This is a genomic window from Citrobacter telavivensis (assembly GCF_041807075.1).
Classification (GTDB): Bacteria; Pseudomonadota; Gammaproteobacteria; order Enterobacterales; family Enterobacteriaceae; genus Citrobacter_A; species Citrobacter_A telavivensis.
Genome location: NZ_JBGUBF010000001.1, coordinates 1,147,336 through 1,203,798, shown reverse-complemented (window position 1 = coordinate 1,203,798; position 56,463 = coordinate 1,147,336). Strand labels below are relative to the sequence as shown.

Here is a 56,463-nt window from a genome sequence, read left to right as displayed (position 1 = left end):
GTACCGCCTATACCCCAAAGCTTTCGCCACAGCCGCATTCGTTCTGGGCCTTCGGGTTATGAAATTTGAATAACTGGTTTAATCCTTCGCGGACGTAATCCACTTCCGTGCCGTCGATGAATGGCATCGCCTGCAGCGGGACGTAGAGCTTCGCGCCCTCAACCTCGAACAGCAGATCGTCTTTCTCCGGCTCGCTGACGGTATCCAGCACATAGCCAAAACCGGCGCATCCCGTCTGCTTAACGCCCAGGCGCACGCCCAGCATGCCAGGCTGCTTTGCGACCAGTTCGCGAATATGCGCTGCTGCCGCAGGGGTGAGCGTCAATCCGCGCCAGGCGAAATCGTCCGGATTAAATGTTCCTGAATGCAATTCCATAGGGTTACCTCGCATAATGAGCCATCAGGCTATAACACCATGTTAGTGATAACGATTCTCACTTCAACCCCTCAACAGCAGGGGCATTCTGGCGTTTCACCCTTTTTGACCACTTTTATTAAGCATAGACCCTGCCGCGCGGGTTAAGAGGAATGGATGAATTTGTTCAATGCATTGATTGATAATGACTTTAACGTTCATCATCGACCTGGCAGGTCAAAACAGTAAAGATGTATAGAAAATGACTATTTCAGGGATAGGAATAACATGAGGAGGGTGAAAGCACAGAAAAACAAAACCCTTAAGGTTGTCAGTAACAGCCTTAAGGGTTCCGGCCCCATCCGGCGCTTATCTCCGGCACTCACGATGGCTTAGCTCTTGAAGGGGCGATAAGAATAGTCTCATATTGCCGAAGGTCATTTTTAACACAAATTGCTATCCCGCACTTTTTTGTGGCGGATCAATTCCATGCGTTACGACATCGTTGCCTGGATTGCCTCCAGAAACAGCCGAAGCCCAACGGGCTGATGCTCACGGGAAAGATACAGACCGTACACGGCAAGGCGTCGGGGTTGCAGCATCGGCAGCAGGCGTACCAGTTGCCCCTGCGCGAGTCCTTCACGCGCTTCCTTTTCCGGCACCAGCGCGATCCCCATGCCTGCCAGCGCAGATTCGCACAGCAGAGACGAGATCCCGGCGCTCAGATTTCCCTTTATCGCCACCGAGGCCGCCTCGCCCCGTTCGTCGAGAAAATGCCACGATTTCCCAGCAAACCCACTGTAATACAGGCAGTTATGCTGAGCGAGATCCTCCAGCGTCTGCGGGATGCCGTGCTGGCGCAAATACGCCTCTGACGCACACAGAACCGATTCGCAGTCGCCGAGTCGGCGGGCAATCGTACCTGGCTCGGGGTTATCGGTAATACGAATCGCGACATCAATGCGTTCACCGACCAGACTGACCGGCTGATTGTTTATCTCAACTTCAATGCGCAATTCTGGATACCGTGCTAAAAAACCTGGTAGCACCGGCGCGAGAATGTGCATTGCCGTAAAGTGCGCACACGCGACGCGCAGCGTTCCGGAGGGAATCTCTGTCGCCGACGCCGCACCAATCGCCTGCGACAGCTGCGCCAGCGTTCTCGTCTTCACCAGCGCCTCTTCTCCGGCTGGCGTAATCGTCAGCCTGCGCGATGAACGATGAATCAACCGCGCGCCTGCCCATTTCTCCATCTCATCAAGATAACGGCTCACCATCGGTCGGGAGAGTCCCAGTGCCCGCGCCGCCGCACTCAGGCTGCCTAAATCGCAGATATGATTGAATACCGTCGCCGCCATGACTCTGTCCATTGCTACCCCATCCGATCGTTTTATGAAACTCAGCATGTTCTGATACAGGAATTCTAACAGATCCAAATTTCCTTAAAATACAGGCCACACCCAGAACAATTTCATCTGCATAAGGTTATCCCTCATGAAAAGTAAACTGCTGACCCTGTTGTTGCCTGCTGTCGCCTCTCCACTGTTTGCCGCACCGCTGCAACTTGACGTCTATAACCCACAGGAAAACGCCATCTTCCCTGTTTCTTCAACGCTGGTATCCGGCCCGACGGAAGCCATATTGTTTGATGCGCAGTTCAGCACTAAAGACGGGGCAAAACTGGTGGAGATGATTAAATCCCGTGGCAAAACGCTGAAAGCCATCGTGATTACCTCCGGCGATCCAGATTTCTATTTTGGCCTGGAGCCGATTGTGAAAGCTTTTCCTGACGCGAAGGTACTGGCGACACCATCGGTCGTTGAGCATATTCGTGCCACCAAAGAGGCTAAGCTGCAGTACTGGGGACCACAGATGAAGGATGGCGCGCCAACGGCGCCGATCGTTCCGCAGACCACCGCTGAAACGCGTTTTAGCGTAGATGGTGAAACGCTGGAATTGCGTCATCCTAATGATTACGCGGCGTATGTCTGGGTACCGGCTAACCGGGCGATCCTCGGCGGCACGGGCGTGGCGGCAGGCATTCATGTCTGGACGGCTGACACCCAGACGCCGGAGCAACGCGCATCATGGCGTAATATCCTGACTGAAATGCACAGCCTACAACCAAAGCAGGTCATTCCCGGTCATTACCTTGGTGAGCGCCCTGCTGGCGATGGCGCTATCCGCTTCACGCAGGATTACCTGCAATCGTTTGAACAGGCGCTGGCGTCGAAACAAGGTTCGGCCTGGGTCATTAAGACGATGAACGCCGCGTGGCCGGGACTGGCAGATGAAAGCTCGCTGGAATTGAGCGCGAAAGTGAATTCGGGCGAGATGACGTGGTAGCACCGCTGCGTAAGGACCAAAAAAAAACCCGACTCAGGTGTCGGGTTCTCTTTACGCTGACAATCACAGAATCAATGAACGCCAAGGCGCCAGGCAAAATAGATCTCTTCTTTTAACTCGGTGGAAGAGAGCGTCAGTAAATCGGTAAATTCGAGCTCAAGTTGTTTTAGTTTTTTAAGGTATTGGGCTGGAGAGAGCTCTGTTTTATCACGACGTAAAAACTCAATTGCCAGTTGGGCCGGGTCTAGTTGGCTAGTCATATCATCCTCGCTTATGGTCAAAACCTGCACAGTATATCACCTTTTGCTGCGCAGATTATGACCAAAAGCAATAGTGATCACACTTTTTCCGGTGACAACGTCACACAACGGCCGTTGTCAACCGCGAGGTACAGCACAGTCGCTGCTGCTCATCGTAGATGTCAATCTGCCAGACCTGATGTCGGGAGCCGGTATGAATTGCCTTACAGACTCCCTTTACGCGCCCTTCCCGCGCGGAGCGAACGTGATTAGCATTGACCTCCAGCCCCACCACTTTTTGCTCGCCCTGAGTACACAGGTAACCCGCAACCGAACCGATGCTTTCAGCGAGCACAACAGAGGCTCCGCCGTGTAGCAGGCCAAACGGCTGCTTCGTGCGCCCGTCAACGGGCATTGACGCTTCAAGCGTATCGTCGCCGATATGCTCAAAGCGAATATCCAGCAGGCCAACCATATTGCCTTCGCCCATCGCATTGAGGGCGTCGAGGGTCACTTCACGTTTCCAGATCATCCAATAATCTCCAGTAATGCCTGCACAGGATGGCGCACGTCAGTGCCTTCGACGCGTTTCACCTGGCTGCGGCAGGAATATCCCGTCGCGAGGCAACGACTACGCGGCAGTCGCTCCATCGCCTGGTGCCACGACAACTCGTAGATACCCAGCGAACTCGCATGGTTCTTCGCCTCATGACCGTAAGTACCGGCCATACCGCAACACCCCACGCTGACATTTTCCAGCTTCGCGCCAAAGCGGGCAAAAATTGACGCCCATTGCGCCGGCGCGCCGGGCAGCGCGGTCACTTCGGTACAGTGGCCGAAGAAATACCAGGATTCACCGCTAACGTCGCGCGGTTCGTGCGAGGCCAGCGCCGTTGCCAGCCACTCATTAGCGAGTTGGACATGGAAATCGCCGCGCTGTTCGCCTAGCGCCAACTTGTACTCATCGCGATAACAGAGCACCAGCGCCGGATCGACGCCGACCATCGGCATGCCCAGTGTTGCCACGCGGTTCAAAAAATCAGAGGTCTTTTTGGCGGTCTTCGCAAAACGCGTCAGGAATCCTTTGATGTGCTGTGCTTTACCGTTTGGCGAGAACGGCAGAAGAACCGGCTGCATCCCCAGTTTTTCGACCAGACGGACGAAATCCGCCACGACCTGCGCGTCGTAATAGCTGGTAAACGGATCCTGCACCACCAGCACCGTATTGGCTTTCTGCGCATCCGTGAGCGCTTCAAGCTGTTCCAGCGTCATGTTCGCCGAGCGATGACCAACCATCTGCTGTTGCAGTGACGGCGTCGACAGCAGCGGCAGATCGACCATGCCAATATGTTTTGCCGACAGCTTGCGCACCAGCGGCTGATTAATAAAGAAGTTGAAGGTCTTCGGCGCCCGCGCCATCAGCGGCGCATAGGTTTCGACCGTCGCCACCAGATGGTCACGCAGCGGGCGCAGGTAGCGGGTATGGTAAAGCTGCAGGAAGCGCGAGCGGAATTCCGGGACGTCGATTTTGATCGGACACTGCGTCGAACAGGCCTTACAGGCCAGACAGCCGGACATCGCCTCCTTCACTTCATGCGAGAAGTCATACTCGCCCTTGCTGGCATGCCAGGTGTTACGGGTGCGCGAAATCAGAGACCGCAGGCTGGGCCGTTTGCTCGCCAGCGCGTTTTCCAGTCGTACCGGATCAACACCGCGATCTGCCAGCAGACGCAGCCATTCACGCACCAGCGTCGCGCGCCCTTTTGGCGAATGGATGCGATTGAGGCTGATTTTCATCGACGGGCACATCGGGCTCTTCGCATCAAAGTTAAAGCACAGACCGTTACCGTTACATTCCAGCGCGCCTCGCCAGGTCTGGCGCACGGCCAGCGGGATTTGTCGGTCCCAGGTGCCGCGTTTGACCGCATCGACTTTCATCATCGGCGCGTCGATACCTTCCGGCGGACAAATTTTCCCCGGATTCAGCCGGTTTTGCGGATCGAATGCCGCTTTGACCTTCCGCAGTTCCGCGAAGAGTTCATCGCCGAAAAACGCCGGGCTGTATTCGGCGCGAAAACCTTTGCCGTGTTCACCCCACAGCAGACCGCCATATTTCGCCGTCAGTGCCACCACCTCATCGGAGATTTGCTTCATCAGCACTTCCTGCTGCGGGTCGCACATATCCAGCGCCGGCCGCACATGCAGCACCCCGGCGTCGACGTGGCCGAACATGCCGTAGCTCAGGCCGTGGCCATCAAGCAGTGCGCGAAATTCAGCGATGTAGTCGGCAAGATGTTCCGGCGGTACGCAGGTGTCCTCGGCAAACGGGATTGGTTTTGCCGCGCCTTTCGCATTTCCCAGCAACCCCACCGCTTTTTTACGCATTGCGTAGATACGCTCAACGCCCGCCAGTTCAGTACATAACTGCCAGCCAATCACCCCCGCCTCTTCACGCGCAATCAGCTCATCCAGGCGCTCGCACAGGGACGCAACCTGTCCGTCGATAACGGCTTCATCATCACCGGCAAATTCGACGATGTTCAGGCCGAGCATCTCTTTGTCCGGGACGTCGGTAATCAGTTCGCTCACCGAATGCCAGACGATGTCTTCACGCGCCAGATTCAACACTTTTGAGTCAACCGTCTCCACCGACAGCGCGCGCGCGTCCACCATGAACGGCGCATTCCGCAGTGCGGAGTCAAAAGAGTCGTATTTCACGTTCACCAGTCGGCGCACTTTCGGCAGTGGCGTAATGTCCAGCCGCGCTTCCGTAATGAACGCCAGCGTCCCTTCCGAACCGGTGAGGATCCGGGTTAGATCGAATTCACTCATGTCATCGTTAAAGACATGGCGCAAGTCGTAACCCGTCAGGAAGCGGTTCAGTTTGGGGAATTTATCAATGATCAACTGACGCTTTTCGCGGCAGCGCTCAAACACGGTGCGATAAATACGGCCAATGGCGGTGTTGCTCTGACCGAGCGTCTGTGCCAGTTCAACCGGCAGCGGCTGCGTATCGAGAATATCGCCACCCAGCAGTACTGCCCTCACGCCCAGCACGTGATCGGACGTCTTCCCGTAGACCAGCGACCCCTGCCCGGAGGCGTCGGTATTAATCATCCCCCCCAGTGTCGCCCGGTTACTGGTGGACAGTTCCGGGGCAAAAAAATAGCCATACGGTTTGAGATACTGATTCAGTTGATCCTTGATCACCCCGGCTTCCACCCGCACCCAGCCCTCTTCCGGGTTGATCTCAATGATGCGGCTCATATAGCGGGACATATCGACGATGATGCCCTGGTTCAGCGCCTGTCCGTTAGTCCCCGTACCGCCGCCGCGCGGGGTAAAAATCAGCGAGGTAAAGCGTGGTTGCGCCGCCAGACGGGCAATCAGCGCCACATCGGCCGTTGAACGGGGGAAAACCACGGCATCGGGGAGAAGTTGATAGATACTGTTATCTGTCGACATCGTCAGACGATCGGCATAACTGGTTGCCGTATCGCCGGTAAATCCTTGTTGCTCCAGCTCTTGCAAAAAATTAAGCACCAACTGAACGACGCCGGGTGCCTGAGAAATTTGTGGAATCATTATCGTGACCCTTTCCTGCGGTCTGTGTGTTGTGGGAGTTAATCGTTTGCTTATTGTTGTATCACATTTTTTTCTAATACACCCAACAGAAATACTGGCAGAATCCGCCTGTCAAAAACCGCTGAAATTGCTCATCATTATGAGACGTGTTTCACACGGTCGTGTCGCGTCAACGATCTGACGCACTACATAGGTGAAAGAGTTTATGGTCAATATTCGTCAGCCCAGGGATATCGCACAAGTGCTGCTGTCGGTGCTGTTTTTAGCCATCATGATTGTGGCGTGTCTCTGGATTGTTCAACCTTTTATTCTGGGCTTTGCCTGGGCCGGGACTATCGTCATTGCGACCTGGCCGGTTTTACTGCGCCTGCAAAAATTACTCTGGGGGCGGCGTTCGCTGGCGGTTCTGGTGATGACGCTCTTATTAGTGCTGTTGTTTGTGATCCCGATTGCGCTGCTGGTCAACAGTCTCGTTGATGGCAGCGGCCCTCTGATTCACGCCATCACGAGCGGTGATATGACGCTACCGGATCTGGCCTGGCTGAACAGCATTCCGCTGGTCGGCGCGAAACTGTATGCCGGCTGGCATAACCTGCTGGATATGGGGGGGACGGCGATCATGGCGAAGGTCCGTCCGTACATTGGCACCACGACCACCTGGTTTGTCGGTCAGGCCGCTCACATCGGTCGCTTTATGATGCACTGTGGCCTGATGCTCTTATTCAGCGCCCTGCTGTACTGGCGCGGTGAGACGGTGGCGATGGGTATTCGTCATTTTGCCTACCGTCTGGCCGCAAAACGTGGCGACGCGGCGATGCTGCTGGCCGCACAGGCAATCCGCGCGGTGGCGCTGGGGGTGGTCGTCACAGCGCTGGTGCAGGCGGTGCTGGGCGGCATCGGTCTGGCCGTTTCCGGCGTGCCTTACGCCACACTGCTCTCCGTGGTGATGATCCTCTCCTGCCTGGTACAACTGGGGCCGTTACCGGTTCTGATTCCAGCCATTATCTGGCTTTACTGGACTGGCGATACCACCTGGGGAAGCGTGCTGCTGGCGTGGAGTTGCGTGGTCGGGACACTGGATAACGTGATTCGCCCGATGCTTATCCGTATGGGTGCAGATTTGCCGCTGATCCTGATCCTCTCCGGCGTTATTGGCGGCCTGATTGCGTTTGGCATGATTGGTCTGTTTATCGGTCCGGTGCTGCTGGCCGTTTCCTGGCGACTGTTCTCGGCCTGGGTCAACGAAGCGCCTGTGCCGGGCAGCAAACCAGAGGAACTTCTCGAGGAACTGAGCGAAATCGAAGGCCTTAAAAAATAACACGATAGCAGGCGACTCCGGTCGCCTGATTGTTTAATCTCGCTAATCAATCACGTACTTCTGCTTATCTGTAGCGCCTGTTACCGCTTCGTCATCCCTGATTTGTGTCGCAAATTCTTTACAGTTTTTAAACTATTGAGACGAATCTGATCGACGCTAAAACGCCCGATACCCTACTATTAGGTCACGGTTATAGATCAAGACATTGATTTATAAGTATGGAAATCCCCTGAGTGAAACAACGAATTGCTGTGTGTAGTCTTTGCCCATCTCCCACGATGGGCTTTTTTTTATCCTGAAATCGCCTCCGTCACTTGCCTGCAAGTAATATTCACAGACCGATAACAAAGAATATTGCACAAGATATTGTGACTCTCTTCATGCCGAAATCTGTTTAATAGTGTTATTTATGCCTTATTGTTTTTTAATATGGGGTCATTCAATGATGAACGCTTATGAACTACAGGCATTACGTCAAGTTTTTGCAATGACCATTGAAGAGTGCGTGTCATGGATTGCGCCAGATTATAATGTCACCAACTGGCAGCAGTGGGAAAATGGCGAATGTGAACTGCCTCCCGCGATTGTTGCAACACTACTGGAAATGCGCAGAAAAAGAAAACTACGTATTAATGCCATTATAGAGAAGATAAACAATCGCATTGGCAATAATACCATGCGTTTCTTTTCTGATTTAACCGATTTCCAGTCAGTCTACCGTGATGGTACTTTTCTTGACTGGAAAATTTATCAATCCGTTGCTGCCGAACTCTATGCCCACGACCTGGAACGATTGTGTTAGACCACATATTTCCTGCCACCGGCGATTCATACTAAGAAACGTTAAATAAACAGATCGATTGTACTTTTAAGGCACGGGTATTTAACCCGTACCAGGGAAAATCATTAGCAATTTCGCTGAGCAGGCATCATGAAAAATCACTATTTCCCCACCGCGATGGGGCTGTATCTCAATTACCTGGTGCATGGCATGGGAGTCATCCTGATGAGTCTCAACATGGCATCGCTCGAACAACAGTGGCAGACAAATGCCGCAGGTGTGTCTGTCGTTATCTCCTCATTAGGTATCGGGCGCTTAAGCGTCCTGTTTTGCGCCGGATTGCTATCCGACCGGTTTGGTCGCAGACCCTTTATTATTCTGGGGATGCTCTGCTATGTGACGTTCTTTTTCGGTATTCTGACGACCCATAACATCATCATCGCTTATGCGTTCGGGGTCCTCGCCGGCATGGCGAACAGTTTTCTGGACGCGGGCACCTATCCCAGTCTGATGGAGGCCTTCCCTTCTTCGCCGAGCACCGCCAACATCCTGATTAAGGCCTTTGTCTCCGGTGGGCAGTTTTTACTCCCCATCATCATCAGTCTGCTGGTCTGGGCGGAACTGTGGTTTGGCTGGTCATTTATCGTTGCCGCCGCGATCATGTTGATTAACGGCCTGTTTTTACTTCGCTGCGCTTTTCCCCCGCATCCTGGGCGCCGCGCCGCGCCGGTCGCACCGGTACACGAACAGCGCCCGGCAGAAAAACATCGTTGCGCATTTATCGATCTGGCCAGCTATACCCTGTATGGCTATATCTCGATGGCCACGTTTTATCTCATCAGCCAGTGGCTGGCGCAATACGGTCAGTTTGTCGCCGGAATGTCGTATACGCTGTCGATAAAATTGCTGAGCATTTATACCTGCGGTTCGCTGCTCTGCGTATTGATTACCGCCCCGCTGGTACGCAAAACGGTACGTTCAACCACCTTACTGATGCTGTACACCTTCGTCTCATTTATCGCCCTGTTGACGGTGTGCCTGCATCCCACGGTGTATGTTGTGATTGTCTTTGCTTTTGTGATCGGCTTTTCGTCAGCCGGAGGGGTGGTACAGATAGGCCTGACCCTGATGGCAGCCCGCTTCCCGCATGCCAAAGGGAAAGCCACCGGCATTTATTACAGTGCTGGCAGCATTGCGACTTTCACGATCCCGCTGGTGACGGCCCATCTTTCACAAAGAAGCATCGCCGATATTATGTGGTTTGATACCGGCATTGCCGCCATGGGTTTCCTGTTGGCGCTGTTTATCGGCTACCGCAGTCGTCTCGAAACAAAACGCCAGTTGATGATATCGCCTTTAGCGGAATAAGGCTGAATCCGTCGTAAGCAATATTGTTATCGCTGACTGCAATATAATTTGTATAACGTCAATAACATCAGCAAAACGTCGCAGGAGAAGTGGGCTTTCACACTTTCATCTGCAATATACCTGGTAATGAAAACGTCATGTTATGTAGTTCATGCCGTTGCACAGCCGTATATTAATAAAAAATCGCCGGATATAAAAATGCCGACGAAAACAGAATTAAATTAACCGGCAAGGAGCATTGAAAAAATGTCACAGAATAAGGCCTTCAGTACGCCATTTTTCCTGGCGGTCATCTGTATTTATCTCAGCTATTTTCTCCACGGCATTAGCGTCATTACGCTGGCGCAAAATATGACTTCCCTCGCCGCTAAGTTTTCTACCGACAGTGCGGGGATCGCCTATTTAATTTCCGGTATCGGGCTGGGGCGTCTGGTCAGTATTCTGTTTTTTGGCGTCCTGTCGGATAAATTTGGTCGTCGGGCAATCATTCTGCTGGGCGCCGCGCTCTATATTCTCTTTTTCTTCGGTATTCCTGCCAGTCCCAACCTGATGGTGGCCTTTGTGCTCGCCGTATGCGTTGGCGTCGCTAACTCTGCACTGGACACCGGAGGCTATCCGGCGCTGATGGAGTGTTTCCCGAAAGCGTCAGGTTCGGCGGTGATCCTGGTCAAGGCAATGGTCTCCTTCGGGCAGATGCTCTATCCGATGCTGGTCGGCTATATGCTGCTCAACAACATCTGGTACGGCTATGGCGTGATCATTCCTGGCGTTCTGTTTGTGCTGATTACCCTGATGCTGCTGCGCAGTAAATTTCCTGGCCAACTGGTGGATGCCAGCGTCGCCAAAGAGTTGCCGCAGATGAACAGCAAACCGCTGGTCTGGCTGGAAGGCGTGGCTTCTGTCATGTTTGGCGTAGCGGCGTTTTCCACCTTCTATGTCATCGTGGTCTGGATGCCGAAATACGCTATGGCCTTCGCCGGAATGGAAGAAGCGGATGCGCTGAAAACCATCACCTGGTATAGCCTGGGCTCGCTGGTTTGCGTCTTTATCTTTGCCGCGCTGCTGAAAAAAATGGTTCGCCCCATCTGGGCTAACGTCTTTAACGCTGGTCTGGCGACCGTGACCGCCGCTGTCATTTATCTCTGGCCGTCTCCGCTGGTGTGTAACGTGGGCGCGTTTGCGATTGGTTTCTCCGCAGCGGGGGGGATTTTACAACTGGGCGTGTCGGTAATGTCGGAATTCTTTCCGAAAAGCAAAGCCAAAGTCACCAGCGTTTATATGATGATGGGCGGCCTCGCGAATTTTGTTATTCCGTTGATTACTGGCTACCTCTCCACCATCGGCCTGCAATACATCATTTTACTGGACTTCGTTTTTGCTCTGCTGGCCTTCATCACCGGCATTATCGTATTTATTCGCTATTACCGGGTCTTCAATATTCCGCAGAACGATATCCGTCTGGGCGAACGTTATTTTTCGACAAAAAGTTAAGCGACAATTTAAGGAGTCATGTTATGGATGTAACCGCGAAATATGAACTGATCGGCTTGATGGCTTACCCTATCAGACACAGTCTGTCACCTGAAATGCAAAATAAGGCGCTGGAGAAAGCCGGATTGCCGTTTACCTATATGGCCTTTGAAGTCGACAACAGCACCTTCGCAGGCGCCATCGAAGGGCTGAAAGCGTTAAAAATGCGCGGTACTGGCGTATCGATGCCCAATAAGCAGTTGGCCTGTGAGTTCGTTGATGAACTGACTCCGGCGGCGAAACTGGTGGGCGCCATTAATACCATCGTCAATGATGACGGTTATCTGCGCGGTTACAACACCGATGGCACGGGCCACATTCGCGCGATTAAAGAGAGCGGTTTCGATATCAGGGGTAAAACCATGGTATTACTGGGTGCCGGTGGTGCATCCACTGCCATCGGCGCGCAGGCGGCCATTGAGGGGATCAAAGAGATTAAACTCTTTAACCGTAATGATGAGTTCTTCCAGAAAGCGCTGGATTTCGCCAAACGAGTGAATGAAAACACGGACTGCGTGGTGACAGTGACAGATCTTGCCGACCAGCAGGCCTTCGCAGACGCGCTGGCGACGGCGGATATCCTGACCAACGGCACCAAAGTCGGCATGAAGCCACTGGAGAATGAATCTATCGTCAGCGACGTGAGCCTGTTACGTTCGGAACTGCTGGTCACGGAATGCGTCTACAACCCGCATATGACGAAGTTACTGCAGCAGGCGCAACAAGCCGGTTGCAAAACAATCGATGGTTACGGCATGTTGTTGTGGCAAGGTGCTGAACAGTTCAAACTGTGGACCGGCAAAGATTTCCCGCTGGAATATGTAAAACAGGTAATGGGGTTTGCGGCCTGACGGCCAGGAACTAAGACTGATAAAAGGTATTAAATGAAAACCGTAACCGTAAATAACCTCGTGGTTGGCGAAGGGGCTCCAAAAATAATCGTCTCGCTGATGGGTAAAGATCTCGCCAGCGTCCGCTCAGAAGCGCAGGCCTATCGCGACGCGGATTTCGACATTCTGGAATGGCGCGTTGACCATTTTGCCGATGTCGCCTCTGCCGATGCCGTGCTGGAGGCTATCCGCGCGATCCGTGCCGAGATGCCTAAAACTCCCCTGCTGTTTACCTTCCGCAGCGCGAATGAAGGGGGTGAGCAGGCTATTTCGACTGACGCCTATCTCGCGCTGAATCGCGCGGCTGTCGACAGCGGTCTGGTCGATATTATCGATCTCGAACTGTTTACCGGTGATGAACAGGTCAAGGCGACGGTTGACTATGCGCACAGCAAAAACGTCAAGGTCATCATGTCCAACCATGATTTCCACAAGACCCCAGCAGAAGAAGAGATCGTGGCGCGACTGCGCAAAATGCAGGAACTCGGTGCCGATATTCCGAAGATAGCCCTGATGCCACAGAGCCATAGCGATGTTCTGACGCTGCTTTCCGCCACGCTGAAAATGCAGGAGCAGTACGCCGACCGTCCGGTTATCACCATGTCGATGTCAAAAACCGGTGTGATTTCGCGCCTGGCGGGTGAAGTCTTCGGGTCAGCGGCAACCTTTGGTGCGGTTAAAAAAGCCTCCGCGCCCGGACAAATATCCGTTAGCGACCTGCGTACGGTATTAACGATTTTACATCAGGCTTAATGCACTAAATAAAGGCGGGAAAAATATCCTCCCGCCATAAAATATAAATTTCACCCCACAGTGAATATTTCACATAAATATTCAGCGGATGCCTACGCCTGAACACCAGCGGTGTACGGTTTCTGCCGGGTACCCAGGAGTTAATATGAAACCTGAAAGACCACCCCGCGTAAATGGTCGCGTGCCTGTGCTCTCGGCCCAGGACGCGGTTAATTATATTAAAGATGAAGATGTGCTGTGTATATTAGGTGCGGGTGGCGGTATTCTGGAAGCCACCACCTTAATTACCGCATTAGCCGATAAATATAAACAGACGCAAACGCCGCGTAATTTATCAATTATCAGTCCGACCGGTCTGGGCGATCGCGCCGATCGCGGAATCAGCCCGCTGGCCCAGGAAGGGCTGGTGAAATGGGCCCTGTGCGGACACTGGGGGCAGTCGCCGCGTATTTCGGACTTAGCGGAACAGAACAAAATTGCCGCCTATAACTATCCGCAGGGCGTACTGACCCAGGCGCTGCGCGCTTCTGCCGCTCATCAGCCTGGGATCCTCAGCGATATTGGGATCGGTACTTTTGTTGACCCACGCCAACAGGGTGGCAAGCTCAATGAGGTCACCAAAGAGGACCTCATCAAACTGGTGGAGATTGATAACAAAGAATATCTCTACTACAAAGCGATTGCGCCCACCGTGGCGTTTATCCGCGCCACAACCTGCGACAGCGAAGGCTACGCCTCGTTTGAAGATGAGGTGATGTACCTCGACGCGCTGGTGCTGGCTCAGGCGGTACATAACCACGGCGGCATTGTGATGATGCAGGTGCAGAAGATGGTCAAAAAAGCCACACTGCATCCCAAATCCGTGCGTATCCCCGGCTATCTGGTGGATATCGTGGTCGTTGACCCGGATCAGACGCAACTGTACGGCGGCGCGCCGGTGAACCGTTTTATCTCGGGCGATTTCACCCTCGACGACAGCACTCAACTCACCCTGCCCCTCAACCAGCGCAAACTGGTCGCTCGCCGCGCGCTGTATGAGATGCGTAAAGGCGCGGTGGGTAACGTCGGCGTCGGCATCGCGGATGGCATTGGGCTGGTGGCCCGGGAAGAAGGCTGTGCGGATGACTTTGTGCTGACCGTCGAAACCGGCCCCGTTGGCGGCATCACCTCACAGGGCGTCGCCTTCGGTGCGAACGTCAACACGCGCGCCATTCTTGATATGACCTCGCAGTTTGACTTCTACCACGGCGGAGGACTGGACGTTTGCTATCTGAGCTTTGCGGAAGTCGACCGTCACGGCAACGTCGGGGTACATAAATTCAACGGCAAAATCATGGGCACCGGCGGCTTTATCGATATTAGCGCCACCTCGAAGAAAATTGTTTTCTGCGGCACGTTAACCGCCGGCAGTCTGAAAACAGAGGTTGCCGACGGTAAATTAACCATCGTCCAGGAAGGCCGGGTGAATAAATTCATCAGCGAACTACCGGAAATTACCTTCAGCGGAAAAATCGCGCTCGAGCGCGGACTGGACGTGCGCTATATCACCGAGCGCGCGGTATTTACGCTGAAAGAGGACGGTCTGCATCTTATTGAGATTGCCCCTGGGGTGGATCTGGAACGCGATATTCTGGCCAAAATGGATTTCGCACCGGTTATTTCGCCGAACCTGAAACTGATGGATGAAAGATTATTTATCGACGCCACCATGGGTTTTGAACTGCCGGAAGCGGCTAATTAAAAGGAGTACGATGATGGACTTTTCTTTAACCGAAGAGCAAGAGCTGCTGCTTGCCAGTATTCGAGAACTGATCACCAGCAATTTTCCGGAAGAGTATTTCCGTACCTGCGATCAGACGGCGACCTACCCCAGAGAGTTTATGCGCGCGCTGGCCGACAACGGTATTTCTATGCTGGGCGTACCGGAAGAGTTCGGCGGCATTCCGGCAGACTACGTGACGCAAATGCTGGCCCTGATGGAAGTGTCAAAATGTGGCGCCCCGGCCTTTTTGATCACCAACGGCCAGTGTATTCACAGCATGCGCCGCTTTGGTTCGCCAGAGCAACTGCGCAAAACAGCGGAAAGCACACTGGAAACCGGCGATCCGGCCTATGCGCTGGCGTTAACCGAGCCGGGTGCGGGTTCTGATAACAACAGCGCCACGACCAGCTACACGCGCAAAGACGGCAAGGTTTACCTGAACGGTCAGAAGACGTTTATTACGGGCGCAAAAGAGTACCCGTATATGCTGGTGCTGGCGCGCGACCCGGAGCCGAAAGATCCGAAGAAAGCCTTTACCCTTTGGTGGGTGGAGTCCAACAAGCCGGGGATCAAAATCAACCCGCTGCACAAAATCGGCTGGCATATGCTCAGCACGTGTGAAGTCTATCTCGACAACGTTGAGGTGGATGAAAGCGACATGGTGGGCGAAGAAGGCATGGGCTTTCTCAATGTGATGTACAACTTTGAGATGGAACGACTGATCAACGCTGCGCGCAGTACCGGTTTTGCCGAATGCGCCTTTGAGGATGCAGCGCGTTATGCCAACCAGCGCATTGCGTTTGGTAAACCGATTGGACACAACCAGATGATCCAGGAAAAACTGGCGCTGATGGCTATCAAAATCGACAATATGCGCAATATGGTGCTGAAGGTGGCATGGCAGGCCGACCAAGAGCAGTCGCTGCGTACCAGCGCCGCCCTGGCGAAACTGTACTGCGCCCGGACGGCAATGGAAGTGATTGACGATGCAATCCAGATTATGGGCGGGCTGGGTTATACCGACGAAGCGCGCGTCTCCCGATTCTGGCGCGATGTACGTTGTGAGCGTATTGGCGGCGGGACGGATGAGATCATGATTTATGTAGCAGGTCGGCAGATCCTGAAGGATTATCAGAACAAGTAAACGCCAGGCCGGATACGGTGCTTGCACCGCTATCCGGCGGTTCGTTCGCTAACCGATATTTGCTAACCGATAATGGAATAAAAACTCAGACGTCAGACAACAGGCAGGCCTGCTCTGCCAGATTGTTTTTAAACTGTTTACGGTAATCGCCTGGCGAACAGCCAACGTGGCGCAGAAACAGCTTCGCGAAGTGGTCGACATTCTCGTACCCAACGCGCCAGGAAATTTCGGCCTGTGAATAATCGGTATTGGTTAGCGCAAATTTCGCTTCGGTCATCCGCCGCTGAATCACATAATTGATCGGCGAAATATGGTACTCGCGGGTAAATTCGTGGCAAATATAGCTGACGCTGGCACGAAATTTTTTTGATAACTGCTCAAGCGTAATTTTCTCCCGATAATTATTATTGAGGTAGACCAGAATATCTTTAATCAGAACATCTTTTTTAATATGGCCTTGTTCCGAACGATAAGCATTTTTAAAGTTTTCGTAAAAGAGAACCGTCAACGCATAGGCAAATGCATCGCACACAGACGACGTCAGCCCATTTTTACTTTGCGGCAGCATCACGCTGAGTTCATTAAAAATACTTTTGATCACCTCTTTACCCTGGCCGACGGCAACCACCGGACAGGAATGCGATTGCAGCAGTTGGTTCTCTTCCCAGCCCTGAAAGCAAAAGCCGTACAGCGCGCAGGTGTAGGTAGTGGCAGGCGCGTTCACATCCGACGTCACGGCATGCAGTCGCCCCCGCTCCACGACGACGATATCATCCTCGTGAGCCACATAAAGTGAAGAGTCGATAATTAATCTGACAATGCCTTTTTTAACGTAAATCAGCTCCGTCTCATTATCATGGACATGATGACCAGACTCCCATCGGGGATCATCACTAATGACAAATCGGGAAAATCGCGGGGTCTTACCCTGGTCAAAAAGGCTTTCCATTGCATTATCAAAGCAGCGTTGATACATGACAACCTCCACAAGCAGATAGTAATCCTGAACAATATAATAGGGATAAAATAAAGCGAGTACGGCGGTTATACAACTGCATTTAGTGAGGGCAAAACAAGATTATTTCTCTCACCTGCAAGATAATACGTTTAATTCTCGCAAATTATTTTCTGCTCAATTCTTTTGCATGAGCGATCGCACTTTTTTTGCAAGATACCTGGTAACGAAAACAGATTGCTCCGTCGATAAAAAGCCACCGTCTGTCGCACACTAATTCCAGCCAATTTTCACTTTCCGCCGGGGTGGCCTGACCGTCACTGTCGGTATGCGACTCACAGGAGATGCCATGAAAATAATAACCTGCTTTAAGCTGGTGCCTGAAGAACAGGACATTGTTGTTACACCCGAGCAAGCGCTCAGCTTTGACAATGCGGACACCAAAATCAGCCAGTTCGACCTCAACGCTATCGAGGCCGCAACGCAGCTGGCCACAGAAGCGGAAGATGAGATCGCTGCGCTGACGGTGGGCGGTTCATTATTGCAGAACTCGAAAGTGCGTAAGGATGTGCTCTCCCGCGGGCCACACGCACTGTACCTGATGCAGGATGCACAGCTGGAACACGCGCTGCCAAAAGATACTGCGCAGGCCATCGCCGCCACGGTGGAAAAAATCGGTTTCGATCTGATCCTGTTCGGCGAAGGCTCTGGCGACCTTTACGCACAACAGGTTGGCCTGCTGGTCGGTGAGATCCTGCAACTCCCGACCATTAACGCCGTCAGCCGCCTCCAGCGTCAGGGCAATAAGCTGGTTGTTGAACGCACGCTCGAAGAGGACGTTGAAGTGATCGAGCTGTCGCTTCCTGCGGTTCTCTGCGTCACATCGGATATTAACGCCCCACGCATCCCCTCCATGAAGGCCATTCTTGGCGCCGGGAAAAAGCCGGTGCACACGTGGCAGGCCAGCGATATCGGCTGGAGCCAGGGCGCACCACGGGCAGAGCTGGTCGCCATTACCGTGCCGCCGCAAACGGCACGTAAGCACATCATTCTGGATAACGATTCGCCGGAAGCCATCGCCGAACTGGCTGAACACCTGAAAAAAGCCCTGAACTGAGCCCAACGGAGAACACAATCATGAGTCAATTAACCCACGTCTGGGTATTTAGCGATAACGTTGAACGCTATGCGGAACTGATGGCCGGCGCGCGTCAGTGGGGTCAGCAGGTTTACGCCATTGTTCAGGGTTCCGAACAGGCGGCACGCGTTAAGCCGCTCGGCGCTGACGGTATCATCGTGCTGGAGAAGACGTCTGAACTGCAGCGAATTGAAAACTACGCCGAAACGCTGGCCGCGCCGATCCGGGAAAAAGGCAACGGGCTGCTGCTGATGGCGGCAACTAAACGCTGCAAAGCGCTGGGCGCGCGTCTGAGTATTCAACTCGATGCGGCGTTGGTGAACGATGCGACGGCGGTGAGCGTCGACGAAAACGCGCTATTTGCCGAGCATCGTATGTATGGCGGACTGGCGTTTGGCAAAGAAAAACTGAACAGCCCGCTGGCCATTATCACCCTCGCGCCAGGCATACTGGAGCCGGTCGCGGCGAATCCCGCGCATGACTGCCCGGTAGTCACCGCCGAATGGGTTGCCCCGCAACAGGAGATCCTGTGTCAGGAACGACGCGCCAAATCACTCAGCAGCGTTGATCTGAGCAAAGCAAAACGTGTGGTGGGCGTGGGTCGCGGTCTGGCGGCGCAGGACGACCTCAGCATGGTGCGCGAACTGGCCGCAGTGCTGGGCGCAGAAGTGGGCTGTTCACGTCCGATCGCCGAAGGGGAAAACTGGATGGAGCGCGAGCGTTATATCGGCGTTTCCGGCGTGCTGCTGAAGTCTGAACTGTATCTGACGCTGGGCATCTCCGGGCAGATCCAGCATATGGTTGGCGGCAATGGCGCCAAAGTGATTGTCGCCGTGAATAAAGATAAGAACGCGCCAATCTTCAACTATGCCGATTACGGACTGGTGGGCGATATCTACAAAGTGGTCCCTGCCCTGATCGCGCAGCTGCGCTAACTCTCACCTTTACCCACATCTCCCGCTGTGCAAACGGCGGGAAGGGAGCTTTAAGCATGTCGGATGAAAAATTTGATGCCATCGTCGTCGGTGCTGGCGTAGCGGGAACGGTGGCGGCGTACATCATGGCGAAAGCCGGACTCGATGTTCTGGTCATCGAGCGCGGCAACAGCGCGGGCAGTAAAAATATGACCGGGGGTCGCCTCTACGCCCACGTGATCGAGCGCATTATGCCCGGTTTTGCCCAACAGGCCCCCGTTGAACGTAACGTCACCCGCGAGAAAATCTCGTTTATGACGCAGGAAAGCGCGACCACGCTGGACTACCATCGCGAACAGGCGGATGTCCCTGGTCAGGCGTCATACACCGTGTTGCGCAACCGCCTCGATCCGTGGCTGATGGAGCAAGCTGAAGCGGCTGGCGCGCAGTTTATTCCCGGTGTGCGCGTGGACGCGCTGATTCGTGAAGGCAACCAGGTGACGGGCGTACAGGCCGGCGATGACATTCTCGAAGCCAACGTGGTGATCCTCGCCGATGGCGTCAATTCGATGCTGGGCCGTTCGCTGGGTATGGTCCCTGCTTCCTCGGCACATCATTACGCCGTCGGCGTGAAAGAGCTGATTGGTCTCTCCCCGGAGCAAATCAATGACCGCTTTAACCTGTCCGGAAATGAAGGTGCGGCCTGGCTGTTCGCCGGTTCCCCGTCAAACGGCCTGATGGGCGGAGGATTCCTCTATACCAATCGCGACTCCGTTTCCCTCGGCCTGGTATGCGGACTGGGCGACATGGCCCATGCACAGAAAAGCGTGCCGCAGATGCTGGAAGATTTTAAACAGCATCCCACCGTTCGTCCGTTAATTCAGGGCGGCAAGCTGCTGGAATACTCGGCGCACATGGTACCGGAAGGCGGACTGGCGATGGTGCCGGAACTGGTGGGTGACGGCGTGATGATTGTCGGCGATGCCGCAGGCTTTTGTCTGAACCTCGGTTTCACGGTGCGCGGAATGGATTTAGCCATCGCCTCTGCCGAAGCGGCGGCGCACGCAGCGATTGTGGCAAAAGCGCGCCAGGACTTCTCTGCCCGCACGCTGGCGGAATACAAAAGCGAACTGGAGAAAGGGTGTGTCATGCGTGATATGCAGCATTTTCGCAAGATGCCGGCGCTGATGGAGAATCCCCGCCTGTTCACCCAGTATCCGCGCATGGTGGCAGACATCATGAGCGACATGTTCACTATCGATGGCCGCCCGAATCAGCCGATGCGCAAAATGATCCTGTCGCATGCAAAACAGGTCGGTCTGATGAATCTGCTGAAGGATGGCATTAAGGGAGTCACGGCACTATGAGTCAGGACAATCGCGTTAACGTCGACGTCAAGCTTGGCGTCAATAAATTCCATGTTGATGAAGGACACCCGCACATCATTCTGGCGGCTAACCCGGACAGTAAAGAGTTTCAAAAATTGCTGAACGCCTGCCCCGCCGGACTCTATAAACAGGATGAGGCGGGTACGATTCACTTTGATTCTGCGGGCTGTCTGGAGTGCGGAACCTGCCGGGTGCTGTGCGGTGAGACGATCCTCGAAAAATGGGAGTACCCCGCTGGTACCTTTGGCGTCGATTTCCGCTACGGCTGATGGGTACAACTGCCGGATAGTGACGCCTGGCGTCTTATCCGGCCTGCGAACACCTCACTACCCACTTGATTTACCGGGAACCTCCGATGAGTGTCACATTAACGTTTGACGCCGGGCGGCGGGACGCATACCGCAAGCTTGGCTTTTGGGGCGATGCCTCGCTGGGAGACTACTGGCAGCAAACCGCGCGCAGCGTGCCGGAAAAAATTGCCGTCGTGGATAACCACGGTACCGCATTCACCTATACCGCCCTCGACCATGCGGCAAGCTGTCTGGCAAGCTGGATGCTGGCGAACGGCATTCAATCCGGCGACCGCGTCGCCTTTCAGCTTCCCGGCTGGTGCGAATTTACCGTTATCTATCTCGCCTGCCTGAAAATCGGCGCAGTATCCGTTCCCCTTCTGCCCGCCTGGCGCGAAGCCGAACTGGTATGGGTGCTGAACAAGTGTCAGGCGAAACTGTTTTTCGCCCCGACCGTGTTTAAACAAACGCGCCCGGTCGATTTAATCTTGCCTCTGCAAAATCAGTTGCCGCATCTGCAACACGTTATCGGCGTCGATAAACTGGCACCGGCCACCACCTCACTCGCCCTCAGCCAGATAGTAGCGGACAACGCGCCGCTTGCCCGTCACATTCCGGTTCACGGTGACGAACTGGCCGCCGTGTTGTTTACCTCTGGCACCGAGGGAGTACCGAAAGGGGTCATGCTCAGCCACAACAATATTCTCGCCAGCGAGCGGGCCTACTGCGCCCGTCTGAATCTGACCTGGCTGGACGTCTTTCTGATGCCAGCACCGCTGGGACACGCCACCGGTTTTTTACACGGCGTGACGGCACCGTTTCTGATCGGCGCGCGCAGCGTGCTGCTGGATATTTTTACCCCAACGGCCTGTCTTGATCTGCTGGAACAGCAGCGCTGCACCTGCGTGTTAGGGGCTACACCGTTTGTTTACGATCTGTTGTGCACCGTTGAGCAGCAGCCCGCCGACCTCTCTTCGCTGCGTTTCTTTTTGTGCGGCGGCACCACCATTCCCAGGCGCATTGCCCGCGACTGCCAGCAGCGCGGCATTAAGCTACTCAGCGTCTACGGCTCGACGGAAAGCTCGCCGCATGCGGTAGTGAACCTTGACGATCCGCCCTCCCGCATGATGAATACCGACGGCTATGCGGCGGCGGGGGTGGAGATCAAGATTGTTGATGAAGCGCGTAACCCGGTTCCGCCCGGCGTTGAAGGTGAAGAGGCGTCACGCGGGCCGAACGTGTTTATGGGCTATCTCGATGAGCCAGAGCTAACCGCCCGGGCGCTGGATAGCGAAGGCTGGTACTACAGCGGCGATCTCTGTCGGATGGACGAGGCGGGCTATATCAAGGTCACCGGGCGCAAGAAAGATATCATTGTTCGGGGCGGCGAAAACATCAGCAGTCGCGAGGTGGAAGACATTCTGTTACAGCATCCCCGTATTCACGATGCCTGCGTGGTTGCCATGCCGGATGAGCGTTTAGGTGAGCGTTCCTGTGCCTATATCGTACTGAAAGCGCCGCATCATTCTCTGTCGCTGGAAGAGGTTGTTGCCTTCTTTAGCCGTAAGCGTGTGGCGAAGTATAAGTATCCGGAGCACATCGTGGTGGTTGAAAAGTTGCCCAGAACGGCATCCGGGAAGATCCAGAAGTTCCTGTTACGCCAGGATATTATTCAGCGGTTAGCGTCGGAATGACGTGAGGTACAAATTGCCGGATGACGGCGTACCGCCTTATCCGGCCTACAGGGGCATTGTGGGTGTATGTATTGCCGGATGACGGCGTACCGCCTTATCCGGCCTACAGGGGCATTGCGGGTGTATGTATTACCGGATGACGGCGTATCGCCATCCGGCCTACAGGGGCATTGCGGGTGTATGTATTACCGGATGACGGCGTATCGCTTTATCAGGCCTACAGGGGCATCGCCGTAGGCCTGATAAGCGTAGCGCCATCAGGCATTACCTTACTTCTTCAGTTCAGCCAGGCTCAGCCAGGTCTGGACAACGGTATCCGGGTTCAGCGACAGGCTGTCGATTCCCTCTTCCATCAGCCAGGCGGCAAAGTCTTCGTGGTCAGACGGACCCTGACCGCAAATCCCGACGTATTTACCCTGTTTCTTCGCTGCGCGAATCGCCATCGACAGCAGTGCTTTTACCGCGTCGTTACGCTCATCAAACAATTCGGATACCACGCCGGAGTCACGATCCAGACCCAGCGCCAGCTGCGTCATGTCGTTAGAACCGATCGAGAAGCCGTCGAAGTATTGCAGGAACTGTTCGGCCAGCAGGGCGTTGGACGGGATCTCACACATCATGATGATCTTCAGCCCATTCTCACCGCGTTTCAGCCCCTGGCGCGCCAGCTCTTCCACAACCGCTTTTGCCTGCTCAACGGTACGCACGAATGGGATCATGATTTCGACGTTAGTCAGCCCCATGTCATTACGCACGCGCTTCACCGCGTCGCATTCCAGCGCGAAGCAATCACGGAAGCTGTCCGACACGTAGCGGCCCGCACCACGGAAGCCCAGCATTGGGTTCTCTTCATGCGGCTCATAGCGCTCACCGCCGACCAGGTTCGCGTATTCGTTAGACTTAAAGTCAGACAGACGCACGATCACCCGTTTCGGCCAGAATGCCGCACCGAGAGTGGCGATCCCTTCCGTCAGGCGACCGACATAGAATTCACGCGGAGAGTCAAAGCCTTTCATCATCTCGCGGATGTCGTTCTGCAGTTTGGCATCCTGGGAGTCAAACTCCAGCAGTGCACGCGGGTGCACGCCAATCATACGGTTGATGATAAATTCCAGACGCGCCAGACCAACGCCTTCGTTAGGCAGACAGGCGAAGTCAAATGCCCTGTCCGGGTTACCGACGTTCATCATCACCTTCAGCGGCAGATCCGGCATGGTATCGACGCTGGAGCTCTTAACGCTGAAGTCGAGCAGGTCGGCGTACACGTAGCCCGTGTCACCTTCTGCACACGAAACGGTGACCTTCTCGTCATCCTTCATGCGTTCAGTGGCATCGCCACAGCCGACCACCGCCGGAATACCCAGTTCACGCGCGATAATCGCGGCGTGACAGGTACGACCACCGCGGTTTGTGACAATCGCCGCCGCTTTTTTCATGATCGGTTCCCAGTCCGGGTCGGTCATGTCGGTAACCAGCACGTCGCCAGGCTCAATGCGGTTCATCTCGCTGATGTCCTGAATGACCTTCACCGGACCCGCGCCGATGCGGTGGCCGATGGCGCGCCCTTCCGCAATGATTTTGCCCTGCGCATGCAGCGTGTAACGCTCCATCACCTGACCGCGAGAACGCACGGTTTCCGGACGCGCCTGTACGATGAACAGCTTGCCGGTGTGACCGTCTTTCGCCCACTCGATGTCCATCGGACGACCGTAGTGTTTCTCTATCTGCACCGCCTGCTTCGCCAGTTCCTGCACTTCGTCGTTGGTCAGAGAGAAAATGTCGCGGCTTTCCTGCGGCACATCTTCAATGGTGACCTGTTTGCCGTGCTCCTGAGTCGGTGCGTAGACCATGCGGATTTTTTTCGAGCCCATCGTGCGACGCACAATAGACGGACGATTGGCCGCCAGGGTCGGTTTGTGGACGTAGAACTCATCCGGGTTCACCGCGCCCTGTACCACCATCTCACCCAGACCCCATGCCGAGGTGATGAACACCACCTGGTCAAAGCCGGATTCGGTATCGATGGAGAACATCACACCGGATGAAGCCAGATCGGAACGCACCATCCGCTGAACGCCCGCAGAGAGCGCCACGCCGCGGTGGTCATAGCCCTGGTGAACACGATAGGAGATCGCGCGGTCGTTAAACAGCGACGCGAACACGTGCTTCACGGCGACCAGTACGGCGTCAAAGCCCTGGACGTTGAGGAAGGTTTCCTGCTGACCGGCAAAAGAGGCGTCCGGCATATCTTCCGCCGTTGCAGAAGAACGCACGGCGAAAGACGCATGCTGATCGTCCGCAGAGAGTTGCGCGTAGGCATCGCGGATGGCATTTTCCAGCTCAGGCTGGAAAGGAGTGTCGATAATCCACTGGCGGATCTGTGCGCCTGCCTTCGCTAATGCGGTGACATCATCAATATCCGTCTGATCCAGCAGTTCATAGATGCGCTGGTTTACGCCGCTTTGGTCCAGAAACTGGTTGAACGCATCGGCGGTTGTGGCAAAACCATTCGGTACCGATACACCCATACCGGAAAGGTTAGTAATCATTTCACCCAGGGAGGCATTTTTGCCCCCAACTCTGTCTACATCATTCATGCCGAGTTGGTTATACCAAAGCACCAGCGGTGACGAGCCATTGTTGGACATCGAACAATCCTTTTGTGATAAATGAACGAGTTTAGGAAAAGCTTAATTACGTATTTATCTTTGCATATTTAACCCGCTTAAAAAAACGGTGAATCGTTCAAGCAAATATATTTTTTATTTTTTCGGACAGTTTACCCATTTGCGCAAACCCACGAGTGGCGGGCGATCCCCACAAAATGTGTCGGTATAAACATCTGTTCCAGAAAATGAAATGTACTTTTCATAAAATATAAAAATACCATTTCATTTTTAAAATGAGCGTTATTTTCTACGCTTCAGAGTAATTTTAATTTATGCTTTCAGAGAATTATGACTGACTTCCAGGGTGTGAAAATGGATAATGCTGTAGATCGTCACGTATTTTATATTTCCGATGGTACGGCAATTACCGCTGAAGTATTGGGCCATGCGGTGATGTCGCAGTTCCCCGTCACTATCAGCAGTATCACGCTACCGTTTGTCGAAAATGAGAACCGTGCCCGTGCCGTTAAGGACCAGATCGACGCCATTTTTCAACAAACCGGCGTGCGTCCACTGGTGTTCTATTCGATTGTATTGCCGGAAATCCGCTCCATCATCCTGCAAAGCGAAGGCTTCTGTCAGGATATCGTGCAGGCGCTGATCACTCCGCTGCAACACGAAATGAAACTCTACCCCACACCGATTGCCCACCGGACTCACGGGCTGAATCCGGGTAACCTGATCAAGTATGATGCGCGGATCGCCGCCATCGATTACACCCTGGCCCACGATGATGGCATTTCGTTGCGCAACCTCGACCAGGCGCAGGTGATTTTGTTGGGCGTCTCGCGCTGCGGCAAAACGCCCACCAGTCTCTACCTGGCGATGCAGTTTGGCATCCGCGCGGCGAACTATCCCTTTATTGCCGACGACATGGACAATCTGGTTCTGCCCGCGTCGTTAAAACCCCTACAACATAAACTGTTTGGTCTGACGATTGACCCTGAACGTCTGGCGGCCATTCGCGAAGAACGCCGGGAAAACAGCCGCTACGCATCCCTGCGCCAGTGCCGTATGGAAGTGGCTGAAGTCGAGGCGCTCTATCGTAAAAACCAGATCCCATGGTTGAACAGTACTAACTATTCGGTTGAGGAGATTGCCACTAAAATCCTCGACATCATGGGACTAAGTCGACGCATGTACTAACAAACTAGTTCATGAGTTCTGTTTTTTTGTTATCATACCGTTCTGTCGCGAGGTGTGATCCACCTCGCACTTGAAATCAGCAGGGATTGGTTTAAGGTTGTGCCCATCACTTCCCGGTACCTCTGCCGTAGAAGCCACAAATTTCTGAGAATTGTCATGAACAGAACCGATGAACTGCGTACCGCGCGTATAGACAGTCTGGTTACGCCCGCTGAACTTGCGCAACGGCATCCTGTGTCGTCCGCCGTCGCCAGCCACGTCACCGACTCCCGACGCCGGATAGAAAGAATACTGAATGGCGAAGACCGCCGTTTGCTGGTCATTGTGGGACCGTGCTCCATTCACGATCTCGACGCCGCTCTGGAGTACGCCACGCGTTTACAGGCGCTGCGTACTCAGCACCAGGCGCGCCTGGAAATCGTCATGCGCACCTATTTTGAAAAGCCACGCACTGTCGTCGGCTGGAAAGGTCTCATTTCCGATCCGGACCTCAATGGCAGCTATCGCGTGAACCACGGTATTGAACTGGCGCGCAAACTGCTGTTGCAGGTCAATGAACTGGGCATCCCGACCGCCACGGAATTTCTCGATATGGTGACCGGGCAATTTATTGCCGATCTGATCAGCTGGGGTGCCATTGGCGCGCGAACCACCGAAAGCCAGATCCACCGCGAAATGGCCTCGGCACTCTCCTGCCCGGTCGGCTTTAAAAACGGCACCGACGGAAATACCCGTATCGCCGTTGACGCGATCCGCGCCTCCCGCGCCAGTCATATGTTCCTCTCGCCTGATAAAACCGGTCAGATGACCATTTATCAGACCAGCGGTAACCCCTATGGCCATATCATTATGCGTGGCGGCAAAAAGCCAAACTACCATGCTGAAGATATTGTGGCGGCCTGCAGTACGCTGCATGAATTTGATCTGCCTGAACATCTGGTCGTTGATTTCAGCCACGGCAACTGCCAGAAACAGCATCGTCGTCAGTTGGATGTCTGTGATGATATTTGCCAGCAGATCCGTAACGGATCGACGGCCATCGCCGGTATTATGGCGGAAAGTTTTCTGCGTGAAGGTACGCAGAAAATCGTCAGCGGACAGCCGCTGGTCTACGGTCAGTCGGTAACCGATCCTTGCCTTAACTGGGAAGACACTGAACTGCTGCTGAGCAAGCTGGCCTGCGCGGTTGACAGTCGTTTCTGACCGCTCGCCCATCCTTTCGGGGGTGGGCAATTCTTCTCCCCTTTTTGCAAACTACCACATTTAATACTTGTTGTTGTCGCGCACATTATTGATAATAAAAATCATTGTGACATTAATTATTATTAATCAGCCGTGATACCCGTATGGATAACATTGAAGCACCCCGTCTTAAGGAACAAGAAAACGCGGTTCCCCCGCCTGCGCCCATCCGCAAGATCAGCAGTCAGAAACTGTTAGGTGATGACGGTAAGGTAATTATCGATCACGACGGTCAGGAGTACCTGCTGCGTCGAACGCAGGCAGGTAAACTCTTGCTGACCAAGTAGAACATCAGCTTGAACAGCTGACTTCCAGACGCTTTCCCCAGTCCGGCGGACGATGACTGTAATCATCATCGCGCTCGCGGAAGGGCTCCCGCAGTACGGCGTGCAAGCGATGCAGTTCGCTCATATCGCCTTTTTCCGCCGTCTCAATAGCCCGTTGCGCCAGCCAGTTACGTAGCACCACGGACGGATTGGCGCTTTGCATCAGCGACTGGCGCGTCGCATCGGCGACTTCATCGCGCTGTAAACGCGTTCTGTAGCGCGAGAACCAGTCGTCAAATGCGGCACGGTCGATAAATTCATCGCGCAAGGGCGATGCGCTGCTCTGCTGTTCGGTGACGCTCAGCATGCGGAAGGTGCGGGTGTAGTCACTGCGCTCGCGGGCCATCAGGCTGAACAATTCGTTCAGCAGTTCGTTGTCATCCTTTTGTTCGGTCATGAAGCCCAGTTTCTGCCGCATCCGCTGACCGTAGCGCGTCAATAGCGCCGCCTGGTAGCCGTCGAGGGCATCATTCAGCGCCTCAACCGGGATAAAGGGCGACAGGCTTTGCGCGAGTCGCTGTAGATTCCACAAACCCACCGCAGGTTGATTATCGAAACTGTAGCGCCCCTGATGGTCTGAATGGTTACAAATGAACCCCGGCTCATAATCATCCAGAAAACCAAACGGACCGTAGTCCATCGTCAGTCCAAGAATCGACATGTTATCGGTGTTCATCACCCCGTGCGCAAAACCGACGGTTTGCCAGTCGGCTATCAGTGACGCAGTCCGCGCGACCACGTCGCGAAACCAGAGAATGTACTTGTCGGCTTCCTGCTGGAGGTGCAGCCAGTAATGGCGAATCGCGAAATCCGCCAGTTGCTGAACGTTTTCCGGTTCGCGGCGATAATAGAAATGCTCAAAATGGCCGAAGCGCATGTGGCTTTGCGCCAGTCGCATCAGCATCGCCCCCGCCTCCACCGTTTCACGGTAAACCGGCGTTTCGCTGGTGACAATCGCCAGCGCCCGGGTTGTCGGTATCCCCAGATAGTGCATCGCTTCACTGGCGAGGCTTTCACGAAGAGTGGAGCGCAATACCGCACGACCATCCCCCATGCGCGAATACGGCGTCAAACCCGCGCCTTTCAGATGCCAGTCCATCGTGCTGCCATCGGCAAGCAGTTGCTCACCCAGCAAGATGCCACGCCCGTCGCCCAACTGGCCCGCCCAGACGCCAAACTGATGGCCGCTATAGACCTGCGCCAGCGGAGACATTCCCGCTAGCAGTGTCTCACCGCCCCAGACCCCCGCCGGGCCGTCAGGATGAAAAAGCGAGTCGGGGATACCCAGTTGTTCGGCAAGCGCATCATTGTGCCAAATCAGCCGTGACTTATTCAGCGGCGTTGGCGACAGTGCGGTAAATGTTGCTGGCAGTTCATCGCGCCAGCGGGCTGTAAAAGACAGGGTCATAGGGCCTCCTGCCTGTAGTGTAGACGGTTAATACCGGCATAAACACCAGCAAACAGAAAGGTTATCCGTGGAGTAACTGGGTTACCTGATCCGCGGTGACGGCAGGCCACAGACCGCCCTGCATGGCACCAAAACCGAATGGCATCACGCGGGTCAACATCGCTTCGTTGTCGATACCGGCGATCATCAGCGATTCACAATAAGGGGAAACTTGCGTGAGAATGGCGCGCATGAACGGTTCGAAGGAGAGCTGCGTAGCCCGGCGATGAACAAAATTCCGGTCCAGTATTATGCGTTTAAATAACCCATCGAATATGGCTTTGTTGGCACTTTCTCCTGCACCGAAATTGGCCAGTACCAGAGGAAAACGTTCGACAAGCGCGGTCAGCGTTTTATTCTCTTTTCCGTCAGACAGTTCGGGAAAATTCTCATTAATCATCAATTCCAGAAATGAAAATCGTTTAACGGCAGAAACGCGCTCACTATCCATTAATAATAACGGTACAACTGCCGGGGTTATATAAATCCAGGCGACAAGTTTATGTTGAATAAAAAAGTGTTGGCACGTTTCGAGCAGGGCCAGTTTTTCGACAAAGAGTTGGCACTGCTCTTCGGGAGAAAGTCGCGGAAGCACCAGATCCGTAGGGATGCGAACCTTGTCGTCATCACTGACAAAGTTTGCGATGATACTTAAACCGATAAGTTTCCGTTGTACATTCCGGGCGGGCTGAAAATAGAGTTCAGAATGGTACACATTATCCAGTGAAATATTCATCACGGCAGCCCCACACACTGGGAGTGATTCGGCAACCTATTACACAGGATGTCGTCATCCATCTTTTTTAATGACAGAGGGGAAATGTTCATGTTGTCCTTTTCACCCGGAGTCCCGGTTCCTTTGTTTTCAGCTTATCCTGATTATAAACACTTAGCCAGCATTGTTCTTTTCCCGACAATAAAAGCGAGGCGCGCACTCAATCAGAAATAACACTTTGCAACTAAATCCGTCTCGCCTGCCAAAAGTTTTTCCGCCAGTAAACATTATCCAGCGACGAGCGCATCACGCCACGACTGGTTGACGCATGAATAAATTGACCGTTGGTATCATAAATACCCACATGTAAACCGCTCTCTCCCGATCCGGTTTTGAAAAACACCAGATCGCCAGGCAGTAATTCGTCTTTATCGATTTCCGTCCCCAGTTTTGCCTGTTGACGGGTTTCACGCGGCAGTTGCAAAGCGAACTGGTCGCGCATGGTCATCAGCACAAAGCCGGAACAATCCACGCCACCGCGGCTCATGCCGCCGTAACGATACGGTGTACCGCGCCAGGTCTGGAGTTGATCATTTAATCCGGCAATAACGGTGATGGAATCAGAGAGCCGGGCATTGGGCGGCGGCGCTCGGTGGCTACTACATCCTGCCAACAACAGTGCTGTGCAAAAAAGAAACCAGAAACGCATTCAGGCGAATCCTCTGTTTTTCTATTCTTCACCCCATATAGCGGGTATTTACGCGGGTTTTCAAGAAACCATTTCGTTTAAGTGGTTGATATAACCATTCTGTGACCTTCGATGTCAAGACGCCGGAAGTGCAGCCCATAGGCTCGTGTTAAATGCGCCGGTGTCAGCACCTCATCACGCGGACCGCTGGCAAGCAGTTTCCCCTGTTTGAGCAACCATGCCCGATGCGCGTGACGCAAGGTATGATTCAGATCGTGACTACTCATCACGATGGCAATCCCCTGCTCACACAGGCGATTCAGAATGCGATCCAGCGCATTCTGTTGTGCAATATCGAGACTGTTCATGGGTTCATCGAGTAGCAGCAACTGCCCCTGCGGATTGGTCTCTGGCGCGATTTGCAGGATCACGGCGGCAAGGCGTACTCGCTGCCATTCACCGCCCGAGAGTTCCTTCGCATTGCGCCCGAGCTTGTCTGCCAGCCCCAGCGACTCGGCCACCGCAGTAAGCTGGTCAGTCCGCGTTTTGTCCGCCTGATGCAGCGTCAGAAAGTGCCATACCGGCATCGCAAAGGGCGGATTCTGCTGCTGCGCGAGATAAGCGCGATGCCGGGCAAGTTTGGCTGCGGGCCACGACGCCAGTTCAGTACCGGCCAGGGTGATGGTTCCCGCGCCACTGGTTAGGCCAGCCATTCGCGCCAGCAGCGTGCTTTTCCCGGCACCGTTCGGCCCGACCAGATGCAGGATTTCCCCCGCGCGGATCTCCCCACACAAAGGCCCCAACCGGGGGATATCGGCAACATCCTGTAACTGCATCAGTGAAGACATTATTTAGCCAACGCGAGTTTGATACTTTCCATGACGATAGGATCTTCCGGCGTCATATCAGGTGAAAAACGCTGTACTATCTTGCCATCCCGGCCCACGAGGAACTTCTCGAAGTTCCACAGGATATCGCCCGGATTAAGCGGCGCGCGCCCTTTGCTAACCATTCGCTCATAAAAACCGCTTCCTTCAGGGGCCACCGCCGTCGGCGCAGCGGCAATCAGCTTCTGGTACAGCGGATGGCGCCCGTCCCCGTTCACCTCAATCTTGCTGAACATCGGGAAGGTCACGCCCCAGGTCGTCGCACAGTAAGTTTTAATCTCATCTTCGCTGCCAGGTTCCTGTCCGAGGAACTGATTGCAGGGAAAGCCCAGCACGGTAAAGCCCCGATCGGCCCACGCTTTCTGAATATTTTCCAGTTGCTCATACTGCGGGGTCAGACCGCATTTTGACGCCACGTTCACCACCAGCAGCACATTGCCCGCATACTTTTCGAGGGTCGTGACCTCGCCATCAATCGTCGTCACTTCAGTGTTCAGAATCGAGTCTTGCATAGCCTCTCCAGGATCGTGAGTGATTCAAATACCAGCATCTAATCATAGACCGTCTTGTCATACCTAACGTCCGGCTTTGAGTAACAGCCAGATAAAGACCGGTGCCCCGAGCGTCGCGGTGACCACGCCAATCGGTAACTCAGCAGAAGCAAGCGCCAGCCGAGCCACTACATCCGCCAGCAGCAGCGCAATGGCGCCCGCCAGCGCGCAGGCAGGCAGCAGGACGCGATGGTCCGTTAAGCCGCGCAGGCGTAGAATATGGGGGATCACCAGGCCAATAAAACCAATGGCTCCCGCCAGCGCCACGCTCACCCCGACCATCCACCCGGTAGCGACCACCAACAAATTACGCCAGAACCACAGGGGAAGTCCCAGCTGTCGGGCAGACGTTTCTCCCAACGCCAGCATGTTCATTGCCTGTGACTGACAGCAGATCCACATCAGTACCGGGATCAGGGCCAGCATCAGCCAGGCCTGCTCCCAGTTGACGCCGCCAAACCCACCCATCATCCAGTACATTAACTGACGCAGATCGAATGAGGTTGAAAAATAGATGGCCCAGGTCATCAGGGCACTACAGATAATCCCCAGCGCCACCCCGGCAAGCAGCAGGCGACTGGTCGAAAGATGACGGCGGGCAAAACGCAAGAGGATCAGGGTAATGACCAGCGCGCCGACAATGGCACACAGTCCGAGCACCCAGTGTGGAAGCACGCCCTTCCCCAGCAGCACTGCGGCGATCAGTCCCACGCCTGCACCGTTGGAGACGCCGAGCAGCCCCGGTTCTGCAAGCGGGTTTTCAAACAGTGCCTGCATCACTGCGCCGGACAAGGCCAGCGCCGCCCCTACCAGCAGCACGGCCAGCGCGCGCGGAAGGCGAATTTGCCAGACAAAGAGTTCACCGCGCGGCGTCAGCCAGTCAGCAGGCGATATCCACTGCTCTCCGGCGCACAGACTTAACAGCAGTGTCAGTAGCATCAGTACCGACAGGCTCAGGATCCAGCGCACATGTTGTCGCTGTTGTTGACGGGCAAAAGTCAGCATGATTTCCGTTCAACTGAAAAAGATGTCATTGATTCTACGGTGCGACATCTTCGCAGAAAAGAAAAAAGGCCGCAAAAGCGGCCTTTTTGGTTAGATCTGATTACTCATCTTTGGGCGAAGCGTTTTCGACTCGGCTCTTTAACTTCTGTCCGGGTCTGAAGGTCACTACGCGCCGTGCTGTAATGGGAATATCTTCGCCCGTTTTCGGGTTACGTCCCGGACGTTGATTCTTATCACGCAGATCGAAGTTACCAAAACCAGAGAGTTTTACCTGCTCACCGTTTTCCAGAGCACGACGGATCTCTTCGAAAAACAGTTCGACCAGTTCTTTGGCATCCCGCTTGCTAAGCCCAAGCTTATCAAACAGATATTCTGACATTTCAGCTTTTGTAAGCGCCATAGGTTCAATCCCTCAATGATGCCTGGAATCGCTCTTTTAATGCCTCTACACATTTGGCGACGGTAGCGGCAATCTCCTCTTCTTCGAGTGTACGGCTGGTATCCTGAAGGATCAGGCTAATGGCGAGGCTCTTATACCCCTCCGCAACACCCTTACCACGGTACACGTCAAATAAGTTTACGCCAACTACCTGATTTACGCCAACTTTCTTACACTCGGATAAAATATCAGCAGCGGGAACGTTTTCTGCGACGACGACAGCGATGTCGCGACGGTTCGCTGGGAAGCGTGAAATCTCGCGCGCCTGAGGCACCACGCGGTCTGCGAGCTTGTTCCACTCCAGTTCGAACACCAGAGTACGGCCATTGAGATCCAGCTTACGTTCCAGCTCAGGATGAACAACACCAATGAAACCAATGCGTTCACCTTTCAGATAAATCGCTGCAGACTGTCCTGGATGCAGTGCAGGATTGGCCTCTGCTCTGAACTGAATGTCGCCGAGTTTACCGGTCAGATCCAACACCGCTTCCAGATCGCCCTTCAAATCATAGAAATCAACGGTCTCTTTTGCCAGGTCCCAGTGCTCATCGTAGCGGTTACCGCAGATAACGCCAGCCAGCATCAGATCCTGACGAATGCCCAGGTTGGCCTGGGTATCCGGCACAAAGCGCAGCCCGCTTTCAAAAATACGTACGCGGTTCTGCTGACGGTTCTGGTTATATACCACCGTTGCCAGTAACCCTGTCCACAGCGACAGGCGCATTGCCGACATTTCGATGGAGATTGGGCTTGGCAGCAGCAGCGCCTCTTCACCTGGGTGGAGCAACTGCTGTACTTTCGGATCGACGAAGCTATAGGTAATGACTTCCTGGTAGCCTTTGTCGTTCAGCAAGGTTTTCACACGTTTCAGCGACAGATCCGCTTCACGATGCGTCCCCATGATAAGACCGGCCTGGATGGGTTCGTCAGGGATGTTGTCGTAGCCATACACGCGGGCGACTTCTTCAACCAGGTCTTCTTCAATTTCCATGTCAAAACGCCAGCTCGGCGCAACGGCCTGCCACTCGCCTTCGCCTTCTGTCACATCACAGCCCAGACGACGCAGAATGTCGCTCACCAGCGCATCGGCAATGTGATGACCAATCAGGCGATCCAGTTTGCTACGGCGCAACGTAATGGTGGCACGCTTCGGCAGCGTCGCTTCATCCGTCACATCAATGACCGGACCGGCTTCGCCGCCGCAGATGTCCATCAGCAGACGGGTGGCACGTTCCATCGCTTTGTACTGCAGCGCAGGATCGACACCGCGCTCATAGCGGTGAGAAGCATCGGTATGCAGGCCATGACGGCGCGCACGACCGGTAATCGACAGCGGGCTGAAGAATGCACATTCCAGCAGCACGTTTTGTGTTTCATCGTTCACGCCTGAATGTTCGCCACCAAAGATGCCGCCCATCGCCAGCGCTTTCTGATGATCGGCAATCACCAGCGTATCTGCGTTCAGCTTCGCTTCACTGCCATCGAGCAGCACCAGCGTTTCGCCCTCTTTCGCCATGCGAACGACAATCCCGCCTTCAATGCGGTCTTTATCAAAGGCGTGCATCGGCTGACCCAGTTCGAGCAACACGTAGTTGGTAACGTCAACCACCGCATCAATGGAGCGAATACCGCAACGACGCAGTTTTTCTTTCATCCACAACGGTGTAGGCGCTTTCACATTGATGCCTTTCACCACACGACCCAGATACCGCGGGCAGGCGTCGGAGGCTTCTACGGTAATCGGCAGGACATCGCTGACAGTTGCCGCAACCGGCACGATTTCCGGCTCAACCAGCGGCGCTTTGTTCAGCACAGCCACATCGCGGGCCACCCCGATGATCCCTAAGCAGTCAGCACGGTTAGGCGTGACGCTGATCTCAATGGTATTGTCATTAAGCTTCAGATACTCGCGAATGTCGGTACCGATCGGCGCATCTGCCGGCAGTTCAATAATGCCGCTGTGATCGTCGGAAATGCCCAGTTCGGAGAAAGAGCACAGCATGCCTTCAGACGGCTCACCGCGCAGCTTAGCCGCTTTAATTTTAAAATCGCCCGGCAGAACGGCACCGATAGTCGCAACCGCCACCTTCAGCCCCTGACGGCAGTTTGGCGCGCCGCAGACGATGTCCAGCAGACGCTCACCACCGACGTTAACTTTCGTCACGCGCAGTTTGTCCGCATTTGGGTGCTGGCCGCATTCAACCACTTCACCCACCACCACGCCGTTAAATTCACCGGCGACCGCGTCAACACCGTCAACTTCCAGGCCTGCCATGGTGATTTGATTCGACAACGCGTCGCTGTCGATAGCCGGGTTTACCCACTCGCGTAACCACAGTTCACTGAATTTCATTGTTTTATCCTGCCTTTATTTAAACTGTTTGAGGAAACGCAGATCGTTTTCGAAGAACGCACGCAGGTCAGTGACACCGTAACGCAACATGGTCAGACGCTCCATACCCATCCCAAACGCAAAACCCGAGTAGATTTCCGGGTCGATGCCGACGTTACGCAGAACGTTCGGATGCACCATGCCGCACCCCAGCACTTCCAGCCATTTGCCGTTTTTACCCATTACGTCCACTTCTGCAGACGGCTCAGTAAACGGGAAATAGGAAGGACGGAAACGAATCTGCAAATCTTCTTCAAAGAAGTTGCGCAGGAAGTCATGCAGCGTCCCTTTCAGGTTGGTAAAGCTGATGTTGGTATCCACAATCAGGCCTTCCATCTGGTGGAACATTGGGGTATGCGTCTGATCGTAGTCGTTACGATACACGCGACCCGGCGCGATAATACGAATCGGCGGCTGCTTTTCTTTCATGGTACGAATCTGTACGCCAGACGTCTGGGTACGCAGCAGACGCGTTGCATCAAACCAGAAGGTATCGTGATCTGCACGGGCCGGATGGTGACCCGGAATATTCAACGCATCAAAGTTGTGGTAGTCATCTTCGATTTCCGGACCGGTCGCCACGGTGAAGCCAAGCTCACCGAAGAAGCTTTCAATACGATCGATGGTACGGGTTACCGGATGCAGACCACCGTTTTCAATACGACGACCAGGCAGAGAAACATCGATGGTTTCCGCCGCCAGTCGTGCATTCAGCGCGGCGTTTTCCAGATCCGCTTTACGTGCGTTGAGCGCCTGCTGTACCTGCTCTTTCGCTTCGTTAATCACCGCACCGGCTGCAGGACGCTCTTCAGGTGGCAGCTCGCGCAGAGTCGTCATCTGAAGGGTCAGGTGCCCTTTTTTGCCCAAATATTCGACGCGCACATTGTCTAACGCGGCAACATCTGACGCCTGGTTAATGGCCGCCTTCGCACTGGCTACCAGTTCTGCGAGATGTGACATGGTTTTCCTCATTGTGTCGGTGAAGACACCGGTTCGTTGAACGTAATCTCTCGATTTCGGGCACAAAAAAAGCCTCCATCAGGAGGCTTTTTTGCGCTGTTTTTCGTTTCTTCTTTCACGCGCTAGCCTCCCGGAGTCAGGTGCTAAAGTAAAAAAAGAAGCGGAAAATAGCAGCATTCATGCTTGCGTTACCTTGTGTGGTAAAACCGGAGAACCTTTATTGAAAAGGGTTACGGATCAATTGTCAACTCATTGACGGTACAACAAATAAAAGAGAGGGAGCCAGGCTCCCTCTTTTCACTGGCTTATGCCAGAGCTGCTTTCGCTTTTTCGACCAGAGCGGTGAACGCTACTTTGTCGAATACTGCGATGTCAGCCAGGATCTTACGGTCGATTTCAACAGAGGCTTTTTTCAGGCCGTTGATGAATTTGCTGTAAGAAATACCGTTCTGACGTGCTGCTGCGTTGATACGCGCAATCCACAGTTGACGGAACTGACGCTTACGTTGACGACGGTCACGGTAAGCATACTGACCTGCTTTGATAACGGCCTGGAAGGCAACGCGGTATACGCGAGAACGCGCACCATAGTAGCCTTTGGCTTGTTTCAAAATTTTCTTGTGACGTGCGCGTGCAATTACACCACGTTTTACGCGAGCCATATGTGCTCTCCTGTATCTATTCTGATTTGCCCTTCATCTTTCACCACGGTGAAATCGATTGGGCATTAAAAAGTTAAAAAAAACGTTAACGGCTTATGCGTACGGCAGGCACGCGATAACCAGGCCCAGATCGCCTTTAGAAACAAGGCCTTTTGGACGCAGGTGACGTTTACGCTTAGTCGATTTTTTGGTCAGAATATGACGCAGGTTTGCGTGCTTACGCTTAAATCCACCACCACCGGTTTTTTTGAAGCGCTTAGCAGCACCGCGTACGGTCTTAATTTTTGGCATTTTAATAACTTCCACTTCGCATTGTTAATAAACGAAACATAGGCGAACAACGGCTGTGGAACCCGCAGGCTCCACAGACATTGCTACTTGAAGGCCTTACTGTTTCTTCTTAGGAGCGAGCACCATGATCATCTGGCGGCCTTCGATCTTCGTAGGGAAGGATTCGACTACTGCCAGTTCACTCAGATCGTCACGGACGCGCGTCAGCACTTCCATACCAATCTGTTGGTGGGCCATCTCACGACCGCGGAAACGCAGCGTGATCTTGGCCTTATCGCCATCTTCCAGAAAGCGAATCAGGCTGCGGAGTTTTACCTGATAGTCGCCATCATCGGTACCAGGACGGAATTTAATTTCCTTAACCTGGATAACTTTTTGCTTTTTCTTCTGTTCCTTAGAAGACTTACTCTTTTCATAAAGGAACTTGCCGTAGTCCATGATACGACAAACTGGCGGTTCGGCGTTAGGGCTGATTTCAACTAAATCTACTCCAGCTTCTTCAGCTTTTTCGATAGCTTCTCTCAGACTCACAATACCCAAAGCTTCGCCTTCCAGACCTGTTAAGCGAACTTCCAGGGCGCGAATCTCGCCATTGATACGATTCGGACGTGCCGTTTGAACTCGTTTTCCGCCTTTAATACCTTATTCCTCCAGTTGTTGAAGACTGCGGCTGCGAATCTCTTGTTGCAGCTTCTCAATCACTTCACTTACGTCCAGGCTGCCCAAGTCTTTGCCACGACGGGTACGCACGGCAACTTTGCCTGCTTCTACCTCTTTGTCGCCACAGACCAACATGTAAGGGACACGACGTAAAGTGTGCTCGCGGATTTTAAAGCCTATCTTCTCATTTCTCAAGTCTGCTTTTACACGAATGCCCGCATTTTGTAGTTTCTGCGTCAATTCGTTAACGTATTCAGACTGTGAATCGGTAATGTTCATCACCACTACCTGAACCGGCGCAAGCCAGGTCGGGAAGAAGCCGGCGAACTCTTCAGTCAGGATACCGATGAAACGTTCCATAGACCCAAGAATTGCGCGGTGAATCATAACCGGTACCTGACGCTCGTTGTTTTCGCCCACATACGAGGCGCTCAGACGAGACGGCAGAGAGAAGTCCAGCTGTACAGTACCGCACTGCCATGCGCGATCGAGACAGTCATACAGGGTAAATTCAATTTTCGGACCGTAGAACGCGCCTTCACCCAGTTGGTATTCAAATGGGATATTGTTTTCTTCCAGCGCAACGGCCAGATCCGCCTCAGCACGATCCCACATTTCATCGCTACCGATACGTTTTTCGGGACGAGTGGAAAGTTTGACGACGATTTTCTCGAAGCCAAAGGTGCTGTACATATCGTAGACCATACGGATGCACGCGTTAACTTCATCGCGGATTTGCTCTTCAGTACAGAAGATATGCGCATCATCCTGGGTGAAGCCACGCACACGCATCAAACCATGCAGCGCACCTGACGGCTCGTTACGGTGGCAGCTACCAAACTCTGCCATACGCAGCGGCAGGTCGCGGTAGGATTTCAGGCCCTGATTAAAGATCTGTACGTGACCCGGACAGTTCATCGGCTTGATGCAGTATTCACGGTTCTCAGAAGAGGTGGTGAACATCGCATCTTTGTAGTTGTCCCAGTGCCCGGTTTTTTCCCACAGCACACGGTCCATCATGAACGGCCCTTTCACTTCCTGATACTGATACTCTTTGAGCTTGGAGCGCACAAAGACTTCCAGTTCGCGGAAGATAGTCCAGCCGTCGTTATGCCAGAACACCATACCCGGCGCTTCTTCCTGCATGTGATACAGGTCAAGCTGCTTACCGATTTTACGGTGGTCACGTTTTGCCGCTTCTTCCAGACGTTGCAGATAAGCACTGAGGGCTTTTTTATCTGCCCAGGCCGTTCCGTAGATACGCTGCAACATCTTGTTATCGCTGTCGCCACGCCAGTATGCGCCTGCGGTTTTCATCAGTTTAAAGTGATGGCAGAAGCGCATATTCGGCACGTGCGGACCACGACACATATCGACATATTCTTCATGATGATACAAACCAGGTTTGTCATCATGGGCAATGTTTTCATCAAGAATGGAGACTTTATAAATCTCGCCACGCTTCACGAAGGTTTCACGCGCTTCGTGCCAGCTGACTTTTTTCTTAATGACATCGTAATTTTTCTCAGCGAGCTCGTGCATCCGCTTCTCGAGCGCATCGATATCTTCCTGGGTCAACGTACGGTCAAGGTCCACATCATAGTAGAAACCATTGTCGACAACCGGACCGATAGCCATTTTGGTATTTGGCCAAAGTTGTTTGATCGCATGACCTAACAGGTGTGCACAGGAGTGACGAATGATCTCCAGCCCTTCTTCATCTTTTGCGGTGATGATAGAGAGCGTCGCATCATTTTCGATCAGGTCAGAAGCATCAACCAGCTCGCCATTAACGCGGCCAGCGAGGGTGGCTTTCGCCAGACCAGGACCGATGTCCAGAGCAACATCCATGGGGCTTACAGCGTGGTCGTAATGGCGTTGACTGCCATCAGGAAGAGTAATAACAGGCATGTTATGTCCTTATTTGCAGTGGTGACCCATACGCAAGATCACATACAAAGAGAAAATTTGTTTGTTTACAGTTAGTTGTGAAGCCATCTAACCAACAATTGCTAAATTGGCACACAATCTGGGACACATCAGCATTCGCTACGCGAGCGCTGCAATGTGGTCGAACGATGGTAACACTAAAAAAAGGGAGAATGCACCCTTCCGTTATATATTGGGATGAGTCACGAGGTTAGCATGCGTTTTTCCCCTCTGACAGAACGACATGTCGATGTCCCCGGCCTCGTGACTGGCGGATTGGTACAATACCGCTCACGTTATCAAACATAAGATCCCGGTTCGATAACAAAACAGGATAACGAGTCATGAGCGATATTTTAAAAGCGGCATTTATTTTTGTTGCGCCTCACGCGGTGGCTGAGACCCATAACGCCTGGGTAAAAACCGAACAGGTGCAGGTGAAAACGATCGCGGTGAGCGATTATCAGCAGGCGGGTAAACTCCTTGATGCGCTCTATGACGAGGGGATCCGGGCGATTGAATTGTGTGCGGGTTTCGGCCATCTTGGTGTTGCACATATGGTGAAAGCGGCAGCAGGCCGAATGCACGTAGGCGTCGTTCGCTTTGACCTTCATCCGGGGCTGGGGAACCAAAGTGGAGACAGTCTGTTTGAATAAGGCATTGAGTCGGAGGTAAACAGCGACATGCAACGACGCAGCGCGCCCAGTCCGGCGCTGGCTGACTGGATAGCCCATTTCTGGTGCTGGCAACTGTCAGCAGGGACGCCCATGCCCACGCTTTTTCCCGGGACCGGAGGCGAACTGCTGCTCAACCTGGGCGATCCTCTGCGCATTGCGACGATACCGCTTGATAGCCAACAGACAGCAAATTGCCTTATTGTCCCAAAGGGCGAGGCTGTCCTGCTTCGCCCGCGCAGGTCCAGAATGACATTCATCCCCCGGGGAGAAATCGATTTATTGTCAATCCGACTGCGTTCTGCCACCTGCTTCCCCCTCCTGGGTATCGCGATGGATGAACTGGATGATGTTCCCGTTTCCTTCACCGATCTGGGTTTACGTTGGGCGATCCCGGAACTGATTAATTTACCGTATGAAATGCGCATCAGCCGGTTAGAACGCTGGCTGCTGGCCATTACTGACCGTTGCCATCTGGCGAACACCGCGCTCATTCAGGCGGTGAACCGACTGTATTATGGGGATGCTTTCTCGACGCTCCGTAACCAGTTGGGGTTGACTGAACGGACAATGCTACGACGCGTTCATCAATTTACTGGCGTCGATGCACGCTATTTTTGCCGCACAGCGCGATTTCAGAGAACGCTGCGCCAGCTGCTGACAGAAGGCGATGTTCTGAACAGCGCGCTCAACCACGGCTACTACGATCAGGCCCATTTCATCAAAACATGTCGCCTCTATACCGGCCTGACGCCGACTGAACTTTTGAAGCTTCAGTACCGGCAGCCTAATTACTATACCAACGCGCTTGCAGAGCAGGTGCCATAGCCCCCTCCTTTTCCTTCCCTGTTGGACGATGCAAGATGCATATCCATTCACTGATTGGCTGACAGTTTTGTTACACTAGGATTAACCGTCTGGAACCGACAGGAAATAAATGATGCCATCAAATCGCTTCGCCAAAAAACACTGGAAAATGGTGGTCGTCCTGATCGTCATCTGTGGTGCAATGCTATTGCTACGCTGGGCAGCAATGATTTGGGGATAGCGGCGAAACAGCGCCCCGTCGCGTCAGACGTCGAGATTCTGGCGAAGTGAATATTCTGGATAAAAGCGTGGCGGGTGAATTGTCATCAAACACCGTAATAAAAAAAGCCAGACTGGAGCACAGTCTGGCCTCGGCTTACATCCGGTAGCCCAGAGAGACGGTTGTACGTCTGTCCGTGTGCTCCGGCGCCGTCTCCGGCGGTTCTGAGTTCCACGTCACGTTGTACGCCACTTTCAGGCCAAAATGCTCATTGATTGCCACATTCAGCGCCGTCTCGGAGTTCAGCGTTGTATCTTCAGCACCGAACACCGACACGCCTTGCGTAAATTTGGTGTTGTCTGAAATCTGCCATGCATACGCGCCAGAGGCATAGCCCAGCGGCTGGGTTTCCGTCTTGCCATCAGTATGTTCGTCGTAACGTACGCCCGGACCGAATTCAAAACGGAAGCTATGTACGGGACCGTTAAGGAACTGGCGACCATAACCGGCGGTGAACACATCGCGCTCACGGTAGCCGTTATAACGGTCCGTCAGCCAACTCGCCTGGCCGAAAAGGTAGTCATAATCGGTCACATTGTAACGACTACGACCGCCAACAGCATATTTCTCTGAAGAGCGTTCATCATTGGAAGACGTATTGCTCGCATTCCCCCACAGTGACCAGGCCGTTGATTGTCCGTACCAGGTCATGGTCGTGTCCGCGGTCAAAGAAGAACTTTTCGTGTTGCCTGACTGCGCAAGGTAACCGGCGTTGAGATTGCCTTCGAAGGGTTTCTTCGCACTTGAGGGGTCATCCATGACAGTAAAAACGGAATCATCGGCAGTTGCATACATCGACGCAAACACGCCTCCCGCCAGCAGAATGGCAGCGGGAACTGTCTTTAAAAGCTTCATTTATAAAGAGTCCGTACAACAAAAAAAGAGACCATTACGGTCCCGGAAACTTTCAGAGGGATCAATGGCTAACGCCCCAGGAAAGGTAACAAATTATAAAAAGGCTCGAATAACATAGCAATGAATTCTTATTTCATTTTTTGAATAAGAGAGCTCTCAAAACAATTAAATATTTATATAACCTTACGGCAAATAAAATAAATAAACTTTAATTAATCATATTGTTAATGACTTCACTTTAGGCCTATTCGGTGCCAGACTGAATGCAGCCTAACAGGAGGTAACGATGGTACGTATCTATACGTTGACGCTTGCGCCCTCTCTCGATAGCGCAACGATCACCCCGCAAATCTATCCCGAAGGGAAACTCCGCTGTACTGCCCCGGTATTTGAGCCCGGTGGTGGAGGCATTAACGTCGCTCGCGCCATTGCCCATCTGGGCGGAACCGCGACCGCCATTTTCCCCGTCGGCGGCGCAACCGGCGAACATCTGGTCGCCCTGCTTGCCGATGAAAACGTTCCGGTAGCAACCATTGATGCAAAAGACTGGACGCGTCAGAACCTGCATGTTCATGTCGAATCCAGCGGCGAGCAGTATCGCTTTGTGATGCCCGGCGCGGCATTGAATGACGATGAGTTTCGCCAGATAGAAGAACAGGTGCTGGAGATCGAGTCCGGCGCCATTCTGGTGATCAGCGGCAGTTTGCCGCCGGGTGTCAAAGTCGAAAAACTCAGCCAGTTGATTACCGCCGCGCAGAAACAGGGGATCCGCTGCATCATTGACAGCTCCGGCGACGCGCTGACGGCCGCGTTAGCCATTGGCAATATTGAACTGGTCAAACCCAACCAGAAAGAACTGAGCGCGCTGGTGAACCGCGAGCTCACCCAGCCTGATGACGTGCGCAAAGCGGCGCAGGAAATTGTCCGCAGCGGCAAAGCGCAGCGCGTCGTCGTCTCTCTCGGTCCCCAGGGCGCGCTGGGCGTGGACAGCGAAACCTGCGTGCAGGTCGTACCGCCGCCGGTTAAAAGCCAGAGCACCGTTGGCGCAGGCGACAGCATGGTGGGGGCAATGACCCTCAAACTGGCTGAAGGCGCCTCGCTTGAAGATATGGTGCGCTTCGGCGTTGCGGCCGGTAGCGCCGCGACCATCAACCAGGGAACGCGCCTGTGCTCCCACGACGACACGCAGAAAATCTACGCTTACCTTAGCCAGCCATAATGATTTCCCCCTCTTTTCGAGGGGGAATTTCGCCCAAACCTGTCGGCATACGCGTTCACCGTCTATGCTACAAACTCATGAGATTACAAAGGGGTGTCAAATGGCCAGTGGGGATATCACCCGATATGTTGTTACCATCACGTTCCACGAGGACTCCTTAACGGAAATAAATGAACTGAACAACCATCTCACCCGTGCCGGTTTTCTGCTCACGCTCACGGATGATGACGGGAATGTGCACGAGCTGGGAACCAATACCTTTGGGTTGATTAGCGCCCAGAGTCTGGACGAGGTCAAAGCGCTGGCCGCAGGGCTGGCTGAAAGTGCGTTAGATAGAGCGCCGGAGGTCAGCGTGGTGACCTGGGAAGAGTGGGAACACAGCGGACAATAAATGCCATTCCCGCGAAAACACGTCCACGGTGTGCGTTAGTTCGTGTTTTTTAACCGCATCTTTGCGCTAACCTTATGATCTGGCAGACAACATGGGGAGAGACATCATGTGGCAGGCTATCAGTCGTCTTTTAAGCGAGCAACTCGGTGAAGGCGAAATCGAACTGCGTAACGAACTGCCTGGCGGAGAGATTCATGCCGCGTGGCATTTACGCTATGCGGGACGCGATTTCTTCGTTAAATGTGATGAACGGGAACTGCTTCCGGGCTTTACGGCAGAAGCCGATCAATTAGAACTGTTATCACGCAGCCATACGGTGACGGTCCCCAAAGTGTGGGCGGTAGGTGCGGATCGTGATTACAGCTTTCTGGTGATGGATTATCTCCCTCCTCGTCCGCTGGACGCGCATAGTGCGTTTATTCTGGGGCAACAGCTTGCCCATCTGCATGAATGGAGCGATCAGCCGCAGTTTGGGCTGGATTTCGATAACGCGCTTTCGACCACTCCGCAACCCAATGCCTGGCAACGCCGCTGGTCAACCTTCTTTGCCGAACAGCGCATTGGCTGGCAACTTGAACTGGCGGCGGAAAAAGGCATCGCCTTTGGTAATATCGACGCCATTGTCGAACATGTGCAACAGCGTCTCTCCTCTCACCAGCCGCAGCCCTCTTTGCTGCACGGCGATTTGTGGTCAGGGAACTGCGCGCTGGGGCCAGACGGTCCGTATCTGTTTGATCCGGCCTGTTACTGGGGAGACAGAGAGTGCGATCTGGCAATGTTGCCGTTGCATACCGAACAGCCGCCGCAAATTTATGATGGTTATCAGTCGGTGTCGCCACTGCCGTTAGATTTTCTCGACCGACAGCCGGTGTACCAACTGTATACCCTGCTCAACCGGGCAAGACTGTTTGGCGGTCAACACCTGGTGATTGCACAGAAGGCAATGGACAGACTCCTCGCGGCGTAATAATGGCTGGCATCAAAGGCCGCCGGACGGCGGCCTTTTTGTTCAGACAAATCCCAGCAGCGAAAAGAATACATATCCGAGAACGATGATAATCACCGGCAGGATATAGAGCGGGAAAAACTGCAGAAAAATCGTATGATGCGGTACCACAATGCGCGACTCAATCTGTTCGCGAGACAGTCCTTCGCTGCCCTTGGCTTTCTCCAGAATCAACTGGTCTTCGACGCCTTCACGTAAAAACCGCGCCTGGCGACTCATGCGCGCGCCGGAATCCTGCATCGCCAGCCCGATAAAAATCAGCGCAAAAATCAGCCAGAACAAAATGTTCAGGCTATTGTGAAAATCCGGCGTCGGCGAGTTGTACCAGAAGAGGTTCAGAAACGGGGTATTCACTCGCATCATATCAATCATGACATGGGTAAAATCGAGCATCACCGCGTTAATTCCTTCCTGCTTTTCGCTGTGCGCATACATAAATTTCAGGGCTGAAATCAGCGTGGAGAGGAGTGTCGGGATAAATATCACCCATCCTAAGATCCTTTTTAACACTGCTATGCGTCCAGCTTGTTGATACGTCATGAGTTCCCCTTGATGAAGACGCGTCGTTTTGGCTTAAGTCTACCTGCTGATAACCCTTTTCGCCCGATCTTTAAAAACGTTATGATAGCGGCTAACGCTGATTACCCTACATTTAATGCTCAACAGGAGAGGTTGTAATGTCAACCCCGCGTCAAATTCTTGCGGCAATATTCGATATGGATGGATTACTGATTGATTCCGAGCCGCTGTGGGATCGGGCTGAACTGGACGTACTGTCCAGCGTCGGCGTCGATATCACTCGTCGTCATGAACTCCCGGATACGCTGGGGCTGCGCATCGATATGGTGGTTGATCTCTGGTTTGCCCAGCAACCGTGGAACGGGCCGAGCCGCCAGGAGGTCACCGATCGCGTCATTACCCGCGCTATCGCCCTGGTTGAAGAGACGCGTCCGCTATTGCCTGGCGTCAAAGAGGCTATCGCGTTGTGTAAAGCGCAAGGTTTGAAGGTGGGACTGGCGTCAGCGTCCCCTCTGCATATGCTGGAAAAAGTCCTGGCGATGTTTGACCTGCGGGAGAGCTTCGATGCCCTCGCCTCTGCGGAAAAACTGCCCTACAGCAAACCCCATCCTCAGGTTTATATCGACTGTGCGGCAAAACTGGGCGTCGACCCGTTATGCTGTGTCGCGCTGGAAGATTCCGTCAACGGCATGGTGGCGTCTAAGGCAGCACGGATGCGCTCTATCGTCGTGCCGGACAAAGAGGTGCGACACGATCCGCGCTATATCCTCGCCGATGTCAGGCTCAATTCACTCACGGAACTGACCCTCGCCGATTTGCGCGGCTAACCGGAAGCGGGCAATGGCGACATTGCCCGCCTCGTCAGACAGTTAATAAATTTAAAACAACGTTTCATTTTTAATTGTATTCCTTCCGTTCCTCTCCTATCCTTCCTTCAGGGCACATAACAGATAAAAACGGATAGCCGAGGTCATTATGATTCTGGATGCATTTTGTCTCACAGGTAAAGTCGCCATCGTCACCGGTTGTGATACCGGACTTGGACAAGGGATGGCGGTTGCGCTGGCGCAAGCCGGTTGCGACATCGTCGGCGTGAACCGCAAAATTCCTCATGACACCGCCGCCAAAGTCGACGCGCTGGGACGTCGTTTTCTCACCATTCAGGCCGACCTGAGCCAGCAGGAGATCATCGCGGGCGTTGTCGCCCAGGCGGTTGAGAAATTCGGTCACATCGACATTCTGGTGAACAACGCCGGAACCATTCGTCGCGAAGACGCGCTCAATTTCAGCGAAAAGGACTGGGACGAGGTGATGAACCTGAATCTCAAGTCGCTCTTCTTTCTCTCCCAGGCCGTGGCACGCCAGTTCATCGCTCAGGGCCAGGGCGGCAAAATCATTAATATCGCCTCAATGCTATCGTTTCAGGGCGGGATTCGCGTCCCGTCCTATACGGCCTCAAAGAGCGGCGTGCTGGGCATTACCCGACTGTTAGCCAACGAGTGGGCGCAGCATCAGATTAACGTCAACGCCATCGCCCCCGGCTACATGGCGACCAACAATACCCAACAACTGCGGGAAGATGCCGGGCGCAATCAAGAGATTGTCGATCGCATCCCGGCAGGTCGCTGGGGAACGCCAGAGGATCTGCAAGGCCCGGTCGTTTTCCTCGCATCACTCGCGTCGGATTACATCAACGGCTATACGCTTGCCGTCGATGGCGGTTGGTTAGCGCGATAAACGCGCAGTATTGACAAAGAGTTACAACGTCACCACTTCCGCCCACTGTATAAAAATCCTATACTGTACGAATTCACAGTTTATCAGGTTTTATCATGACGGCGGAAGGTCACCTCCTCTTTTCAATTGCCTGCGCGGTGTTCGCTAAAAACGCGGAGCTGACGCCCGTGCTCGCACAGGGTGACTGGTGGCATATTGTTCCCTCCGCGATTCTGACCTGTCTGTTACCGGACATCGATCACCCAAAGTCATTCCTCGGTCAGCGCCTGAAATGGGTTTCGAAACCGATCGCCCGGGCGTTTGGTCACCGCGGATTTACCCACAGTCTGTTGGCCGTCTTTGCGCTACTGGCCACCTTCTACCTGAAAGTACCGGAGAGTTGGGTCATCCCCGCCGACGCCTTACAGGGCATGGTGGTGGGCTATCTGAGTCATATTGCTGCAGACATGCTGACGCCAGCGGGCGTCCCCCTGCTCTGGCCCTGTCGCTGGCGCTTTCGCCTGCCGATTCTGGTCCCGCAGAAGGGTAATCAGCTGGAGCGATTTCTCTGCATGGCGCTGTTTGCCTGGGCGGTATGGATGCCACAAACCTTGCCCCAGAACAGTGCAGTTCGCTGGTCATCCGATATGATTAACACGCTGCAATGGCAGTTCAACCGCTTTATAAAGCATCAAATCGACCAGTAAAACAGCGGAAATAGCGTTTTTGGCATAAACAATTCCATTTGAATATAAGAGCCAGGTCACAGTTCTGCTAACCTTGCGACAGCAGGATCGCTGTGACACAGCGGGACGAATAATAAAATCAGGAGAACGGGGATGAATTTTCCATTAATCGCGAACATCGTGGTGTTCGTCATTCTGCTGTTTGTGCTGGCGCAAGCCCGTCATAAACAGTGGAGTCTGGCAAAGAAAGTACTGGTTGGTCTGGTCATGGGCGTGGTCTTTGGCCTTGCGCTGCACACCATTTATGGTTCTGACAGCCAGGTGCTGAAAGATTCCGTTCAGTGGTTCAACATCGTCGGTAACGGCTACGTTCAACTGCTGCAAATGATCGTTATGCCGCTGGTCTTCGCCTCGATTCTGAGCGCGGTCGCCCGTTTGCATAATGCCTCTCAGTTGGGAAAAATCAGCTTCCTGACCATCGGTACTCTGCTGTTCACCACGCTGATTGCCGCGCTGGTCGGGGTGCTGGTGACCAACCTGTTTGGTCTGACCGCCGAGGGTCTGGTACAAGGTGGCGCAGAGACGGCACGTCTGAATGCCATTGAAACCAACTATGTCGGTAAAGTGGCCGATCTCAGCGTTCCACAGCTGGTGCTCTCGTTTGTACCGAAAAACCCGTTTGCCGATCTGACCGGCGCGAACCCAACCTCTATCATCAGCGTGGTGATTTTTGCCGCCTTCCTCGGTGTCGCGGCACTGAAATTGCTCAAAGATGACGCGCCAAAAGGCGAACGCGTGCTGACCGCTATCGACACGCTGCAAAGCTGGGTGATGAAACTGGTTCGCCTGGTCATGCAGTTAACGCCATACGGCGTCCTGGCGCTGATGACCAAAGTGGTGGCCGGTTCCAACCTGCAGGACATCATTAAGCTGGGCAGTTTTGTTATCGCCTCTTACCTCGGTCTGGGCATTATGTTCGTCGTCCACGGCGTGCTGCTGGGCGTAAACGGCGTGAGCCCGCTCAAGTACTTCCGCAAAGTGTGGCCGGTTCTGACCTTCGCCTTCACCAGTCGCTCCAGCGCGGCCTCTATCCCGCTGAACGTGGAAGCGCAAACCCGCCGTCTGGGCGTGCCGGAATCTATTGCCAGCTTCGCCGCCTCCTTCGGTGCGACGATCGGCCAGAACGGCTGTGCCGGTTTGTATCCGGCCATGCTGGCCGTTATGGTGGCGCCGACGGTTGGCATTAACCCGCTGGATCCGCTCTGGATTGCGACGCTGGTCGGTATTGTTACCGTCAGCTCCGCCGGGGTAGCCGGTGTCGGTGGCGGCGCCACTTTCGCTGCGCTGATTGTACTGCCGGCGATGGGCCTGCCTGTCACGCTGGTCGCGCTGCTCATCTCCGTTGAGCCGCTGATCGACATGGGTCGTACCGCACTGAACGTCAGCGGTTCGATGACCGCCGGTACGCTGACCAGCCAGTGGCTGAAGCAAACCGATAAAACCATTCTGGATGGTGAAGACGACGCCGAACTGGCGCATCACTGAGTATCCCAAAAAACAGAAAACCGCCCTTCGGGGCGGTTTTTTTATACCGGAATTAATCTGCTATTTCGTTTTCCTGACGAACCTGATTTGCCCAGCGCTGGGCCGATTCCGCCTCGCTAAACGTCGGCGATCGCTGGAACGACTCCCCCATTAAGACAAACGCGACATACTTTCCGCGCAAGATCCACACGTCACGAAACGCGTCCATTTTTATCGCATGTTCGGGCGGCGCAGGTTCAACACGCGGAACATAGCTAATAACCGGGCGATTTTGTTGGCGAAGAGGTTTCATCATTAATTGCTTCACTAAGACAAATTCAAAAATCAGAAAAGAACTATCTTAGCCGATTTTACCCCCGCACGTCCTGCCTCTGGCGTGCTCTTTCCCCTGTCTGCCGACGCAGTCATCCGCCTTCTGCCCGGCGGGATCGCGCGAGTGGACTATAGTTAGGGGGTTTTTGACAAAAAACAACGACCCTTTCAGCAATGAAAAATGGAGACGAGTTCAATGTCGCATAACCAGAAAAATCCTCATCCGCATCAATCACCGGTACACGATCCGCGCGAAGCAAAACCTGGCCTGGACTCTCTGGCACCTGACGACGGGTCGTATCGCACTGTTCCTGAGCCGACGCCTCCTGGCTCTCAGCCCACGGCTCCCGGCAGTCTGAAAGCCCCGGATACCAACAATGACAAGCTGAGCGATCTGGAAAACGTCCGCACCGGCAGCGAAAATTATGCCCTCACCACCAATCAGGGGGTACGCATTGCCGACGATCAGAATTCACTGCGTGCCGGACATCGCGGTCCTACGCTGCTTGAAGATTTCATCTTGCGCGAAAAAATCACCCATTTTGACCATGAGCGCATTCCCGAGAGGATCGTCCATGCGCGCGGTTCGGCCGCACACGGATATTTCCAGCCCTACAAAAATCTTGGCGATATCACCAAAGCCGACTTTCTCTGCGACCCGAATAAAATCACCCCGGTCTTCGTGCGTTTTTCCACCGTTCAGGGCGGCGCAGGCTCGGCGGATACGGTGCGTGATATCCGTGGTTTTGCCACCAAGTTTTACACTGAAGAAGGGATTTTTGACCTGGTCGGCAATAACACCCCTGTCTTTTTTATTCAGGACGCGCACAAGTTTCCTGATTTCGTCCACGCAGTGAAACCGGAACCGCACTGGGCAATCCCCCAGGGGCAAAGTGCGCATGACACCTTCTGGGATTATGTTTCGCTACAGCCAGAAACCTTGCATAACGTCATGTGGGCGATGTCCGATCGCGGCATTCCACGCAGTTATCGCACGATGGAAGGGTTTGGCATCCACACGTTTCGCCTGATCAACGCAGCAGGCAAGGCCACCTTCGTTCGTTTTCACTGGAAACCCCTGGCAGGCAAAGCCTCACTGGTATGGGATGAAGCGCAGAAGCTGACCGGCCGTGACCCGGACTTCCATCGTCGGGAACTGTGGGAAGCCATTGAAGCGGGCGATTTCCCGGAATATGAGCTAGGGCTGCAACTTATCCCGGAAGAGGACGAGTTGAAATTCGATTTCGACTTACTGGATCCCATTAAGCTGATCCCCGAAGAGTTGGTTCCGGTGCAGCGCGTCGGTAAAATGGTACTGAACCGCAACCCCGATAATTTCTTCGCCGAAAACGAACAGGTCGCCTTTCATCCCGGCCATATTGTTCCCGGCATAGATTTCACGAACGATCCACTTCTTCAGGGCCGCCTGTTCTCCTATACCGATACGCAAATCAGCCGCCTGGGAGGAGCTAACTTCCACGAAATCCCGATCAACCGTCCGACCTGCCCTTATCACAACTTCCAGCGTGACGGGATGCATCGAATGAGTATCGACACCAATCCGGCAAACTATGAGCCCAATTCCATCAATGATAACTGGCCACGTGAAACGCCGCCGGGGCCGAAACGCGGCGGCTTTGAGTCCTATCAGGAACGCATCGAGGGTGACAAAATCCGTGAGCGTAGCCCTTCATTTGGCGAATACTACGCCCATCCGCGCCTGTTCTGGTCAAGCCAGACGCCCGTCGAGCAGTTGCATATCGTCGATGCCTTTAGCTTTGAGTTGAGTAAAGTCGTTCGTACCTGGATCCGTGAGCGGGTGGTCGACCAACTGGCGCATATCGACATTAACCTCGCGCAGGCGGTTGGGAAGAATCTGGGTATTGCACTAACCGATGAGCAGACGCAAATTGCACCACCGCCGGAGGTGAACGGACTGAAGAAAGATCCTTCGCTCAGCCTGTATGCCGTACCGGACGGCGATATTAAAGGCCGCGTCGTCGGAATTTTGCTCAACGGCAAGGTGAAATCAGCCGACCTGATGTCCATCCTGCAGGCACTTAAGGCGAAGGGCGTACATGCAAAACTGCTCTACTCGCGGATGGGTGACGTTGTCGCCGATGACGGTTCACGACTGACCATCGCCGCCACCTTCGCCGGTGCGCCGTCTCTCACCGTGGATGCGGTGATTGTACCGTGCGGCGATATCGCCGATATCGAGGACAATGGCGATGCACAATATTACCTGCTGGAAGCGTATAAGCATCTCAAACCCATCGCGCTCGCAGGTGAAGCGCGGCGCTTTAAAGCACAGTTGAATATCGACAATCAGGGTGAGGAAGGCGTTGTGGAAGGTAGTGACGCAGATAGCCGTTTTATGGATGAGCTGTTTACGCTGATGGCGGCCCATCGCGTCTGGTCGCGAACGGCTAAAATCCCGGCCGTACCAGCCTGAGGCAAATTGCAGGCAAAAAAAAGCGGCGCACCACGCGCCGCAAACTCAGGAGTCAGACATCAAGAAAACTGCCCAGACGGTAGCCGCGTTCCGCAATCGCATACTTGAGCGATGCCGAGGTCAGTACGTCCAGCTCAGTCAAACGGGGGTAACAATAGGCGCTCTGACGGATGATATCGTCGATAAACGCCGGGTGACACATCACTTCCAGTGAGGATTCTCCACGCCTTGCGGATTCGTCGAGAACATGCAGAAACAGCGCTTCAGTAATTTCTTCCCCATAAAACTCGCTGCTGAATCCCTGTGAACTGCGCAACGTCGCCGGAAGATCCCCTGCCTGAAACACCGGCTGGCGATCGATGCGAAGCGCAATATTGCGCTCTGCGGCAAAACGCGCAACGAGGGGGAAGATCTGCGGGAACATATGCACATGGTGATGGCTATCCAGATGCGTAGGCTCCCGCCCGAACAGGTCAATGAAACGCTGATACTGACAGGCAAGCTCACGGGCGATTTCGTCCAGTGGCAACGTATCTTCCTCTGCCATCTGCCAGATCCACTTTCCCAGACGCCCTTCACGGGTTAATCCCGGCATTTCGGTCAGGGGTTTTCCCAGCGTCAGAACAAAGTGCATACCCACCGCCAGCGTTGGCAGATCGCGACTTAACGTGACCGCATGCTCAATGGCATCACCGTTCACCAGCGCCGTGGTCGAGGTCACCACACCGTGGCGACAGGCCTCCACGATGCCGTAGTTTTGCCCTTTGCTCAGGCCAAAATCGTCCGCGTTTACAATCAATAAGCGTTCCATAGCCAACCTCTTTAGTGTTGTGCGCCTTTCAGCTTCGCAATGCACCCGGCAAAGTTTGGCAACCACTTTTCGTGTGCCAGTATCAGTTCACGCGCCAGACCTTCTGCGTCATGATCCGAATGCACCAGCGGACTCAGGTTCAGCGCCAGCAGCACATCGTTAAACTCACCGCTCAGCGCCGCGTTGCTGGCAGCCACTTCAAAGCCTTTGATGGTATAAATCAATCCCAACACTTTCTCGTCAAAATGGGTGATGCGTGGCGTCGGCGTCGCCCCGTCGCGGCCCAGCGTGCAGGTCATCTCAACCGCCCAGTCAGCCGGAATATTATCAACGTGACCGTGATGCGGAATGTTGACGTAATGCTCGGTCTGCTTGTCATTGAAAATCGCATTAATAACTTCACAGGCAGCGTCAGAGTAGTACGCACCACCACGCTGTTCCAGTTCCTTCGGCTTAACGTTCAGTTCCGGGTTCTTATACAGATCGAACAGCTGTTTCTCGACCTGCTGCACGACCTGTGCCCGCGCACCGCCCTTGTAGTATTCCCCCATCTCGATCGCCAGCATCTCTTTTTGCTTGAAGTAGTACAGCAGATACGAGCATGGCAGCAGATTCAGGGAGCGAATCAGCCCTTCGCTGAACGGCAGATCAAAAATGTTTTTCACCGTAGATGCTTTAAGCTGGCCCGAGGCGACGCCATCCAACAGTTCGGCAAAGCGTGACTGGCCATTAACGATCACATCTTTGATGAACACCATATGGTTGAGGCCGAACAGGTCGATAGACAGGTCGTCACTCTCTTTCAGCGCCAGCACATCGTGGATGAACATCTTCATCCCTACCGGAATGTTGCACACACCAATAAAGCGTTTGAAGCTCGTATGGCGATAGACCGCCTCAGTCACCATGCCAGCCGGGTTAGTAAAGTTAATCACCCATGCATTCGGACACAGCGCTTCCACATCTTTAATGATGTCAAAAATCACCGGGATGGTGCGCAGTCCTTTAAACAGGCCACCAGCACCGTTGGTCTCCTGACCCAGATAACCGTGGCTCAGCGGAATACGCTCATCCAGTTCACGCGCTTTCAATTGCCCTACACGCAGTTGCGTGGTTACGAAATCGGCATCTTTCAGCGCTTCGCGGCGATCCAGCGTCTTAAACACCTTCATCGGTACGCCTGCTTTTTCAATCATGCGCTGGCAAAGTTGGTAAATAATATCCAGTTTTTCTTCGCCGCCTTCGACGTCAACCAGCCACAATTCGGAAACTGGCAATTCGTGGTAGCGCTTAATAAATCCTTCCAGCAATTCCGGGGTGTAACTGCTCCCGCCACCAATGGTGACGACTTTTAATTTCTGGCTCATCGTATCTCCCTTCAGTGCTTAACACTGGCGTGAATGATGCTCTGCCCTCTGTCAGGTATGACGCAAGCGTCCCGCGTCAATAATGGGCAAGCGTAAACCTGGTTATTGAGTAAAATAATTACTGATTATATTGCGTGAGTTTTTTTCTGTAGCTATTAGGCGTAAATGACGTCATTTTTTTAAACGTTTTAATAAACAGGCTTGGACTACTGTATCCCGCTTCATAGGCAATATCCGTTACGGAGTAGTTCGTCATCTCCAGCTGTTTCTTGGCAAAGTTGATGCGAATTTCATTAATCAATTGCATCGGCGTTTTGCTGTAATAACGCTGGGTCGCTCGCGTCAGGTATTCCTGAGATTTTGCGGACAGGGAAACCATATTTTCCAGAGCATTTTCACCAAACTGCGCTTTATTGTGCATGGTTTCCACGGTGGCTTTCAGCCACTGCGGAATATCATCAAGAACCTGTTCTTCACGATAATGACGCAGACGGTTGATAATGTAGAAGGTGACCACTTCGACAAACTCTTCCAGTCCGGTATCACGAAAGTTGAGCGACGCGATAACCGTCTCGACATAGGTTAAAAATGCGCTGTTGGTGCGATAGACCTGCGATGCCACAAAACAGAACGGCATGAGCGGGCTGTAGTGCTGTTCAAAAAAACGTTTACTGATGCCAACGTTGAGAATACGCGTCGCGCCGAACTCGTAGAAGCTTTGATGGTGCGAACCGAGCGGGACAAACACAAAATCACCCCGTTCCAGCAGCACGCGTTTACCGTTGATCTCCTGGTAATAGCGCCCCGTGAGCACCAGCGTAAATTCATAGTAATCGTGCTGATGCAGACCGCAGGCGCTCTCTGTCTTGTTGTAGATAAAGACATGGAAATTTTTACCGTTAAACAACTGCTGTTCACGGGCAATGGTGATTTCCGGTATGGTAGCCTGTAGTTGCATCGTCAACTCCTTACTATTTCAGCTTCTCGTGAAGCTCAATCAACTCTGCCACCAGTTCGCGTGCCAGCATTGACGTCATCAGGTGATCTTGCGCATGAACCAGAACCAGACTGACTTTCATTTTACCTTCGCCCTGATCGCCTTCAATCAGTTTCGTCTGCACCAGATGCGCTTCATTCAGCGCCATGCGCGACTGTTCCATCATCGTTTTCGCCGCGTCGAAGTCGCCCTGCTTCGCCTGCTTTAACGCCGCGTAGGCCAGGCTGCGCGCCTGCCCGGAGTTGATGATAAGCCCCATCACCACTTCTTCGAGCGCTTCGGCTTCGGCCTGCGTATCGGTAATATTATCGAGATCCATCATAAATCATTCCTCTTTGACGACCTGGCATGCGTCGCCACATGC

At 53.7% G+C, this 56,463-nt stretch carries 56 protein-coding genes, 1 other RNA gene and 1 other annotated feature; of the genes, 29 read left to right on the top strand and 28 right to left on the bottom strand.

Translation table 11 applies throughout. The annotated features are described in order from the left end of the window. Positions 1–7: 7 nt before the first annotated feature. Positions 8–376, bottom strand: coding sequence for a Fe-S cluster assembly scaffold SufA (sufA, locus tag ACERJC_RS05775; protein WP_152404880.1), 369 nt, complete (start codon positions 374–376; stop codon positions 8–10). Positions 377–849: 473 nt separating this feature from the next. Then, entirely contained in the window at positions 850–1,725 is an 876-nt protein-coding gene (locus ACERJC_RS05770) for a LysR family transcriptional regulator (RefSeq protein WP_373671234.1), read from the bottom strand. A gap of 124 nt (positions 1,726–1,849) precedes the next feature. Between ACERJC_RS05770 and ACERJC_RS05765 the strand changes: the two genes are divergently transcribed. Continuing rightward, entirely contained in the window at positions 1,850–2,701 is an 852-nt protein-coding gene (locus ACERJC_RS05765; protein WP_373671233.1) for a Vmh family MBL fold metallo-hydrolase, read from the top strand. Positions 2,702–2,772: 71 nt separating this feature from the next. Here the strand turns inward: ACERJC_RS05765 and ACERJC_RS05760 are convergent, their stop codons facing one another. The 3 genes from ACERJC_RS05760 to ydiJ form a co-directional block, all read right to left on the bottom strand. After that, positions 2,773–2,961 (bottom strand): YdiH family protein, encoded by a 189-nt coding sequence (locus ACERJC_RS05760; protein ID WP_042320056.1) that lies wholly within the window; start codon positions 2,959–2,961, stop codon positions 2,773–2,775. A gap of 100 nt (positions 2,962–3,061) precedes the next feature. Continuing rightward, positions 3,062–3,472, bottom strand: coding sequence for a 1,4-dihydroxy-2-naphthoyl-CoA hydrolase (gene menI, locus ACERJC_RS05755; RefSeq protein ID WP_152404883.1), 411 nt, complete (start codon positions 3,470–3,472; stop codon positions 3,062–3,064). Then, positions 3,469–6,525 (bottom strand): D-2-hydroxyglutarate dehydrogenase YdiJ, encoded by a 3,057-nt coding sequence (gene ydiJ / locus ACERJC_RS05750; RefSeq protein ID WP_373671232.1) that lies wholly within the window; start codon positions 6,523–6,525, stop codon positions 3,469–3,471. Before ydiJ ends, menI begins: the two co-directional genes overlap by 4 nt. Before the next feature lie 205 nt (positions 6,526–6,730). Here ydiJ and ydiK point away from each other — a divergent pair, with 205 nt between their 5' ends. The 9 genes from ydiK (at position 6,731) to ACERJC_RS05705 (ending at position 16,071) form a co-directional block, all read left to right on the top strand. Next, a complete protein-coding gene (gene ydiK, locus ACERJC_RS05745) occupies positions 6,731–7,843 on the top strand; it encodes an AI-2E family transporter YdiK (protein ID WP_152404885.1) in 1,113 nt (370 codons plus the stop codon). Positions 7,844–8,029: 186 nt separating this feature from the next. Beyond that, positions 8,030–8,137: antisense sRNA RprA (gene rprA / locus ACERJC_RS05740), an RNA gene on the top strand. Between the two features lie 151 nt (positions 8,138–8,288). Then, positions 8,289–8,645, top strand: coding sequence for a YdiL family protein (locus ACERJC_RS05735; RefSeq protein WP_178824552.1), 357 nt, complete (start codon positions 8,289–8,291; stop codon positions 8,643–8,645). 129 nt (positions 8,646–8,774) lie between these two features. After that, positions 8,775–9,992, top strand: coding sequence for an MFS transporter (locus tag ACERJC_RS05730; protein WP_373671231.1), 1,218 nt, complete (start codon positions 8,775–8,777; stop codon positions 9,990–9,992). Positions 9,993–10,238: 246 nt separating this feature from the next. Beyond that, a complete protein-coding gene (locus tag ACERJC_RS05725; RefSeq protein ID WP_152404887.1) occupies positions 10,239–11,483 on the top strand; it encodes an MFS transporter in 1,245 nt (414 codons plus the stop codon). Positions 11,484–11,506: 23 nt separating this feature from the next. After that, a complete protein-coding gene (ydiB, locus tag ACERJC_RS05720) occupies positions 11,507–12,373 on the top strand; it encodes a quinate/shikimate dehydrogenase (protein ID WP_373671230.1) in 867 nt (288 codons plus the stop codon). A gap of 33 nt (positions 12,374–12,406) precedes the next feature. Then, positions 12,407–13,165 carry a type I 3-dehydroquinate dehydratase gene (aroD, locus tag ACERJC_RS05715; protein WP_178828407.1) on the top strand — a complete coding sequence of 253 codons (759 nt, stop codon included), beginning with the start codon at positions 12,407–12,409 and terminating at the stop codon, positions 13,163–13,165. Between the two features lie 145 nt (positions 13,166–13,310). Beyond that, positions 13,311–14,906, top strand: a complete 1,596-nt coding sequence (locus tag ACERJC_RS05710; RefSeq protein ID WP_286633165.1) for an acyl CoA:acetate/3-ketoacid CoA transferase — start codon at positions 13,311–13,313, stop codon at positions 14,904–14,906. Positions 14,907–14,919: 13 nt separating this feature from the next. Beyond that, positions 14,920–16,071 (top strand): acyl-CoA dehydrogenase, encoded by a 1,152-nt coding sequence (locus tag ACERJC_RS05705; protein ID WP_152406336.1) that lies wholly within the window; start codon positions 14,920–14,922, stop codon positions 16,069–16,071. An 85-nt stretch (positions 16,072–16,156) separates the two neighbouring features. On the opposite strand, the gene ACERJC_RS05700 is transcribed toward ACERJC_RS05705, so the two are convergent. Further along, positions 16,157–17,047, bottom strand: a complete 891-nt coding sequence (locus ACERJC_RS05700) for an AraC family transcriptional regulator (RefSeq protein WP_373671229.1) — start codon at positions 17,045–17,047, stop codon at positions 16,157–16,159. Positions 17,048–17,375: 328 nt separating this feature from the next. On the opposite strand from ACERJC_RS05700, the gene ACERJC_RS05695 reads away from it, so the two are divergent. From ACERJC_RS05695 to fadK, 5 genes are all read left to right on the top strand, one after another. Continuing rightward, entirely contained in the window at positions 17,376–18,143 is a 768-nt protein-coding gene (locus tag ACERJC_RS05695) for an electron transfer flavoprotein (protein ID WP_373671228.1), read from the top strand. A gap of 20 nt (positions 18,144–18,163) precedes the next feature. Next, on the top strand, positions 18,164–19,099 hold the full coding sequence (locus tag ACERJC_RS05690) for an electron transfer flavoprotein subunit alpha (RefSeq protein ID WP_373671227.1): 936 nt from the start codon (positions 18,164–18,166) through the stop codon (positions 19,097–19,099). A 56-nt stretch (positions 19,100–19,155) separates the two neighbouring features. Continuing rightward, positions 19,156–20,445, top strand: coding sequence for an FAD-dependent oxidoreductase (locus tag ACERJC_RS05685; RefSeq protein ID WP_373671226.1), 1,290 nt, complete (start codon positions 19,156–19,158; stop codon positions 20,443–20,445). Next, the gene (locus ACERJC_RS05680) at positions 20,442–20,735 is read left to right on the top strand and encodes a ferredoxin family protein (protein ID WP_046480326.1); all 294 of its coding nucleotides are present in this window, start codon (positions 20,442–20,444) and stop codon (positions 20,733–20,735) included. The genes ACERJC_RS05685 and ACERJC_RS05680 overlap by 4 nt, the downstream gene beginning before the upstream one ends. An 86-nt stretch (positions 20,736–20,821) precedes the next feature. Then, entirely contained in the window at positions 20,822–22,450 is a 1,629-nt protein-coding gene (gene fadK / locus ACERJC_RS05675; protein ID WP_373671225.1) for a medium-chain fatty-acid--CoA ligase, read from the top strand. 269 nt (positions 22,451–22,719) lie between these two features. Here the strand turns inward: fadK and ppsA are convergent, their stop codons facing one another. Continuing rightward, positions 22,720–25,098 (bottom strand): phosphoenolpyruvate synthase, encoded by a 2,379-nt coding sequence (gene ppsA / locus ACERJC_RS05670; protein WP_152404896.1) that lies wholly within the window; start codon positions 25,096–25,098, stop codon positions 22,720–22,722. A 333-nt stretch (positions 25,099–25,431) separates the two neighbouring features. On the opposite strand from ppsA, the gene ppsR reads away from it, so the two are divergent. From ppsR to hemP, 3 genes are all read left to right on the top strand, one after another. Next, positions 25,432–26,265, top strand: coding sequence for a posphoenolpyruvate synthetase regulatory kinase/phosphorylase PpsR (ppsR, locus tag ACERJC_RS05665; protein WP_094465393.1), 834 nt, complete (start codon positions 25,432–25,434; stop codon positions 26,263–26,265). Positions 26,266–26,421: 156 nt separating this feature from the next. Further along, entirely contained in the window at positions 26,422–27,468 is a 1,047-nt protein-coding gene (gene aroH / locus ACERJC_RS05660; protein WP_373671224.1) for a 3-deoxy-7-phosphoheptulonate synthase AroH, read from the top strand. A 143-nt stretch (positions 27,469–27,611) separates the two neighbouring features. Next, positions 27,612–27,794 carry a hemin uptake protein HemP gene (gene hemP, locus ACERJC_RS05655; protein WP_152404898.1) on the top strand — a complete coding sequence of 61 codons (183 nt, stop codon included), beginning with the start codon at positions 27,612–27,614 and terminating at the stop codon, positions 27,792–27,794. A 4-nt stretch (positions 27,795–27,798) separates the two neighbouring features. On the opposite strand, the gene selO is transcribed toward hemP, so the two are convergent. The 14 genes from selO to thrS form a co-directional block, all read right to left on the bottom strand. Beyond that, positions 27,799–29,241, bottom strand: a complete 1,443-nt coding sequence (gene selO / locus ACERJC_RS05650; protein WP_373671223.1) for a protein adenylyltransferase SelO — start codon at positions 29,239–29,241, stop codon at positions 27,799–27,801. A gap of 61 nt (positions 29,242–29,302) precedes the next feature. Beyond that, positions 29,303–30,016, bottom strand: coding sequence for an EAL domain-containing protein (locus ACERJC_RS05645; RefSeq protein WP_178823907.1), 714 nt, complete (start codon positions 30,014–30,016; stop codon positions 29,303–29,305). A gap of 223 nt (positions 30,017–30,239) precedes the next feature. After that, positions 30,240–30,704, bottom strand: a complete 465-nt coding sequence (locus ACERJC_RS05640) for a C40 family peptidase (RefSeq protein ID WP_152404901.1) — start codon at positions 30,702–30,704, stop codon at positions 30,240–30,242. A gap of 77 nt (positions 30,705–30,781) precedes the next feature. After that, positions 30,782–31,531, bottom strand: a complete 750-nt coding sequence (btuD, locus tag ACERJC_RS05635) for a vitamin B12 ABC transporter ATP-binding protein BtuD (protein WP_373671222.1) — start codon at positions 31,529–31,531, stop codon at positions 30,782–30,784. Beyond that, positions 31,531–32,082: a glutathione peroxidase gene (locus tag ACERJC_RS05630; protein WP_373671221.1), complete on the bottom strand. Its 552-nt coding sequence runs from the start codon at positions 32,080–32,082 to the stop codon at positions 31,531–31,533. Before ACERJC_RS05630 ends, btuD begins: the two co-directional genes overlap by 1 nt. Positions 32,083–32,145: 63 nt before the next feature. Next, on the bottom strand, positions 32,146–33,126 hold the full coding sequence (btuC, locus tag ACERJC_RS05625) for a vitamin B12 ABC transporter permease BtuC (protein ID WP_373671220.1): 981 nt from the start codon (positions 33,124–33,126) through the stop codon (positions 32,146–32,148). Positions 33,127–33,226: 100 nt separating this feature from the next. Further along, positions 33,227–33,526 (bottom strand): integration host factor subunit alpha, encoded by a 300-nt coding sequence (gene ihfA, locus ACERJC_RS05620; protein WP_001229265.1) that lies wholly within the window; start codon positions 33,524–33,526, stop codon positions 33,227–33,229. A gap of 4 nt (positions 33,527–33,530) precedes the next feature. After that, positions 33,531–35,918 (bottom strand): phenylalanine--tRNA ligase subunit beta, encoded by a 2,388-nt coding sequence (gene pheT / locus ACERJC_RS05615; RefSeq protein ID WP_373671219.1) that lies wholly within the window; start codon positions 35,916–35,918, stop codon positions 33,531–33,533. A 15-nt stretch (positions 35,919–35,933) separates the two neighbouring features. Further along, positions 35,934–36,917 (bottom strand): phenylalanine--tRNA ligase subunit alpha, encoded by a 984-nt coding sequence (gene pheS / locus ACERJC_RS05610; RefSeq protein ID WP_152404906.1) that lies wholly within the window; start codon positions 36,915–36,917, stop codon positions 35,934–35,936. Positions 36,918–36,979: 62 nt separating this feature from the next. Then, positions 36,980–37,103 (bottom strand) — a sequence feature (Phe leader region). Then, positions 37,054–37,098 (bottom strand): pheST operon leader peptide PheM, encoded by a 45-nt coding sequence (gene pheM / locus ACERJC_RS05605; RefSeq protein WP_001386830.1) that lies wholly within the window; start codon positions 37,096–37,098, stop codon positions 37,054–37,056. Its footprint overlaps the feature before it by 45 nt. A gap of 119 nt (positions 37,104–37,222) precedes the next feature. Continuing rightward, entirely contained in the window at positions 37,223–37,579 is a 357-nt protein-coding gene (gene rplT, locus ACERJC_RS05600) for a 50S ribosomal protein L20 (protein WP_000124850.1), read from the bottom strand. Positions 37,580–37,672: 93 nt separating this feature from the next. After that, entirely contained in the window at positions 37,673–37,870 is a 198-nt protein-coding gene (rpmI, locus tag ACERJC_RS05595; protein ID WP_003030583.1) for a 50S ribosomal protein L35, read from the bottom strand. Between the two features lie 96 nt (positions 37,871–37,966). Then, a complete protein-coding gene (infC, locus tag ACERJC_RS05590; RefSeq protein ID WP_052746887.1) occupies positions 37,967–38,509 on the bottom strand; it encodes a translation initiation factor IF-3 in 543 nt (180 codons plus the stop codon). Positions 38,510–38,512: 3 nt separating this feature from the next. Then, positions 38,513–40,441 (bottom strand): threonine--tRNA ligase, encoded by a 1,929-nt coding sequence (gene thrS / locus ACERJC_RS05585; protein WP_043000876.1) that lies wholly within the window; start codon positions 40,439–40,441, stop codon positions 38,513–38,515. Between the two features lie 362 nt (positions 40,442–40,803). Here thrS and ACERJC_RS05580 point away from each other — a divergent pair, with 362 nt between their 5' ends. From ACERJC_RS05580 to yniD, 3 genes are all read left to right on the top strand, one after another. Continuing rightward, entirely contained in the window at positions 40,804–41,115 is a 312-nt protein-coding gene (locus ACERJC_RS05580) for a DUF6506 family protein (RefSeq protein WP_178823266.1), read from the top strand. Positions 41,116–41,142: 27 nt separating this feature from the next. Next, positions 41,143–41,961 (top strand): helix-turn-helix domain-containing protein, encoded by an 819-nt coding sequence (locus ACERJC_RS05575; RefSeq protein ID WP_373671218.1) that lies wholly within the window; start codon positions 41,143–41,145, stop codon positions 41,959–41,961. Between the two features lie 112 nt (positions 41,962–42,073). Then, positions 42,074–42,181: a small membrane protein YniD gene (gene yniD, locus ACERJC_RS05570; RefSeq protein WP_086512613.1), complete on the top strand. Its 108-nt coding sequence runs from the start codon at positions 42,074–42,076 to the stop codon at positions 42,179–42,181. 135 nt (positions 42,182–42,316) lie between these two features. Here the strand turns inward: yniD and ACERJC_RS05565 are convergent, their stop codons facing one another. Then, positions 42,317–43,075 carry a DUF481 domain-containing protein gene (locus tag ACERJC_RS05565; RefSeq protein WP_152404909.1) on the bottom strand — a complete coding sequence of 253 codons (759 nt, stop codon included), beginning with the start codon at positions 43,073–43,075 and terminating at the stop codon, positions 42,317–42,319. A gap of 286 nt (positions 43,076–43,361) precedes the next feature. On the opposite strand from ACERJC_RS05565, the gene pfkB reads away from it, so the two are divergent. From pfkB to ACERJC_RS05550, 3 genes are all read left to right on the top strand, one after another. Continuing rightward, entirely contained in the window at positions 43,362–44,294 is a 933-nt protein-coding gene (gene pfkB / locus ACERJC_RS05560) for a 6-phosphofructokinase II (protein WP_152404910.1), read from the top strand. Between the two features lie 100 nt (positions 44,295–44,394). Continuing rightward, complete coding sequence (ghoS, locus tag ACERJC_RS05555; RefSeq protein ID WP_286633154.1) at positions 44,395–44,685, top strand: type V toxin-antitoxin system endoribonuclease antitoxin GhoS; 291 nt, start codon at positions 44,395–44,397, stop codon at positions 44,683–44,685. Between the two features lie 106 nt (positions 44,686–44,791). Next, a complete protein-coding gene (locus ACERJC_RS05550) occupies positions 44,792–45,652 on the top strand; it encodes a fructosamine kinase family protein (RefSeq protein WP_046479718.1) in 861 nt (286 codons plus the stop codon). A 42-nt stretch (positions 45,653–45,694) separates the two neighbouring features. Here ACERJC_RS05550 and ACERJC_RS05545 read toward each other — a convergent pair whose 3' ends face one another. Further along, positions 45,695–46,231, bottom strand: coding sequence for a YniB family protein (locus ACERJC_RS05545; RefSeq protein WP_178824886.1), 537 nt, complete (start codon positions 46,229–46,231; stop codon positions 45,695–45,697). A 137-nt stretch (positions 46,232–46,368) separates the two neighbouring features. Between ACERJC_RS05545 and hxpB the strand changes: the two genes are divergently transcribed. The 4 genes from hxpB to tcyP all read left to right on the top strand — a co-directional run bounded on the left by hxpB (position 46,369) and on the right by tcyP (position 50,157). Then, positions 46,369–47,037: a hexitol phosphatase HxpB gene (hxpB, locus tag ACERJC_RS05540; RefSeq protein WP_152404913.1), complete on the top strand. Its 669-nt coding sequence runs from the start codon at positions 46,369–46,371 to the stop codon at positions 47,035–47,037. Between the two features lie 148 nt (positions 47,038–47,185). After that, on the top strand, positions 47,186–47,947 hold the full coding sequence (gene kduD / locus ACERJC_RS05535; RefSeq protein WP_373671217.1) for a 2-dehydro-3-deoxy-D-gluconate 5-dehydrogenase KduD: 762 nt from the start codon (positions 47,186–47,188) through the stop codon (positions 47,945–47,947). A 95-nt stretch (positions 47,948–48,042) separates the two neighbouring features. Then, positions 48,043–48,633, top strand: a complete 591-nt coding sequence (locus tag ACERJC_RS05530; RefSeq protein ID WP_042319395.1) for a metal-dependent hydrolase — start codon at positions 48,043–48,045, stop codon at positions 48,631–48,633. Positions 48,634–48,765: 132 nt separating this feature from the next. Then, complete coding sequence (tcyP, locus tag ACERJC_RS05525; protein WP_286633151.1) at positions 48,766–50,157, top strand: cystine/sulfocysteine:cation symporter; 1,392 nt, start codon at positions 48,766–48,768, stop codon at positions 50,155–50,157. 52 nt (positions 50,158–50,209) lie between these two features. Here tcyP and cedA read toward each other — a convergent pair whose 3' ends face one another. After that, positions 50,210–50,464, bottom strand: a complete 255-nt coding sequence (gene cedA / locus ACERJC_RS05520) for a cell division activator CedA (protein WP_178825496.1) — start codon at positions 50,462–50,464, stop codon at positions 50,210–50,212. Between the two features lie 201 nt (positions 50,465–50,665). Here cedA and katE point away from each other — a divergent pair, with 201 nt between their 5' ends. Further along, the gene (gene katE / locus ACERJC_RS05515; protein ID WP_373671216.1) at positions 50,666–52,924 is read left to right on the top strand and encodes a catalase HPII; all 2,259 of its coding nucleotides are present in this window, start codon (positions 50,666–50,668) and stop codon (positions 52,922–52,924) included. A 52-nt stretch (positions 52,925–52,976) separates the two neighbouring features. Here the strand turns inward: katE and chbG are convergent, their stop codons facing one another. The 4 genes from chbG to chbA form a co-directional block, all read right to left on the bottom strand. Then, positions 52,977–53,735 (bottom strand): chitin disaccharide deacetylase, encoded by a 759-nt coding sequence (gene chbG, locus ACERJC_RS05510; RefSeq protein ID WP_373671215.1) that lies wholly within the window; start codon positions 53,733–53,735, stop codon positions 52,977–52,979. 11 nt (positions 53,736–53,746) lie between these two features. Then, positions 53,747–55,102, bottom strand: a complete 1,356-nt coding sequence (locus ACERJC_RS05505; RefSeq protein WP_152404918.1) for a 6-phospho-beta-glucosidase — start codon at positions 55,100–55,102, stop codon at positions 53,747–53,749. Positions 55,103–55,220: 118 nt separating this feature from the next. Next, positions 55,221–56,060 (bottom strand): transcriptional regulator ChbR, encoded by an 840-nt coding sequence (gene chbR / locus ACERJC_RS05500; protein ID WP_373671214.1) that lies wholly within the window; start codon positions 56,058–56,060, stop codon positions 55,221–55,223. Positions 56,061–56,073: 13 nt separating this feature from the next. Further along, a complete protein-coding gene (chbA, locus tag ACERJC_RS05495; protein WP_178825504.1) occupies positions 56,074–56,421 on the bottom strand; it encodes a PTS N,N'-diacetylchitobiose transporter subunit IIA in 348 nt (115 codons plus the stop codon). Between the last annotated feature and the right edge of the window lie 42 nt (positions 56,422–56,463).

Excerpts from the sequence above, each read along its gene's own strand:
- sufA (WP_152404880.1), bottom strand. The coding sequence starts at position 376 with ATGGAATTGCATTCAGGAACATTTAATCCGGACGATTTCGCCTGGCGC.
- ACERJC_RS05770 (WP_373671234.1), bottom strand. The coding sequence starts at position 1,725 with ATGGACAGAGTCATGGCGGCGACGGTATTCAATCATATCTGCGATTTA.
- ACERJC_RS05765 (WP_373671233.1), top strand. The coding sequence starts at position 1,850 with ATGAAAAGTAAACTGCTGACCCTGTTGTTGCCTGCTGTCGCCTCTCCA.
- ACERJC_RS05760 (WP_042320056.1), bottom strand. The coding sequence starts at position 2,961 with ATGACTAGCCAACTAGACCCGGCCCAACTGGCAATTGAGTTTTTACGT.
- menI (WP_152404883.1), bottom strand. The coding sequence starts at position 3,472 with ATGATCTGGAAACGTGAAGTGACCCTCGACGCCCTCAATGCGATGGGC.
- ydiJ (WP_373671232.1), bottom strand. The coding sequence starts at position 6,525 with ATGATTCCACAAATTTCTCAGGCACCCGGCGTCGTTCAGTTGGTGCTT.
- ydiK (WP_152404885.1), top strand. The coding sequence starts at position 6,731 with ATGGTCAATATTCGTCAGCCCAGGGATATCGCACAAGTGCTGCTGTCG.
- ACERJC_RS05735 (WP_178824552.1), top strand. The coding sequence starts at position 8,289 with ATGAACGCTTATGAACTACAGGCATTACGTCAAGTTTTTGCAATGACC.
- ACERJC_RS05730 (WP_373671231.1), top strand. The coding sequence starts at position 8,775 with ATGAAAAATCACTATTTCCCCACCGCGATGGGGCTGTATCTCAATTAC.
- ACERJC_RS05725 (WP_152404887.1), top strand. The coding sequence starts at position 10,239 with ATGTCACAGAATAAGGCCTTCAGTACGCCATTTTTCCTGGCGGTCATC.
- ydiB (WP_373671230.1), top strand. The coding sequence starts at position 11,507 with ATGGATGTAACCGCGAAATATGAACTGATCGGCTTGATGGCTTACCCT.
- aroD (WP_178828407.1), top strand. The coding sequence starts at position 12,407 with ATGAAAACCGTAACCGTAAATAACCTCGTGGTTGGCGAAGGGGCTCCA.
- ACERJC_RS05710 (WP_286633165.1), top strand. The coding sequence starts at position 13,311 with ATGAAACCTGAAAGACCACCCCGCGTAAATGGTCGCGTGCCTGTGCTC.
- ACERJC_RS05705 (WP_152406336.1), top strand. The coding sequence starts at position 14,920 with ATGGACTTTTCTTTAACCGAAGAGCAAGAGCTGCTGCTTGCCAGTATT.
- ACERJC_RS05700 (WP_373671229.1), bottom strand. The coding sequence starts at position 17,047 with ATGTATCAACGCTGCTTTGATAATGCAATGGAAAGCCTTTTTGACCAG.
- ACERJC_RS05695 (WP_373671228.1), top strand. The coding sequence starts at position 17,376 with ATGAAAATAATAACCTGCTTTAAGCTGGTGCCTGAAGAACAGGACATT.
- ACERJC_RS05690 (WP_373671227.1), top strand. The coding sequence starts at position 18,164 with ATGAGTCAATTAACCCACGTCTGGGTATTTAGCGATAACGTTGAACGC.
- ACERJC_RS05685 (WP_373671226.1), top strand. The coding sequence starts at position 19,156 with ATGTCGGATGAAAAATTTGATGCCATCGTCGTCGGTGCTGGCGTAGCG.
- ACERJC_RS05680 (WP_046480326.1), top strand. The coding sequence starts at position 20,442 with ATGAGTCAGGACAATCGCGTTAACGTCGACGTCAAGCTTGGCGTCAAT.
- fadK (WP_373671225.1), top strand. The coding sequence starts at position 20,822 with ATGAGTGTCACATTAACGTTTGACGCCGGGCGGCGGGACGCATACCGC.
- ppsA (WP_152404896.1), bottom strand. The coding sequence starts at position 25,098 with ATGTCCAACAATGGCTCGTCACCGCTGGTGCTTTGGTATAACCAACTC.
- ppsR (WP_094465393.1), top strand. The coding sequence starts at position 25,432 with ATGGATAATGCTGTAGATCGTCACGTATTTTATATTTCCGATGGTACG.
- aroH (WP_373671224.1), top strand. The coding sequence starts at position 26,422 with ATGAACAGAACCGATGAACTGCGTACCGCGCGTATAGACAGTCTGGTT.
- hemP (WP_152404898.1), top strand. The coding sequence starts at position 27,612 with ATGGATAACATTGAAGCACCCCGTCTTAAGGAACAAGAAAACGCGGTT.
- selO (WP_373671223.1), bottom strand. The coding sequence starts at position 29,241 with ATGACCCTGTCTTTTACAGCCCGCTGGCGCGATGAACTGCCAGCAACA.
- ACERJC_RS05645 (WP_178823907.1), bottom strand. The coding sequence starts at position 30,016 with ATGAATATTTCACTGGATAATGTGTACCATTCTGAACTCTATTTTCAG.
- ACERJC_RS05640 (WP_152404901.1), bottom strand. The coding sequence starts at position 30,704 with ATGCGTTTCTGGTTTCTTTTTTGCACAGCACTGTTGTTGGCAGGATGT.
- btuD (WP_373671222.1), bottom strand. The coding sequence starts at position 31,531 with ATGTCTTCACTGATGCAGTTACAGGATGTTGCCGATATCCCCCGGTTG.
- ACERJC_RS05630 (WP_373671221.1), bottom strand. The coding sequence starts at position 32,082 with ATGCAAGACTCGATTCTGAACACTGAAGTGACGACGATTGATGGCGAG.
- btuC (WP_373671220.1), bottom strand. The coding sequence starts at position 33,126 with ATGCTGACTTTTGCCCGTCAACAACAGCGACAACATGTGCGCTGGATC.
- ihfA (WP_001229265.1), bottom strand. The coding sequence starts at position 33,526 with ATGGCGCTTACAAAAGCTGAAATGTCAGAATATCTGTTTGATAAGCTT.
- pheT (WP_373671219.1), bottom strand. The coding sequence starts at position 35,918 with ATGAAATTCAGTGAACTGTGGTTACGCGAGTGGGTAAACCCGGCTATC.
- pheS (WP_152404906.1), bottom strand. The coding sequence starts at position 36,917 with ATGTCACATCTCGCAGAACTGGTAGCCAGTGCGAAGGCGGCCATTAAC.
- rplT (WP_000124850.1), bottom strand. The coding sequence starts at position 37,579 with ATGGCTCGCGTAAAACGTGGTGTAATTGCACGCGCACGTCACAAGAAA.
- rpmI (WP_003030583.1), bottom strand. The coding sequence starts at position 37,870 with ATGCCAAAAATTAAGACCGTACGCGGTGCTGCTAAGCGCTTCAAAAAA.
- thrS (WP_043000876.1), bottom strand. The coding sequence starts at position 40,441 with ATGCCTGTTATTACTCTTCCTGATGGCAGTCAACGCCATTACGACCAC.
- ACERJC_RS05580 (WP_178823266.1), top strand. The coding sequence starts at position 40,804 with ATGAGCGATATTTTAAAAGCGGCATTTATTTTTGTTGCGCCTCACGCG.
- ACERJC_RS05575 (WP_373671218.1), top strand. The coding sequence starts at position 41,143 with ATGCAACGACGCAGCGCGCCCAGTCCGGCGCTGGCTGACTGGATAGCC.
- yniD (WP_086512613.1), top strand. The coding sequence starts at position 42,074 with ATGCCATCAAATCGCTTCGCCAAAAAACACTGGAAAATGGTGGTCGTC.
- ACERJC_RS05565 (WP_152404909.1), bottom strand. The coding sequence starts at position 43,075 with ATGAAGCTTTTAAAGACAGTTCCCGCTGCCATTCTGCTGGCGGGAGGC.
- pfkB (WP_152404910.1), top strand. The coding sequence starts at position 43,362 with ATGGTACGTATCTATACGTTGACGCTTGCGCCCTCTCTCGATAGCGCA.
- ghoS (WP_286633154.1), top strand. The coding sequence starts at position 44,395 with ATGGCCAGTGGGGATATCACCCGATATGTTGTTACCATCACGTTCCAC.
- ACERJC_RS05550 (WP_046479718.1), top strand. The coding sequence starts at position 44,792 with ATGTGGCAGGCTATCAGTCGTCTTTTAAGCGAGCAACTCGGTGAAGGC.
- ACERJC_RS05545 (WP_178824886.1), bottom strand. The coding sequence starts at position 46,231 with ATGACGTATCAACAAGCTGGACGCATAGCAGTGTTAAAAAGGATCTTA.
- hxpB (WP_152404913.1), top strand. The coding sequence starts at position 46,369 with ATGTCAACCCCGCGTCAAATTCTTGCGGCAATATTCGATATGGATGGA.
- kduD (WP_373671217.1), top strand. The coding sequence starts at position 47,186 with ATGATTCTGGATGCATTTTGTCTCACAGGTAAAGTCGCCATCGTCACC.
- ACERJC_RS05530 (WP_042319395.1), top strand. The coding sequence starts at position 48,043 with ATGACGGCGGAAGGTCACCTCCTCTTTTCAATTGCCTGCGCGGTGTTC.
- tcyP (WP_286633151.1), top strand. The coding sequence starts at position 48,766 with ATGAATTTTCCATTAATCGCGAACATCGTGGTGTTCGTCATTCTGCTG.
- katE (WP_373671216.1), top strand. The coding sequence starts at position 50,666 with ATGTCGCATAACCAGAAAAATCCTCATCCGCATCAATCACCGGTACAC.
- chbG (WP_373671215.1), bottom strand. The coding sequence starts at position 53,735 with ATGGAACGCTTATTGATTGTAAACGCGGACGATTTTGGCCTGAGCAAA.
- ACERJC_RS05505 (WP_152404918.1), bottom strand. The coding sequence starts at position 55,102 with ATGAGCCAGAAATTAAAAGTCGTCACCATTGGTGGCGGGAGCAGTTAC.
- chbR (WP_373671214.1), bottom strand. The coding sequence starts at position 56,060 with ATGCAACTACAGGCTACCATACCGGAAATCACCATTGCCCGTGAACAG.
- chbA (WP_178825504.1), bottom strand. The coding sequence starts at position 56,421 with ATGATGGATCTCGATAATATTACCGATACGCAGGCCGAAGCCGAAGCG.